Below are 42,955 nucleotides of genomic sequence, written 5' to 3'. Positions count from 1 at the left end.
TCTCCAACGGCCACGGCTCCATGCTGCTGTACTCCCTGCTGCATCTCTCCGGTTATGACCTCTCCATCGAGGATCTGAAAAACTTCCGCCAACTGCACTCTCGCACCCCGGGTCACCCGGAGTACGGTTACGCGCCGGGCGTCGAAACCACCACGGGTCCCCTGGGTCAGGGCATCACCAACGCCGTGGGCATGGCGATCGCCGAGAAGGCCATGGCCGAGCAGTTCAACCAGCCGGGCTTTGATGTCGTCGACCACTACACCTACGCCTTCATGGGCGACGGCTGCCTGATGGAAGGCATCTCCCACGAAGCCTGCTCCCTGGCCGGTACCCTGCAGCTGGGCAAGCTGATCGCGTTCTGGGATGACAACGGCATCTCCATCGACGGTCACGTGGAAGGCTGGTTCACCGACGACACCGTCAAGCGTTTCGAAGCTTACGGCTGGCACGTGATTGCCGCCGTCGACGGCCACAGCCCGGAAGCCATCAACGCCGCCATCGAAGCCGCTAAGGCGCAGACCACCAAGCCGACCCTGATTTGCTGCCGCACCATCATCGGTTACGGCTCCCCGAACAAGTCCGGCTCTCACGACTGCCACGGCGCACCGCTGGGCAACGACGAGATCGCCGCCGCCCGTGCCTTCCTGAAGTGGGACCACGCGCCCTTCGTCATCCCGTCCGACATCGCCGCCGAGTGGAACGGTCAGGAGAAGGGCGCCAAGCTCGAATCCGACTGGGCTGCCAAGTTCGCCGCCTATGAAGCCGCTCACCCGGCCCTGGCTGCCGAATTCAAGCGCCGCACCACTGGCGAGCTGCCGGCCAACTGGGCCGCAGAATCCGCCAAGATCATCGAAACCCTGCAGGCCAACCCGGCCAAGATCGCGACCCGCAAGGCTTCCCAGAACGCCCTGGAAGCCTTCGGCAAGCTGCTGCCGGAATTCATGGGCGGCTCCGCGGATCTCGCTCCGTCCAACCTGACCATGTGGTCCGGCTCCAAGTCCCTGACCAACGACGATGCCTCCGGCAACTACATCCACTACGGCGTGCGCGAGTTCGGCATGTCCGCCATCATGAACGGCATCGCCCTGCACGGTGGTTTCATCCCCTACGGCGCCACCTTCCTGATGTTCATGGAGTACGCCCGCAACGCCCTGCGCATGGCCGCCCTGATGAAGCAGCGCGCCATCTTCGTCTACACCCACGACTCTATCGGTCTGGGTGAAGATGGCCCGACTCACCAGCCGGTCGAGCAGATCGCCTCCCTGCGCCTGACCCCGAACATGAGCACCTGGCGTCCCTGTGACCAGGTAGAGTCCGCCATCGCCTGGAAACACGCCATCGAGCGTACCGACGGCCCGACCTCCCTGATCTTCTCCCGTCAGAACCTGGCCCAGATGGACCGCACTGCCCAGCAGCTGGCCGACACCGCCAAGGGTGGTTACGTGCTGAAGGATTGCGCCGGTACGCCGGAGCTGATCCTGATCGCCACCGGTTCCGAAGTAGAGCTGGCCGTTGCCGCCTATGAGCAGCTGACCGCCAAGGGCCGTGCCGTGCGCGTGGTCTCTCTGCCCTGTACCGACGTATTCGACGCCCAGTCCGCCGAGTACAAGGAGTCCGTCCTGCCGTCTTCCGTCACCAAACGTGTCGCCATCGAAGCCGGCATCGCCGACTACTGGTACAAGTACGTGGGCTTTGGCGGCAAGATCATCGGCATGCGCACCTTCGGTGAGTCCGCTCCGGCCGAGCTGCTGTTCAAGGAATTTGGCTTTACCGTGGAAAACGTGGTTGCGACCGCAGAGTCCTTGTAAAAAACCCGGTAAAGCACCAACCCTATACATTTAATGATCACGGTCGCATTGCGATCTACAGGAAAACGGGTCTTTGATATCGTTACCGTCCTAGGCCTTGATGGCCTAGCTAAAACGAGGCACTTTTGGATTTCATAACAAACGCTCCTGATTGGCTGGGGTGATCGTGATTTGCGAACTTGGGAATGAGCCCCACCAGAGTCTCATTCCAATATATAACCAAGATTTTTTTTGTGATGCTCGGCGCAATAAATCTGAAGTCACCCGCCGAAACACCATCACTTCTCTTCTGCACAGGGACGCTGAGGATCTGACGACCGGAGGTCCTTCGGTATCGACAACCGGCTCCCGGTGTGGAGTCAGGGGCTCCTTGCACAGTATCTCGCCACTTGGTTCACCCTATGCAAAAACATGCCAGAAACTGGGGGTGCAAGGTTGACACCTCAGTCCAGAAAGGGTTTAATGCGCGCCGTTGCCCAGATAGCTCAGTCGGTAGAGCAGGGGATTGAAAATCCCCGTGTCGGCGGTTCGATTCCGTCTCTGGGCACCAACTCTTCCTCCTTAGTTCAGTCGGTAGAACGGCGGACTGTTAATCCGTATGTCACTGGTTCAAGTCCAGTAGGAGGAGCCAAATTTGAAAGGCCCGCTCAATCGAGCGGGCCTTTTGTTTTTTCGCGGTCGGGGCGACACTGACAGCCCGCCGCCCCTCTGCTCACCCCGCCAGCTCTATCTTGCCGTAATCGAGGCGATTCTCTTTCGGTGCCCCCTCAATGCTGCGCACCTCGTTGAACCTGTACCTGAGGATGTAGCCGAAGCAGGCGAAGAAGAGCCCTATCACCAGGGCACCGACCCACTGGATCTCGAGAAAATCGAGCTGGAACAGCAGGGTCAGGCCGGCCAGCATCAGCAGGTTGAGCCCGAAGTAGCGCCATGAGCCGAGCCGCTGGGTCGTCAACCCCAGATTGTCGGTGTAGAGGCGGATCAGGGAGTCGAGGGAGTTGATCACCATGGTGATCCCTACGGCGACCATGGCCCAGTTGAAGAAGCCGGCGGTCGACAGTCCCTGCTCGTGGTAGTAGTAGAGCACGGCGAACCAGACGGCGATGGCCAGGGAGGGGAACACCAGCATGGCCCCCAGCAGCTGCCAGGTGCGCAGGCCACCGACGAAGCGGGCGGTGAACTGGCCGATCATGATGCTCCAGGAGAACCACCAATAGAGATAAAAGGCGTGGTAATCATTGAGGGGCAGCACGAAACGATCCAGATGCTGGAAGTAGCCCCCCACCAGCGCCAGGGTGGCGACGAAGTCTCCAGGGCTGCCCGCCGGGGTGAGGAAGGCGGCGCCCCACATCAGGGCGATCAGGGCGATGAAGCAGCTCGTGGTGCCCAGGCTCAGGATCCGCACAAACTTCAGACTGGTGCTCGAATAGATGGAGAGCCCTATCACCACCAGCACGAGCAGGTAAAAACTCGCCACCAGGCTCTCGCCATCCCCTATCTGGGGCAGGTACCAGGGCAGGTTGCTCAGCAGCAGATAGGCGGTGAAGGCGCAGGTGCCGATGATCACCAGGTTGTTGAGGAACTTCACCGGTGCCAGCTCAAAGAACTTCACTCTGGGTTCTATCACGCAAAAATAGAAACAAGTCAGGAAGTAGAAACCCCAGATGAGAAAACCCCAGTAGCCGAACTCGATGGCGAGCGGATTGGTGAAGCCGTACTCCGGGCTCCCCTGAAGATCGGCATACCCTGCAAACTCGGTGAGCGGAAACATGATGAGTCCCACGTCCAAGCCGGAGGTGAACAAGATGGCGATGAAGGTGAAGGTGCGCACCGGCGTGGTGCCGATGCAGCGGATATTGCCCCAGCGATAGAGGACAAACGCGATGGCGGCAAAGGTAAAGAGGATCCCCGCACTGAGCCAGGCCGTCATGACTGACCTACCGCGCTATCCATTTCGTGACCAAACATAGGTGCTCCTTGTCATTGCATTGTGATGTTCAAGGTGGGCAGTTCGGCTTCCTGCGGCCATGGCTTCCCCTACCCCACGGCGGCGGGGGAAGGGATGGACGCGGGATCAGGACTTAACTATCGCCAGCGCACAGAGGGCCCGGCGATAGGTAAAGACTGACGAACTGCCGCGATAGGGTGCTCTCTGCACCCAGTGTCGTTGTGGTGAACCCTCAGGCCAGGGCACGCACCGGCGCCCGGGGGCGCTGCTTCTCCTGCCAGCATTCGGCCAGCCCCACCTCGACCGGCAGTGCCGCGAGCGGCGCCTTGCCGAGGATCAGATCCGCGGCGCGCTCGGCCACCATCAGGGTGGGGGCGTTGAGGTTGCCGTTGGGGATGGTCGGGAAGATGGAGGAGTCCACCACCCGCAGCCCTTGCAGGCCATGAACCCGGGTCTGGGGATCCACCACCGCCAGGGCGTCCGTCCCCATCTTGCAGGAGCAGGAGGGGTGATAGGCGCTCTCCACGGCACTGCGCACGAAGGCATCGATCTGATCGTCGCTTTGCACCGAGGCCCCCGGCTGTATCTCCTCCCCCCGATAGGCATCCAGGGCAGGCTGGCCGATGATCTCCCGGGTCAGGCGCACGCAGGCGCGAAAGCCTTCGACATCATCGGGATGGGAGAGGTAGTTGAAGCGGATGGCAGGAGCCTCGCGGGGATCCGCCGAGCGCACTTTCACCTGGCCGCGACTGCGGGGCTTGTTGTGGCCGATGTGCACCTGGAAGCCGTGGCCCGCGAACGCCTCCCTGCCGTCGTAGCGCATGGCGGCGGGCAGGAAGTGGTATTGCAGATCCGGCCAGGGCACCCCGGCTTTGGAGCGAATGAAGCCGCAGGACTCGAAGTGATTGGTCGCCCCCAGGCCATCCTTGCGCAGCAGCCAGCGACTGCCGATGAGGAACTTGTCCCACAGCCCCAGCTTGCCGTTGAGGGTGATGGGCTGCTGGCAGCGAAACTGGAAGTAGAACTCCAGATGATCCTGCAGGTTCTCCCCCACCCCGAGCAGAGGATGCAGCACCCCTATGCCCGCTTGGTTCAGGGTATCGGGGTTGCCGATGCCGGAGAGTTGCAACAGATGGGGGGAGCCTATGGGTCCGGCACTCAGGATCACCTCCTTGTCGGCTCTCACCTCCTCCACCTTGCCTGCGCGCTCGAAGCGCACCCCGACCGCCCGCTTGCCTTCCAGCAACACCTTGTGGACCAGGGCGCCGGTTTGCACACTGAGGTTGGCCCTGGCCATGGCGGGTCTGAGATAGGCGTTGGCACTGGAGCTGCGCACCCCCTGCCTGACCGTCATGTGCATGGGGCCGAACCCCTCCTGCTGGCGGCCGTTGTAATCGGCCGTGGCGTCATAACCCGCCTCCACGCCGGCGTCGACGAAGGCCTGGTAGAGGGGGTTTTGCATCTGGTTGCCGTTGTTGACCCCAAGGGGCCCTTCGTCGCCGCGGTAATCATCCCCACCGAAGGCCCACTGCTCGGCCCGCTTGAAGTAGGGCAGGCAGTGGCCATAGTCCCAGCCCTCGGCCCCGGCCTGCTGCCACTCGTCAAAGTCACCGGCGTGGCCGCGCACATAGACCATGCCATTGATGGAGGACGATCCCCCCAGCACCTTGCCCCGGGGGCAGTGCATGCGCCGCCCGTCCAGATGGGGCTCGGGCTCGGTCTCGAACTGCCAGGCATACTTTTTGGTGTTCATGGGGATGGAGAGGGCGGTCGGCATCTGGATGAAGATGCTCTTGTCGCTGCCCCCCGTCTCCAGCAGCAGCACCTGATGCCGGCCATCCTCGCTCAGGCGGTTGGCCAGTACGCAGCCGGCGCTGCCGGCCCCCACTATGATGTAATCGAATCGCTTCATGGTGCCTCCTTAAAACGGGCTCTGGATGGCTTGCATGCCGACGTAGACGGACTTGATCTGGGTGTAGTGCTGCAGGGTCGCCAGGCCGTTCTCCCGCCCGATGCCGGACTGCTTGAAACCGCCGACCGGCATCTCGGCCGGGGAGGCCCCATAGCTGTTGATCCAGCAGATCCCGGCCTGCAGCTGATGCACCACCCGGTGGGCGCGGCGAATGTCCCGGGTGAAGACCCCGGCCGCCAGCCCCAGGGCGGTGTCATTGGCCCGTCGCACCACCTCGTCCTCCTGCTCGAAGGTGAGCACCGACATCACGGGACCGAAGATCTCTTCCCGGCAGATCCGCATCTCGTCCCGGCACTCGCTGAAGATGGTGGGGGCGACGAAGAAGCCATTGGGCGCCATGGCGGGGCGCAGCGCCTCGCCGCCGCAGCGCAATGTGGCCCCCTCCTCCTGACCGATGCGGATGTAGTCGAGCACCTTGCGCTGATGCTCGCGGGAGATGAGGGCACCGAAGTTGGTGGCCGGATCCATGGGATCCCCGACGCGGATATTGTCCCGGGTACGGGCCAGCAGCCGCGCCATGAAGGCGGGGTAGATCCCCTGCTGCACGTAGACCCGGGTGCCGTGGGTGCACACCTCCCCCTGGGTGTAGAAGTTCGCCACCATGGCGGCGCTGACCGCCTCTTCCAGAACCGCATCGTCGAAGATGATGAGGGGGGACTTGCCTCCCAGCTCCATGGTCACCCCTTTGAGGGTGTCGGCGGCGGCGCGCATCACCTTCTTGCCGGTGCCCACCTCGCCGGTGAAGGAGATCTTGGCCACCTCGGGCGCCTGACTCAGCCAGGCCCCGATCCGGCCATCCCCCTGCACCACGTTGAAGACCCCGGCGGGCATGCCGGCCTCGATGAAGATCTCCGCCAGCTTGAGGGCACCGAGGGGCGTCTCCTCCGAGGGTTTGAAGATCATGCTGTTGCCGCAGGCCAGCGCCGGGGCCGCCTTCCAGCAGGCGATCTGCAGCGGATAGTTCCAGGCGCCGATCCCGGCGCAGATGCCGAGGGGCTCGCGGCGGCTGTAGTAAAAATCGGCCCCCAGCTGCTGCTGGTTGCCCTCGATGGCGGCGGCCAGACCGGCAAAGAACTCTATGCTGTCGGCGCCGGTCACCACGTCCACCACGGAGGCCTCCTGCCAGGGCTTGCCGGTGTCGGCCACCTCGATGGCGGCCAGGGCATCGTTGCGCTCGCGCAGCAGGGCCACGGCCCGCAGCAAGATGCGGCCACGCTCGACCCCGCTCATGGCCGACCAGAGGGCAAAACCCTGCTGGGCGCTCGCGATGGCGGCGGCCTGCACGGCCTCATCGGCCACCTCGACCTCGTAGATGACGGCCCCGGTGGCCGGATTGATCACCTCGAAGCACTCGCCAGAGGCATTGGCCAGATAACGGCCGTCGACAAAATTCTGATAACGGGTCAAAGACATGAATTCACTCCGCTGGGGTCAGTCGTTGCAGGATAAAGAGTTTGCACAGCCGCTCGGCACGGCTGAAGTCGGGTTCGGGGCTGGGGCTCAGGGCACTGCGCAGCCAGAAGCCATCTATCATGGCGGCGCTCTGCTGGGCCGCGGCCAGAGCCTGCTGGCGCGGCAGGCTGGCGCCGAAGGAGCAGGCCAGATTGCTCAGCAGTCGCCGCTGGTTGATCCGTTGCAGGCGGGCCAGATCTGGTTCATGGCTGGCCTGGGCCCAGAAGGCGAGCCAGGTGCGCGCCACGGCACGGGAGCACTGCAAGGGGGTGAAATTGGCCTCCACGATCGCCATCAGCCTCGCCTGAGGCGACATGCCGGGGCGAAGCCGCTCCCGCAGCGCCGCCCCCAGGGCCGAGAGCAGCTCCCGCACCACCGCCTCGATCAGCGCCTGCTTGCCACCGAAGTAGTGGCTGATGATGCCGGAGGACATGCCGGCCTGGGCGCTGATGCGATTGAGGGTGGTGTGCTGCAGCCCGAACTCGGCCACCGAAGAGATGGTGGCCTGGATCAGCTGCTGACGACGTTTTTCCGAGACTCCGACTATGGGCATGTTTTTGTTAATTGATTGTTCAATGAAACCACACCCTAAACGTTAGAATCGAAAGGATCAACCCATCAAAACCACACAAACAAAGCAGATAAAAACATAACAAAACCAATAAACAACATAAAAACATAGAGTTAAAATACATCTCACACGGTGCAATTTAATTTAGATATCTAATGATTTAATTGTGAAATGTTAGCAAATTGCGTCAGTCGGCAGACACGGGTCGGCGAGTGAAGCTGGCCTTTTCCTCCCGAAAATGGGCCCCGAAAAGGTCTTTTTTTGGCGGTCGCGATGGCAAGAAAGGGAGTCGATAGCAGCTTGAATGTGCGCGCAAGATCCTCAAGTCAGGGTCATTCGAAGACGATATGGCGACAAAAAACAAGGCGCGGCGGGATCTTTTCATCAATGCGGTGGACAGGGCGAAGGCGCCAGACTCACGACTTCCCCCTCCCCCATCCAGGGGGGCGCGACACAAATCACCAAAGTTGCCGCCCGGGCCCATAACCGGCGTGACCGCATTCGGGGCCATGGTTATGATGTGGCTCCCCCCATCGCCTCGTTTCGGGAGAAGGCCAGATGAATCGCCCCTTGAGTTATGTGCTGGATGGCGTCCTGTGTGAGCCCCGGCTGTTCACCGTTCCCCTCGATCACCGGCAGCCGGGGGGCCCGGCGCTCACCCTGTTCGCCCGTACCCTCTGTCGCAAGGACAAGCTGGACGCCGACCTGCCCTGGCTGCTCTATCTGCAAGGGGGCCCGGGCTTTGGTGCCCCCCGCCCCACCAACCAGAACGGCTGGCTCAAGCGAGCCTTGCAGGAATTTCGGGTGCTGCTGCTCGATCAGCGGGGCACTGGCCACTCCACCCCGGTCAGCGCCGATGCGCTAGCCCATATGAGCCCACCTGAGCAGGCCGGCTACCTGAGCCACTTTCGGGCAGACGACATAGTGCGCGACGCCGAGCTGATCCGGGCCGAGCTCTCGCCCCACAGGCCCTGGAGCCTGCTCGGCCAGAGCTTCGGCGGCTTCTGCTGCCTGACCTATCTCTCCCTGTTTCCCGCCGCCCTGGACGAGGTCTATATCACGGGAGGGATCCCCCCCCTTGGCCGCAGTGCCGATGAGGTCTATCGCGCCACCTATCGCCGGGTCGCCGACAAGAACCGCGCCTTCTTCACCCGCTTCCCCCATGCCCAGGCCATCGCCAACCGGCTGGCCAGGCACCTGCACAGCCACGAGGTGCACCTGCCCAACGGCCAGCGTCTGACGGTGGAGCAGTTGCAGCAGCAGGGGCTGGATCTGGGGGCCAGCGGCGCCTTCGAGGGACTCTATTTCCTGCTGGAGGACGCCTTCATCGGCGAGCGGATCAATCCCGCCTTCCTCTATCAGGTGCAGGCCATGCAGCCGTTCAACGCCCACCCCATCTTCGCCATACTGCACGAGGCCATCTATTGCGAGGGGCGCGCCAGCGACTGGGCGGCCGAGCGGGTGCGCGCCGAGCATCCCGCGCTGGCCTGGGCGCCGGGCCAGGACTTCGCCTTCACCGGCGAGATGATCTTCCCCTGGATGTTCGAGCAGTTCCGCGAGCTCATTCCCTTGAAGGAGGCCGCCCACCTGCTGGCCCAAAAAGCGGACTGGGGCCCCCTCTACGATCCGGCCCAGCTGGCCCGCAACCGGGTGCCGGTGGCCTGCGCCGTCTATGCCGACGACATGTATGTGGAGTTCGATTTTTGCCGCGACACCCTCAAGGGTCTGGGCAACAGCCGCGCCTGGATCACCAACGAATATGAGCACAACGGCCTGCGCGCCGATGGGGAGCAGATCCTGGACAGGCTCATCCGGCTGAACCGGGACCGCTGATCCCGCCAGGCCCGCGCCTGCAACATGACAACAAATTCGAGGGCGGCCCATGAGCCGCCCTGCCCATGGAAGCAACACAATAATAAGGACACCCATTGGATCACCCGGAACTCTCGGCGAGCTGGCTGAGCCGCCTCTTCTATCACTGGACCTCCCCCTTGCAGCGCAAGGGGCTGCGGGAGAGCGCCGTCAGCCTGGACGATCTCTACCCCCTGCTGCCCCAGGACAGCCGGGATGCCAGGGCCGATGAGTTCCTGGCCCTGACCGCCCGCCAGCCGGTACGCCCCTGGCTCATCACCCGCCACATCTGGCGTCACTACGGCAGCCGCATCGGCCTGCTCACCCTGTTGCAGCTGCTGGCCATGCTGGCGACCCTGGCCAGCCCCTGGCTGCTCAATCACGTCATGACCCAGTTGGGCGCCGGCGCCACCACGGCGCACAAGCTGCTGCTGGCCCTGGCCCTGTTCGCCTCCGTGCTCGCCGCCGGCATGTTGTCTGAGCACGCCCTGCAGCTCTCCCTCAAGATGCATGTCCCCATCCGCCGCCTGCTGGCGGAGGCCCTGCTCGCCAAGGTGATGAAGCTCGGCGGCAAGAGCTTCGACGACAGGGCCGGTGGTAAGGTGCAGAACCTCATCAATCGGGACGTCTGGGACATCACCTGGATCCTGGCCGATCCCGCCATGCCGGTGACCCTGCTGCTGCAACTGGCGGGCACAGTCGCCCTGCTGGTGTGGCAGGTGGGCCATGCTGGCCTGGTGGGCTGCGCCGTGCTCATGCTGCTGTTGCTGCTCTCGACCCGGCTGATCCGGCGCATGAACCAGCAGGAGCAGCGCCTCAAGCACAGTCAGGACGAGCGCAACGGCATCCTGGCCGAATACATCAAGAAGCTGCGGCTGGTGCGCCAGAACGGGCTCGGCCCCTTCTTCACCCGGACGGCCCGGCGCAAACGCCAGCAGGAGCTCAGAGTGCTCGGCCGGGTGCTCAGGCTCGACGCCATCAATGATGCCCTCATGCTGGGCACGCCCCTGCTGGTCACCCTGGCCACCTTCATCACCTACCTGGTGTCGGGCCAGCGCCTGACCCTGCCCCAGGTGTTCACCACCATCGCCCTGTTCGCCGTGCTGCGCATCCCCATGCAGCGCCTGCCCTATCTCATCCGCACCCTGATCAACTTCAATACCGGCTTCAGCCGCTTGTGCGAACTGCTCAACAGTCCGGAGCAGCACCGCAGCCTCGACGATGAACGCCTGGCCAGAGGGGCAATCGTGCTGGAGGGGGTGAGCACCCACCATCGGCAGCACGCCGTGCTGACCGGGGTCAACCTGGCCATAGCGCCGGGGGAGCTGGTCGGCATCACGGGGGCCACCGGGGCTGGCAAGAGCTGCCTGCTGCACCTCATTGCCGGCTTCGATGACGAGTTCGAAGGGGAGATCCGCCGCCACGGCCGGGTTGCCCACCTGGGCCACAAGCCCTGGCTGATGAACGACAGCATCCGCAACAACATACTGTTCGGCCAGCCCTGGGACGAGGCCCGCTACCTCTGGGTGCTGGAGGCCTGTACCCTCAACGGGGATCTGGCCCTGCTCGCCCATGGGGATCAGACCCTGGTGGGCGAGCTGGGCACCCGGCTCTCCGGCGGCCAGCAGCAGCGGGTGGCCCTGGCCAGGGCCCTCTATACCCGGGCCGACATCCTGCTGCTGGACAACCCCCTCTCGGCCCTGGATCCCCTGGTCGCGGCCCAGGTGCTGCGCCTGGGGCTGAGCTTCCGCCCCGGCCCGACCCGCTTGCTGGTGAGCCATGACCCCGAGGTGCTGGCCCGCTGCGATCGGGTCTTTGCCATCGAGGGGGGCAGCCTGACCGAGCTGGCCCCGCGCCAGCTGGTAGATCTGCCGGGGAGCCCGTCCGATGCCCCCCTCCTTCCCCCCCGGGAGCAGGAGCGGTTCAGCGAGGAGAAGATGGTGGAAGGCAAGGTGGACTGGGGGCTGTTCGGCTTTCTCTGGCGGCGGCTCCAGGCCCCCGGCCTCATCCTCCTGATCCTGGTGCTGACCCTGGGGCAGGAGGGGCTGCGCATCGCCTCGGATCTCTGGCTCGGCGGACGGGCAGAAGACACGGCGCTCGCCCCCCTGATCGGCATCTACGCGGCCCTGGGCCTGGGATCCCTGCTCTGCATCACCCTGGTGCGAGTGCTGAACTACAAGCTGGGACTCAGGCTCGCCTGGAGTCTGTTCGACGGCATGCTGGGCCGCATCAGCCGCGCCCCCATGGCCTTCTTCGACAAGGTGCCCCAGGGGCGCATCCTCAACCGCTTCGATCGGGATCTGGCAGAGACCCAGGAGACGCTGCTCCCCATGCTGGTGGGCCTGGTCGGCATGCTGATCTCGGTGCTGCTGCAGGTGCTGGTGATCGGCATCAACCTGCCGTTGCTGTTGCTGGTCGCCCCCCTGGTGGGCTGGGCCCTCTATGTGTTGCAGCGCCGCTACCGGGCGGTGCAGCTCAAGCTCAGACGCCAGGCCTCTGTGCTGCGCTCGCCGCTCTACATCAGCATCGGCGAGACCATACGCGGCGCCCCCGCCCTGCGTCTGGCCGGCGCCGAGCGGTACGCCCTGGATCAGGTGCTGGTGCACTATGACAACAACCTGCGCAGCTGGTACACCACCACCTCCATCAACCGCTGGCTCGGCATGCACCAGACCCTGCTCTCCGCCGCCCTGGTGGGGGCCGTGGCCATCATGGTCGCCCTGAGCGACAGCACCTTGTTCGGCGCCGTGGCCATCACCTATGCCTTCACCACCTCGGCCATGCTCAATGCCCTGATCCGCAACTTCGCCGAGGTGGAGCAGATGATGAATGCGGTCGAACGGGTGCGGGAATACAGCGAGATAGAGAGCGAGCGCCAGCAGGGAGCGCCCCTGCAGATGGCCCATCCGGCCGTGCGTTTCGCCGACCTTGGGTTGCGCTACCCAGAGGCGAGCCAGTGGGCCCTGCACGGCGTGAATTTCGAGCTGGCCCCGGGTGAGAAAGTCGGCGTGTGCGGGCGCACCGGGGCGGGCAAGAGCTCGCTGCTCGGCGCCTTGCAGGCCATGTATCCCGCCACCCAGGGGGAGATCTATTACGGCGATCAGCCCCTCTCGACCCTGGATCCGGAGGCGGTACGGGATCTCTACGACACCGTCTCCCAGACTCCCCTCACCTTCTTCGGCACCCTGAGGGCCAACTTGGCCCCCCTGGCGGATCCCGAGGGGCCTGCCACACCGCCACTGGCCCCCAAGATGGCAGCGAATGTCGCCCCCATGCCACTGCCGGGGTCTGGGTCTGGGTCTGGGTCAGACCAGCATCCCGTCCGCGACAGGGCTCGCCAGGATGAACGGCTGATGGAGGCACTGAGACGGGTGGGCCTGGGCGATCGCTGCGCCGGCCGGCTGGATGAGGATCTCGACCAGCTGCAGCTCTCCGCCGGTGAGACCCAGCTGCTGGTGATCGCCCGCATCCTGCTCTCCCACCGCCCCTTGATCGTGCTGGACGAGGCGACCTCGGATCTGAGTCACGGCGGCATGCGCGAGATGGCCGAGCTGCTCTACCGCTATCGGCCAGAGGCCAGCTACCTGGTGATAGCCCATCATCTGGAACCCCTGCTCTCCCTCGACAAGGTGGTGGTGATGGAGGCGGGCACAGTGGTGGAGCAAGGATCGCCGGTCAGCCTGCTGGCCAACCCCGCCTCCCGTTTCCATCAGCTGTTCGCCGGTCAGGTCAACCGGCAGATAGATCAGATAGCCTGATGCCATACGCAACAGGGCTGCCCCTGGCAGCCCTGTTCATGCGACAAGATGCGTTCAACGCTCCATTATCTGGGTCACATCCTCCTTGCTGATCATCACCTCCCGCCCCTCCGAGTCATGGTAGCGGTACATGCCGGTACTCTCATCCAGCCTGGGCTTGCTGTCTGTGGCGATCATCCTGCCATCCCGGGTGCTCATGATGTATTGGGAGCTGCATGCGGTCATGCCCAGCACGCAGCAGAGTAATACCATGGTGACTCTCATCGTCCATCTTCCTTGCCTGCCCCTCCCCATGAGGGATCACCCAGAAAGCCTAGCTCACGGGGCCAAGGTGCAGCGTCGGGAGCGCCCACAAAAAGGCCGGATAGGATCCGGCCTTGTTTCTCATTCTGCGCTGGGCTTGCGTTCCCCACTCACCCTGGGGTTCGCGGGATCCGAGCTCCATTCATACCAGCCGCCGTCGTAGACGCTGATCCGTTTCCAGTCCATCAGCCAGGCGTAGAAGAAGGCCTCCGAGGCGCGCCAGCCGGTGCCGCAGTAGAAGGCGGTCTGCGCCTCTGGCGCTATCTGCCACTGCTGCCACATGGCCAGGATCTCCCCCTGGGGCTTCATGGTGCCATCCGGGTTGTGGAAGTCGCTCATGCTGTTGGCATCCACGCCACCGTGTCCCCACTTGGCGCCCGGTATGTCCCCCTTGGCGTCGATATAGCTGTAGCCTGAGGTCTCGCCGGTGAACTCGTCCCAGGTGCGGATGCTTACCAGGGCACCGTCGGCCTGCTTGAGCAGGGCCTTGGCCTGCTCGGTGGAGGTCAGGTACTCGGGATGCAGCGGGATCTTGGCCCCAAATGACGCGACAGCCTCATACTTTTTCGGTAGACCCGCCTCGGTACTCAGGTGAGCGGCGAACCAGGCATCGATGCCGCCATCGAGCAGGCGCACGTCAGCCACGCCGGCATACATCAGCAGGTGGGCGGCCCGGGCGGCGGCCATGGAGTTGCGACCATAGAGGATGACGCTGGTGTCGTGGCGGATACCATTCTTGAGCAGCAGCGCCTCCAGATCGGCATCGGACACCTTGTTCCACAGCGGCTCCTGCTCCAGGCTGTTGGTGTCGATGTAACCCGCCCCCGGGATATGGCTCAGCAGGAAGGCCTTGGGGGCCCCCCAATCCACTTCAAACAGCTTCCAGTCCCCCTTGGGAGCGGCCGCCACCGGCTTGCCCGCCTGCAGATCCGCCAGCCACTGGGGATAGACGAGCTGCTGCCAGCGGGCCAGGTGGACACGCTCGGCCTGCTGCCAGCCCTTGAGCTCATAGAGTTGGTGGAAGCCGCGCATGCGCAGCAGACGGGCCACCTCGGCCAGCCCCTTCTCCTCGCCATAGAGCGCGACCGGCTTTCTGGCATCCAGCCCCTTGGCACTCAGGGCCTGGGGCCACTGCTCGTCGTCATATTTCCAGTCGGCGGAGAGGCTCACGGCCCCCGCCACGTGCCCGCCCTGTTGCTCCCCTGCCATGGGCCAGCCCTGGTAGAAGTGGCTGGGACGGGTGTCGATCAGGATGGCGCCCTGGGCCTTCGCCTCCTCGAGGGAGAGCGGGGCCAGTTCGTCGGCCCCGGCAGGGGTGCTGAACCAGAGCAGCAGGCTGGTGGTGGCGGTTAGCAGCAGCCGAATCGCGTGTTTCATTGACGTGCTCACTTTTGATGGATGGCAATTAGAAGATGGAGCGGCCGAGGCGCCCGGACAGCAGCTCAAGGGCCGCCGTGCCTGCCAGCGAATTACCGGCCTTGTTCAGTTCGGGTGACCAGACGCAGACGCAGAGCTCACCCGGGATGAGCGCCATGATACCACCGCCGACCCCGGACTTGCCCGGCATGCCGACCCGATAGGCGAAATCCCCGGCCTCGTCGTACAGGCCGCAGGTGGCGAGCAGGGCATTGACCTGCTTGGTGGTGCGCGCCGGCAGCAGGGGCTCGCTCGCCCCGAGCGGCAGGCCGCGATTTGCCAGATAGACGAAGGTACGGGCGAGATCGACGCAGCTCATGCGGATGGCGCAGGCGTTGAAGTAGCTCTGCAACACCTTGTCCACCTCGTTGTGGAAGTTGCCGTGGGACTTCATCAGGTAGGCGATGGCGGCGTTGCGCGCGGAATGCTGATATTCGGAGCGGGCCACCACGGCATCCGCGACGATGGCGGGGTTGCCGGCCAGGCGGCGTACCAGCTCCAGGGTACGCTGGCGCGGCGCCGTCAGCCGGGTCTCCAGCAGATCGCTCACCACCAGGGCGCCGGCGTTGATGAAGGGGTTGCGGGGAATGCCATGTTCGAACTCGAGCTGCACCAGGGAGTTGAAAGGCTGACCCGAGGGCTCCTTGCCGACCCGGGCCCAGATCTCCTCTTCCCGATAGAGGGTAAGCGCCAGGGTGAGGCTCAGGGCCTTGGAGATGCTCTGGATGGAAAAGGGTTCGTCCGCATCCCCGGCGGTGAACAGTTCCCCCTCCACGGTGCAGACCGCCATGCCGAGCCTGTCCCCCGACACCCGCGCCAGGGCCGGGATATAGTCGGCGACCTTGCCTTGTCCCAGCAGGGGACGCACTTCATCGAGAATGCTTTCCAGTAATTGCGATGACAACTGCATTGAGAGGTTCCACAACTCAAAACGGGGTCAGCCACCCCACCGACAAAAATCCCGCCAGCGGCGGGATTTTTCATGCTGGCCCAATCAGGCCGGTTCACCATACCAGAGGTCGAACAGCTCGGTGACCTCGACGGCCTCCATGCCCTTGGCGTCCAGCCAGCCCTTGATGGCGGCGCGGTCTTCCTCGGTGCACTTGCCCAGGGCCTGGGTGCAGATCATCCCCTCCCAGGCCAGGTGGCCCGAACCGGCGAAGGCCAGCTTGCGCGGCTCGATCACCTCATCGATCATGGCATCGATGACGGCATCTATGGTCTCTTCGGCTGTGTTCACCGGGAAGTTAAAGCTCAGATCGAATCCCAGTTCCTGGAACTCCTCGACGCGCAGTTTCTTGCGCAGACGGCGACTACGGTTTGCCATGACAGCTCCTCAGGTTCAGTTAACGCGTTTGAAAATCAGATCCCAGACCCCGTGACCCAGACGATGGCCCCGTTGTTCGAATTTGGTCAGCGGACGCCACTCGGGGCGCTCCACCCAGTTGCCATGGGCCGAGGTGTTCTCGTACCCTTCGGCGGCGCTCATCACTTCCAGCATGTGCTCGGCATAGTTTTCCCAGTCGGTCGCCATGTGGAAGACGCCACCTATGGCCAGCTTCTGGCGAATATCCTGGGCAAAGGCGGGCTGCACGATGCGGCGCTTGTGGTGACGGCTCTTGTGCCAGGGATCCGGGAAGAACAGCTGCAGGCAGGAGAGCGAGCCGTTCGGGATCATGTGCTCCAGCACCTCGACCGCATCGTGGCAGATGACCTTCAGATTGGTCACCCCGGCTTCCTGGGCGCTGCCCAGACAGGCACCCACCCCTGGGGTGTGCACCTCGATGCCGATGAAGTTCTTCTCAGGGGCATGCTTGGCCATCTCGACCAGGGAGGCGCCCATGCCAAAGCCAATCTCCAGCACCACGGGGGCATCGCGACCAAACAGGGCGACGAAATCCAGCGGAGCCGTGTCGAAATCGATCCCCATGACAGGCCACTGTTCGGCCAGGGCCTTCTCCTGACCCTTGGTCAGGCGGCCTTCACGACGGACAAAGCTGCGGATCTTGCGCATGAACTTGCCGTCTTCGTTAAATTCGTCTTGGGTCACTGGCATATTGGATTACTCGTTATGTCATCTATCGGCACAAACAGGGGAGCGAATTATCCCAAGATGGGCCCAAGGCGCAAGTCTTTCCGACAACAAATGACCCAGGCGGGTTGGGTTCGTGCCGCGCCTGCGGCCATTGCCAGCGGGTTCACAGAATCCGGCTTCCCGCGGGGGCATCCTGCTTCGCGCCGATAACATCATATACAACAAAGGATTGCAGTATGAAAAAGCCCCTTGTCGCCCTCTGCCTCACCGCCCTGCTGGCCGGTTGCAACACCTCAAGCAACGAGTCACAGGCCCCCGCCGCCCCCACTCCGGCCGAACAGGCCTTCGAGTACCTGACCCAGCTCGGCTCGAGCGCCGAGGGCATTGGCGCCCGCCCCACCGGCAGCGCCGCGGAAACCCGCGCCGCCGACTGGATCCAGGACAAGCTGGCAGGCTGGGGCTATGAGGTGCAAAACCAGCCGTTCACCTACACCCGGGGCGGTACCGAGAAACAATCCCAAAACATCGTCGCCGAGCTCAGGGGCCAGAGCGACAAGGTGATCCTGCTGGGGGCCCACTACGACAGCACGGGGGAGGATGAAGGCTCGGAAGGGGCCACCGACAACGGCGCCGGGGTCGCGGCCCTGCTGGCGGTCGCCGAAGCGCTCCAGGGCCAGTCCCTGCCCCATACGGTGCGCTTCGCCTTCTTCGGCGCCGAGGAGAACGGCCTCAACGGATCCAAAGCCTATGCCGCCAGCCTGGATGAGGCCGCCATCGACGCCCTGCTGGCCATGGTCAACTACGACACCATCGCCGGGGGCGACATCGTCTATGTCCACTCCGCCCACTCGGATGAAGCCGAATATGGCTGCGCCGATCCGGCGCGCTACAGCCATGATCCCAGGGTGCGGGATCGCCTGCTGGCGCTCTCCGAGTTGACCGCCACGCCGTTCGCCATCCACCCCAGCTACGACGGCTACCCGCAAGGGGAGACCGGCAGCTGGTCGGATCATGCACCGTTCGCCTGCCTGGGGGTGCCTATCGCCTACGTGGAGGCGACCAACTTCACCATCAATGGCCAGGACGGTTACGACGGCTACTCCCAGAGCACCCATCCGGCGCTGTGGGACTGCTACGACGATGCCAGCAAGAGCGCCTGCGATCGAGACAGCGAGACCCAGTGGGGCAAGATCTGGCACACCGGCCATGATCGCCTCGACAAGATGGCCGAACTCTTCCCGGGCCGGATCGAGCAGCAGCTCGGCGCCAATACCGAGATCCTGATCCGCTTCCTGCGCGAGCCCGGTCTCTAGCTGTGTCAACCCACCGGGGCGCAGCGGTTTTGGCGAAGGGATGACGGGTCGGGACGATAAAATATGGGCAGGTGCCAAACCTGCCCTTTTTTATGGATTTTTGTGACAGCCATTGCCTCATTTTTTAAATCTGATACAAACGGATAACTTGGCGGTTGAATGGAGCGACCGCCTACCCGTCAGAGAGAGTCCTATGCAGCCGTTTTTTGCCCAGCGCTTCGAGAAGGTCGAGCCTTCCTTTATCCGTGAAATCCTCAAAGTCGCCGCCAATCCGGAGATCATCTCCTTCGCCGGCGGCCTGCCCAATCCCAACCTGTTCCCGGTCAAGGCCATCGAGCAAGCCTGCCAGGACGTGCTGCGCGAGCAGGGAGCCGCGGCGCTGCAATACGCCACCACCGAGGGCTTCGAGCCGCTGCGCCAGTACATCGCCGACCGCTACCTGAGCCGCCACGGCATGAGCGTCAACCCGGACAACATCCTGATCACCAGCGGCTCCCAGCAGGCGCTGGACTTGCTGGGCAAGGTGCTGGTGGACGAGGGGCAGGATCTCATCATCGAGGAGCCGGGTTACCTCGGCGCCATCCAGGCCTTTTCCGTCTATCAACCGAATTTCAAGCCCATCGCGCTCGGGGAAGCCGGGCTGGACCTGGCGGCGCTGGACGCGCTGCTGGAGCAGGGTTCCAGCGCCAGGCTGCTGTACGGCGTGCCGAACTTCCAGAACCCGAGCGGCGTCTCCTACAGTCGTGCCAACCGCGAAGCCCTGGCCGAGCGGCTGGTGCGCCACGATCTACTGATGGTGGAAGACGACCCTTACGGCGAGCTGCGCTTCGAGGGGGAGCACCTGCCTCCCATCGCCAAGTTGGCGCCGAACAATACGGTACTGCTCGGCTCCTTCTCCAAGACGGTGGTGCCCGCCTTCCGTCTGGGTTGGATGCTGGTGCCGGACTGGCTGCGCAAGAAGGTCACCATCGCCAAGCAGGCCACCGACCTGCACAGCAACGCCTTCAGCCAGCAGGTGCTGCACCGCTTCCTGACCGACCACTCGCTGGATGCCCATCTGGAGAAGATCAAGGAGGTCTATGGCCGCCAGCGCGCCGCCATGGAGGCCGCGCTGACCCGTCACTGCCCGCCCGGCGTCAGCTACACCCGCCCCGAGGGAGGCATGTTCCTCTGGCTGACCCTGCCTTCGAGCGTCAGCGCCATGGCCCTGTTCGACGAGGCGATCAAGGAGAAGGTGGCCTTCGTGCCCGGCGCCCCCTTCTATGTGCGCCCCGAGATCCAGAACACCCTGCGCCTGAGCTTCTCCTGCGTCGACGAGGCGACTACGGAAGAGGGGATAAAGCGGCTGTGCAACGCCATGAGGCGCATGCTCTGAGCCTGGTCCCAGGGACAATGAGCACAAAAAAAGCGGCCAGATGGCCGCTTTTTCACACCCGAGATTCAGGCGATGCGGGCCGGTGCCTCTGCCGGGAGCAGGCTGAACAAGCTCTGCTCGAACTCCCCCATGGGCAGGGGACGGCTGAAGAGATAGCCCTGCAGATAATCGACGCTGCGCGCCTTGAGATAGTCCGCCTGTACCCGGTTTTCCACCCCTTCGGCCACCATCATGAGGCCGAGCCGGGTCGCCAGGTCGATCACGTTGTCCACTATGTGGCAGGAGAGGGCGTCGGAGCCGATCATGGCGACGAAGCTCTGGTCAATCTTGAGGAAATCGACCTGGAACTTCTGCAGGTAGGTGAGGCTGGAGTGGCCCGTGCCGAAATCATCGATGGCGATGAAGACCCCGAGATCGTGCAGCTCGGCGAACAGGCGATCCGTCACCTCGGTGACCTCGATCAGCTCGCGCTCGGTCAACTCCAGCACCAGCTTGATGGGGTTATCCTTGAAGGCGCTCAGAAAGGCGCGGCAATCGTCCACCAGGCTCAGATCCTGGCAGTGGCGGGCGCAAATGTTGAAGCCAAAATGGAAGCCGGCGGGCAGCAAGTGCACCTTTGGCGCGAAACGTTCCCGCACCTGGCGCATCAGGGCGCTGGTCATGGGGGTGATGAGACCACAGGCCTCCGCCATGGGGATGAAGCGATCCGGCGGTATCATGCCCTGCTGGGGGTGTTGCCAGCGCATCAAGACCTCGCAGCCGGTGCAACGCTCCCCCTCCCCGTCCACCACGGGTTGCAGATAGGGGATGAACTCCCCCTTGGAGAGGGCGCGCGCCAGTTCCTGCTCAGGGGAGACGGGTCGCCCCGTGATCCAGAAGGTCACCCCACCGGCCAGCAGCGCCAGCAGGGTGTAGAGCGCCATGCTGCCATTGCTGTAGTTCCAGGCGCGCAGCCAGTATTGGCGCGGCGTGATGTGCGAACTCAGGTGATAGGCATAGCGCTGGGAGATGATGCCGAACCTGTCCCCCTCCAGCCTGGGGGCGCCATCTTGCACCTCGCCCCGGCTGCCCATCCAGCGCTGGCCGACCTGAAACGCCATGGGGGTCTCGCGGCTCATCAGGCGCAGCGTGTTATGGAGGTAGTAGCCATCGACGCTCACCAGCACACTGCCCTCCTCTCCCAGGTTGCGATAGACGATGAGGGCGCGGTCCGGCGTGACCGGGTTGCCCGGCAGCAGATCCAGCTGCCCCTGCACATAGCCGCTGGGATCGTAATCCTGGTCATACTCGCCATAGAGGGAGGTGCAATAGATGCGCTTGCCCAGGGTCAGGTTGACCGAGCGCACGTCCGGGACCGTCGCCACCTGGCGGCGCAGCATCTGCTTGGCATCGGCACAGGGTTGACCCAGCAAGGGCTTGACCGCCATGGCCGCCTGATGGGCGTTATCCAGGGTGCGATCGAACATGTCACGGGCATGGCTCAGCCTGGCATGGATGTCACTGCGCATTTCCCTCACCGTCTGCCAGCCGATGATGGCGGCGCCGAGCAACAGGATCAGCACAAAGACCAGGCTTGCCAGGGCTCCTCGTCTGAGCTGCTGGCGCGGTTTGAAGCGGCGAAATGGCATGGTCACCCCACATTGATGGAGAAAAAGGATGGCGAAAAAGGCAGCGATCATACAGGTTCAAATGTGACGCTTGATAACAGTTTCTGCTGCCGGCTCGTTATAAACAATGAAGTTAATAGTATCCCTCCACCCGGTCGGCCATCCCATGGCGAGGCACCAGGGGCTCGCCACCATAAAAAAGAGCCCCGCAGGGCTCTTCGTCGACAAGCGGAGACTCAGGCGCGCAGAGACTTCTCCGCGCGCGAGATGCCGCACACCCCGGAGCGAACCACCTCGATGATCTCGTTGGTCTGGGCGGCGGTCTTGATGAAGGCGTCCAGCTTCTCGCTGGTGCCCACCAGCTGCACCGTGTATTGATCCGGGGTGACATCGACGATCTGGCCACGGAAGATATCCGCCAGCCGTTTCAGCTCGTCCCGGGCACCACCGGCGGCGCGGGCCTTGACCAGGGCGATCTCCCGCTCGATGTGCTCCCCTTCGCTGAGGTCACACACCTTGAGCACGTCCACCAGCTTGTGCAACTGCTTCTGGATCTGCTCGAGCACCCGTTCGTCACCCATGGTGACTATGGTCATGCGCGACAGGGTGGGATCCTCGGTGGGGGCCACCGTCAGGGTCTCGATGTTGTAGCCGCGCTGGGAGAAGAGGCCCACCACACGGCTCAGGGCGCCGGATTCGTTCTCCAGCAGAACGGAAATTATATGTCTCATCAGATTTCCCCCGCCTTGCTCAGCCACATCTCATCGACGGCGTGATCCATCAGTACGACTGAAATGATATATCCCATCGTCAGGTCCTCTCCGTCTTGCTCAGCCACATCTCGTCCATGGCGCCGAACTTTATCTGCATCGGATAGACGTGCTCATCGGGGTCGACCGAGATGTCCATGAACACCAGCCTGTCCTTCATGGCGAAGGCCTTCTCCATGGCGCTCTCCAGTTCCGCCGGATCGCTCACCGCGATGCCGACGTGGCCATAGGCTTCCGCCAGCTTGACGAAGTCGGGCAGGGATTCCATGTAGGAGTGGCTGTGACGGCCGCCGTAGAACATCTTCTGCCACTGCTTGACCATGCCCAGCGCCCGGTTGTTGATGGAGATGATCTTGATGGGCACCCCGTACTGCATGCAGGTGGAGAGCTCCTGGATGTTCATCTGCACCGAGCCGTCACCGGTGACGCAGCAGACCACCGCATCCGGGTTGGCAAACTGGGCCCCCATGGCGGCGGGAATGCCGAAGCCCATGGTGCCGAGGCCCCCGGAGTTGATCCACTGGCGCGGCTTGGCGAACGGATAGTAGAGGGCGGCAAACATCTGGTGCTGGCCCACATCGGAGGCGACGAAGGCCTCCCCCTTGGTCACCTTGTAGAGGGTCTCGATCACCTGCTGGGGCTTGATCAGGGTGGGGTGGGTCTCGTAGGCCAGGCAGTTGCGCGAACGCCACTGGTTGATCTGCTCCCACCAGTCCGTCAGCGCCTGCTTGTCGTTGTCGAAACCGCACTCGCCGATCACATCCAGCATCTGTTGCAGCACGGTTTCCACCGAGCCGACGATGGGCACATGGGCCTGCACCGTCTTGGAGATGGAGGTGGGGTCGATGTCGATATGGACCACGGTGGCGTTGGGACAGAACTTGGCGACGTTGTTGGTCACGCGGTCATCGAAGCGGGCACCCACGGCGAAGATGAGATCCGCGTTGTGCATGCTCTTGTTCGCTTCGAAGGTGCCGTGCATGCCGAGCATGCCGATGAACTGCGGATGGGTACCGCTGAAGGCGCCAAGCCCCATGAGCGTGGTGGTCACCGGCAGGTTCAGCAGCTCCGCCAGCCGGGTCACCAGCTGATCCGCGTTGGCGTTGATGGCGCCGCCGCCCACGTACATGACCGGGCGGCTCGCCTCGGTCAGCAGCTTGGCAGCCCGCTTGATCTGGCCCTTGTGCCCGGCCTTGGTCGGATTGTAGGAGCGCAGGGAAACGGACTCGGGGTACTGATAGGGGAACTTCTCTTTCGGGTTCTGCACGTCTTTCGGCAAGTCCACCACCACGGGCCCCGGGCGGCCGGTTGCGGCTATGTAGTAGGCCTTCTTGATGGCGTCGGGGATGTCGCTCGCCGTCTTGCACAGGAAGCTGTGCTTCACCACGGGACGGGAGATACCGATCATGTCGGTCTCCTGGAACGCATCTTCCCCGATCATGCTGGTCGGCACCTGGCCGGACAGGATCACCAGGGGGATGGAGTCCATGTAGGCGGTGGCGATCCCCGTGATGCAGTTGGTCGCCCCCGGCCCCGAGGTCACCAGCACAGTGCCCACCTTGCCGGTGGATCGGGCGTAACCATCTGCCATATGCACCGCGCCCTGCTCGTGGCGAACCAGCACGTGCTCCATCTTGCCGTTTTCGAAGAGAGCGTCATAGATGTCGAGCACCGAGCCACCCGGGTAGCCGAACACATGCTCAACCCCCTGATCCTCCAGCGCACGTACCACCATCTGAGCGCCTGATAACATCTCCATGATAAAGCCCTCCAGGCTTTGCTCCGTTTAGCAATTCTATCGACGGCTCCGCTGCTTCCCGGCACCACCCTGTCTGTCTGTTGTTGATTCGCTATCAGACGGGGCGAGTACGGAGCGCGATAGTTGAAAAATAGGGTTTGTCCATCATTCCCCCATAAAATGGGGTGAAAAACCAAGTTAACCCGCTTCCACCGGCTTGTCCACGGCTTTGTCTGACAACAACAGTCATAAATTTCAAACAGCCATTAACATTTAGTGAGCAGCCTGAGAAAAACGGCACGATTACCTGCTCGTTTCGCGAGGGAACAGCGGATCATGCTAGGGAGAGAAATATCGGCAGGGGAATGCCCATCCCGACGGGATGGGCATGACAGGGGGAGATCAGGGGTTATCGTCTGGCTCGGCCAACCAGATCTGTTGATCCGGATCCGTCTCCTCGCAGACGGAGATGCTGACCCCCATATCGATCAACTCATGGAGAGTCAGGCTGTCCGCCAGGTTCATCACTTCGCCGTTTTCGTTGGTAAAACGCATCTTGCTTGTCCTCAGCTATGGGGCTCCATCAGTTTAGTCCATGCCGGCCCAGGGCTGGGATCTCGGTTCATCACTCCAGGGCGCCGAGCTGGGACAACCAGGCGCAGCCAACGGCTTCCCCTTCCGCCAGCTCGCTCAGCCTGTCCCCCACCTCCTCGGGAAACAGGGTCTTGGCCCAGAGCCGACGCGACAGGCTCAGCAAGGGCTCCTCGGCCCCCTCCGCCAGCCAGAGCGCCAGGGCCGCCGCCACATCCGGGTAGACTATCGGGCCCGGCGCCGAGGTATCGAGCCAGCGGCGCACCCCATTGGCATCCAGGCTGTCCATCAGCTGGGCCAGCCCCATCAGCTCCAGGGTCTTGCCGTTGGTCAACTGCTCGAACTGGCCGCCCAGGGGCTTGACCAGCAGCTTCTTGCCGAGCGACAGCGCCTCCGAGGCCAGCTCGAAGCCCGCATTGGAGATGACGCCACGGCAGCCACAGAGCAGCGCCTTGAAACCGTCCCTGGCCTGGGGCTCGAAGCGGATGTTGCGCCACTCGTTCGCCGCTGTGATCGCGGGGTGAAAACAGACGAAATGGTGCTGGCTGAAGCGCGACAGCAGGGCGGCGATGGCATCTGGCTGCTCGAACGGCAGATAGACCAGGATGCTCTGGTTGTCTGGGGTCGGGCGCATGGCATCGACGATGGGGGGCAGCAGGGGGTGACCGAAGTGAAACCAGTGCAGTCCGAGCCGCTGGCGCACCGGGGCATAATGGCGCATCAACTGCTGGCTGAGCCGGTTCTCCCCCCAGCGAGGCACGGGCCAATGGAAACTGGCCTGATGGCTGATGCTGATGCTGGGCACGCCCTGGCGCCTCGCCGCATGGGCGCTGAGCGGCTCGAAATCGCTGATCACCAGATCGTAGCCACCGCAGTCGAGCCCCTTCAGATCCTGCCAGAAGCGCAGCGGCGCCAGTTGGCGCAAGGTGTCCCAGGGATGCACCCGCCCCGCCCGACTGACGAAACTGATGCCATCGAAGCTGCGATAGTCGCCGAAGGTCTCCATCTCGAAATAGCCGGCCCGCGCCCGGCCGCTGAACAGGTAATCGACCTCGATCCCCCGCTCGGCCAGGGCTCTGCCCAGGGTGCGACTGCGACTGATATGACCATTGCCCGTGCCCTGAACCCCGAACAGTATCTTCATGCCAGCCCCCCATTCCGGAGAGGAGGCTGGCCGTACCTCGGCACGCCTCGCACCATGGGCCGCCTCATCCCTGACCCCAGCCGAGGGCCAGCTTGGCGCAGCCCATGCCGAGCAGGGCACCGGCGATGAGATCGCTGCCATAGTGAACGCCGAGCAGCAGGCGCGAGGCGGCCACCAGGCTGGCCCAGGCAAACAGCACGCTCGTCCACTCGGGATAACTGGCCGCCAGTACGGTGGCCATCAGGAAGGCGGCGGCGGTGTGGCCGGAGGGCAGGCTGTAGCGATCCGAGGGGGTGATGAAGACGGGCAGGCCGCTGGGACGAGCCCGGCGCAGGCTGTTCTTGAGCAGCAGATAGAGGGGCAGCTCCAGGGCGAAGGCGAACAGCGCCGCCTCCACCGCATCCTGGCCCCGGCTGCCCTGCTGCCAGAGCAGCACGGCGGCCAGCAGATAGAGGGGACCGTCACCACTGTGGGAGACGAGACGGCTGGCGCTGGCCAATGGCCGGTTATAGGGATGCAGCAGACAGAGCCGGCACACCCGCAGATCCCATTGCTGAATTTTGTTCATCGCCCTCGCCTCTCGCCATCCGGGATCCACAGGCTAAGGCAGCATGATGACAGTCAGGTGAAGAGGGGATAACAGATTGATGAATGGCAGGGCCCGTCGGCCCTGGCGCCGATCAGTTAAGGCCCAGACGCAGCCCGGATTCCATCAGGCGACAATTGTGATCCGCCAGACGGCTCATGAAGTGCTCGTCGACGGTCAGGCCAAACACCTGCTCATAGAGCTCCTTCATCACGAAAGGCTGCCACATCATGCTGAGGAAGGAGACCTTGAGCATCTCGGGATCCACGTCACCACCGAGCTCGCCGCTCTCTCGCATGGCGCTCAGCAAGGCATCGAACTGAGGCATCTGACGCTCGAGGAGGCGATTTAGCACAAAATCCCGCCCAGGGCTTTTCTCGGTCGATAATGCGCTGGAGATGGCGGAGGTGAGCTCGCTGTTGGGGGCCATCACCTGGTAGTAGGTGCTGAGCAGATCATTGAGGCTGCGATGGCCGCTCTCATCCTGCCAGGCCTGCTCCAGCGGCTCGGCCACATCCCCCAGCACGGCCTGATAGAGCCCCTCCTTGCTGCCGAAGTAATAGTGGATCATCGCCAGATTGGAGCCGGCCCGTTCGGCGATCTCCCGGGTGGTGACCTTGCTGTAGGGGGTGGTCAGAAAGCGCTCACGGGCGGCGGCGAGCAGCTTGTCACGAATGTCTGATCGTCCGACCGGGCGACCGGGTCTGCGTTTTTCCATGAAATACCTCGAATGAATGCGCGAAAGGCTGATAAGTCGATCCGGTTGCTCAGACGATTGAGTGCAGCAGGAATGACCGGATAATCGAGCAATGGCGGAACATGGAACAAGGAAATTTGCACTCCTTTACAATTCGATTAAATAAGGCAGGGGATCCCATGGGTAAAGTCCGATTGACACAGCATAAAAAACTCGATATTGGTAAAGCATGACTGACTGGAAGGATTGTTCACCTCATGGGTATTGCCGCTCGCCTACTACTAGTTTCCCTAATCGCGACTCCTCGCGCGGGATCCTTGTAGCCGGGCTCAGGCAAAGCCGGTCATTACAAAAACCCGTGCAACCTGCACGGGTTTTTTTATGCCATTGGCAGGATGCACACCAAAGCACTTAGGAAGAGGGAAAACAGATGTCAAATCGGGTCATCATATTCGATACCACCTTGCGTGATGGTGAGCAGGCATTGGCGGCCAGTCTGACGGTCAAGGAGAAGCTGCAGATAGCCTTTGCCCTGGAGCGGCTCGGCGTCGACGTCATGGAAGTGGGCTTCCCGGTCTCCTCCCCCGGCGACTTCCAATCGGTGCAGACCATCGCCCGCAGCATCAAGAACAGCCGGGTCTGCGCCCTGGCCCGCGCCCTGCCCAAGGACATCGATGCCGCCGGCGAAGCCCTGCGGGTCGCCGACGCCTTTCGCATCCACACCTTCATCTCCACCTCCTCCATCCATGTGGAGAGCAAGCTGAAGAAGAGCTTCGAGGACGTGCTGGAGATGGGGGTTAGCGCCATCAAACATGCCCGCCGCTACACAGACGACGTGGAGTTCTCCTGTGAGGATGCGGGCCGCACCCCCATCGACAACCTCTGCCGCATGGTGGAGGCTGCCATCAAGGCCGGCGCCCGCACCATCAATATTCCGGATACCGTGGGCTACACGGTACCGACCGAGTTTTCCGGCATCATCCAGACCCTGTTCAACCGGGTACCCAACATCGATCAGGCCATCATCTCGGTGCACTGCCACGACGATCTCGGCCTCTCGGTGGCCAACTCCATCGGCGCCGTGCAGATGGGGGCGCGCCAGATAGAGTGCACCATCAACGGCATCGGCGAGCGGGCAGGCAACTGCTCCCTGGAAGAGGTGGCGATGATCCTCAAAACCCGCGCCGATCTGCTCGGGGTGCACACCAACATCCGTCACAACGAGATCCACCGCACCAGCACGCTCGTCAGCCAGCTGTGCAACATGCCGGTGCAGCCCAACAAGGCCATCGTCGGCGCCAATGCCTTCTCCCACAGCTCCGGCATCCATCAGGATGGCGTGCTCAAGGCGAAGAACACCTACGAAATCATCACCCCCGAGAGCATAGGCCTGACCCAGAACAGCCTGAACATGACCTCCCGCTCCGGCCGCCACGTCATCAAGCACCGCATGGAGCAGATGGGTTACGCCGAGAGCAGCTATGACCTCGACCATCTCTACGGCAAGTTCCTGACCCTGGCCGACAAGAAGGGGCAGGTGTTCGACTACGACCTCGAGGCACTGGCCTTCTTCAGCCAGATCCACGAGGAGCCCGAGCACTTCAAGCTGGAGTACCTCGGGGTGCAGAGCGGCAGCTCTGTGCTGGCCACCGCCTCGGTGAAATTGAAGGTGGGTCAGGATCTGGTCTGCGAAGCGGCCACCGGCAACGGCCCGGTGGATGCGGTCTACCAGTGCATCAATCGCATCAGCGGCATCGATATCCGCATCGACAAGTACGAGCTCAAGGGCAAGGGGGAAGGCAAGAATGCCCTCGGCCAGGTCGACATCGTCGCCGAGTACAAGGGGCGCAAGTTCCATGGCATGGGGCTGGCCACCGACATCATCGAATCCTCGGCCCAGGCCCTGGTCCACGTGATCAACAGCATCTGGCGCGCCGATCAGGTCGCCGAACAGATGGGACGCAATAACAATACCAAGACGGAGACAGTATGAGCAGTTATCGGATCGCAGTATTGCCGGGTGACGGCATTGGCCCGGAAGTGATGGCCGAGGCCATCAAGGTGCTGGACAAGGTGCAGGCCAAATTCGGCTTCTCCCTCGACTATGATCGCTTTGATGTCGGCGGCATCGCCATCGACAACCACGGCACCCCCCTGCCGCAGAGCACCATCCAGGGCTGCGAAGCGGCGGATGCGGTGCTGTTCGGCTCGGTCGGTGGTCCCAAGTGGGAGCATCTGCCGCCCAACGATCAGCCGGAGCGCGGCGCCTTGCTGCCCCTGCGTGCCCACTTCAAACTGTTCTGCAACCTGCGTCCGGCCCGCATCTACACCGGCCTGGAACAGTTCTCTCCCCTGCGGGCCGACATCTCGGATCGCGGCTTCGACATCGTCTGCGTGCGCGAGCTGACCGGCGGCATCTACTTCGGCCAACCCAAGGGACGCGAGGGGAGCGGGGCCAGCGAGAAGGCATTCGACACCGAGGTGTACCATCGCTTCGAGATAGAACGCATCGCCCACCTCGCCTTCCAGGCTGCCCGGGTACGCCACTCCAAGGTGACGTCCATCGACAAGGCCAACGTGCTCGCCTCCTCCATCCTGTGGCGCGAGGTGGTGACCCAGGTCGCCAAGGCCTATCCGGATGTGGCCCTCAGTCACATGTATATTGACAACGCCACCATGCAGCTCATCAAGGATCCGTCCCAGTTCGACGTGCTGCTCTGCTCCAACCTGTTCGGCGACATCCTCTCCGACGAGTGCGCCATGATCACCGGCTCCATGGGGCTGCTCCCCTCCGCCAGCCTCAACGAATCCGGCTTCGGCCTGTTCGAGCCCGCCGGTGGCTCGGCCCCGGACATCGCCGGCAAGGGGATTGCCAACCCCATCGCCCAGATCCTCTCCGCCGCCCTGATGCTGCGCTACAGCCTCGACCAGGAAGCGGCCGCCCAGGCCATCGAGCAGGCCGTGGCCCAGACCCTGGCAGAAGGCTACTTCACCGCCGATCTGCACCAGGCGAGCGCCAAGCACCCGGTGCAGAGCACCGCCGACATGGGCAGCCAGATCGCCGCGCGCATCTGATGGCAATGGTTTGAATAAGAAGGAAAGAGCAATGTCCAAGACCCTCTATCAGAAAGTGTTCGACGCCCACCTGGTGCGGGAAGTGGAAGGGGAGACGCCCCTCATCTACATCGACCGTCACCTGGTGCATGAAGTGACCAGCCCCCAGGCATTCGACGGCCTGCGCGCCATGAAGCGCCCGCTGCGTCGCCCGGATCTGACCTGGGCCACCATGGATCACAACGTCTCCACCACCACCAAGGACATCGCCGCCTCCGGCGAGATGGCTCGCATCCAGATGGAGACGCTGGCCGCCAACTGCAAGGAGTTCGGGGTCCGTCTCTACGACCTCAACCACAAATACCAGGGCATAGTCCACGTGATGGGGCCTGAGCTCGGCATCACATTGCCCGGTACCACCATCGTCTGCGGCGACTCCCACACCGCCACCCACGGTGCCTTCGGGTCGCTGGCCTTCGGCATCGGCACCTCGGAGGTGGAGCACGTGATGGCCACCCAGACCCTGAAACAGGGGCGCGCCAAGACCATGCGCATTTCGGTCAACGGCAAGCTGGCCGAGGGCATCAGCGCCAAGGACGTGGTGCTGGCCATCATAGGCAAGGTCGGCGCTGCCGGCGGCACCGGTTACGTGGTGGAGTTCGCGGGCGATGCCATCAGGGGTCTCTCCATGGAAGGGCGGATGACGGTGTGCAACATGGCCATCGAACTCGGCGCCAAGGCGGGCATGATAGCCCCCGACCAGACCACCATCGACTACATCCAGGGCAAGGTATTCGCCCCCACCGGCGAGGCGCTGGCGCAGGCCATCGCCTACTGGCAGACCCTCAAGAGCGATGCCGATGCCACCTTCGATGCCGAGGTGGTGCTCAACGCCGCCGACATCGCCCCTCAGGTCACCTGGGGCACCAACCCGGGCCAGGTGATCGCCGTCAATGAACCCATTCCGGCACCGGAATCCTTCAGCGATCTGATGGAGCAGCAATCCGCCCGCAAGGCGCTGGCCTACATGGACTTGCAGCCGGGCCAGAAGCTCTGTGATGTCACCATCGACAAGGTGTTCATCGGCTCCTGCACCAACAGCCGCATCGAAGACTTGCGCGCCGCCGCCGCCATCGCCCGTGGCCGCAAGGTGGCCGCCGGGGTACAGGCCCTGGTGGTGCCGGGCTCCGAGCAGGTGAAGGCCCAGGCCGAGGCCGAGGGGCTGGACAAGATCTTCCTCGAGGCTGGCTTTGAGTGGCGCCTGCCCGGCTGCTCCATGTGTCTGGCCATGAACAACGACCGGCTGCAACCCGGGGAGCGCTGCGCCTCCACCAGCAACCGCAACTTCGAAGGGCGTCAGGGCCGCGCCGGCCGCACCCACCTGGTGAGCCCGGCCATGGCCGCCGCCGCCGCCGTCACCGGCCGCTTCGCCGACATTCGTGCGCTGTAACGACAGGGAAAACATGATGACAGGTTTCAAACAACGCGGACGGCCCTTCGCCGTCACCGACATCATCTTCGCCGATATTCGCGCACTGTAAGAGGAGATAACGATGACAGGATTCAAACAGCATAAAGGGATCGTCGTCCCCCTCGACAGCGCCAACGTCGACACCGACGCCATCATTCCCAAGCAGTTTCTGCAGAAGGTCAACCGCATCGGCTTTGGCAAGCACCTGTTCCACGACTGGCGCTTCCTTGACGATGCAGGCCAGCAGCCCAACCCCGAGTTCGTGCTCAACCAGCCGCAATTCGCCGGTGCCAGCATCTTGCTGGCACGGGAGAACTTCGGCTGTGGCTCGAGCCGCGAACACGCCCCCTGGGCGCTGGCGGACTACGGCTTCAGGACCATCATTGCCCCGAGCTTTGCCGACATCTTCTACGGCAACGCCATCAACAACGGCATGGTGCCGGTACGCCTGAAAGAAGAGGAGGTCGAGGCCCTGTTCCAGCTGGTCGCGGCCAATCCGGGCATCGAGATCGAGGTGGATCTGGAGGCCAATCAGGTGCGCGCAGGTAGCCTCACGTTCGGCTTCGAAATCGACGAATTCCGCCGTTACTGCCTGCTCAACGGGCTGGATGCCATCGGCCTGACCCTGCAACACGAGGCCGCCATCAGTGCCTTCGAGGCGAAGCAGCCAAGCTGGATCTGACGCGCCAGCGGCAAGAAAATAGGTAGAATCAACAGGGAGCCGAGGCTCCCTGTTTTATTGTCGGGTCGCGGTACAAGACCCGCCACCTCGGCATGTCCGACAGGAGACACCTATGTCCGCAAGGTACGCCTTTTCACTGCTCTGCCTGCTGCTCAGCCTCCCGGCCCTGGGCGGGCAGACCTATTTCAACGGCAGCGGCGGTCAGCTCAATGTCGGCTGGCAGGACAGGGAGGGCCCCCCCCAGCAACTCAGCTACCGGCTGGAGGCGGGCAAGCTGCCACCCCTCATCGCCTATCGCCCGGCCAGGATGCAGGAGGAGGTACTGCAGAGCCTGCTGCAGCAGGCTGCGCTTGAGTTCCCCGAGGTGCAATTCTCCCTCGCCCGGCCCGGATTCGAGCTCGGCCTAAAGAGCCGCAACCAGGACAAGGCCAGGGCCGCCATGGCCTGGGTGAAGGAGCGTCGCGCCGAGCTGGAGCGCGAATGGCTGCACGATCGTTATTTCCAGTATTTCACCCCGCCCGACGGCCAGCCCGCCATCAAGCAGGACCATGTGCGCATCGCCCTGGAGAGTCGCGCCGAACTGGCGCCTCTGGCCGAGCAGCTCAGGCAGGAGGGGGCCACGGAGACAGAAATACGCCAGCAGACGGTGGCACACATGCTCTACTTCGTGCAGGCCATTCCCTATCTGCTGCTCGACAACCCCAGCGGGCGCAGCGGCCGCGACCTCTTGACCCCGCGCCAGGTGCTGGAGCAGAACCGGGGAGATTGCGACAGCAAGGTCACCCTGATGGCTGCCCTGCTGGCCCAGCTCTTTCCCGACCTCAAGCAGGCCATGGTGTTCGTGCCGGGTCATGCCCTGCTGGGGGTGGCCCTGCCGGCTCAAGCGGGCGAGGCGACCCTGAACTGGGAGGGGGAGACCTATCTGCTGCTGGAGCCGACCGGCCCAGCCACCCTGCCCCCGGGCCAGCTGGCGCCGAGCAGCAGAGTCTTGGTGGAGAGCGGCCAGCTGAACGTGCAGCCGGTGCGTCCCGAGGAGACGGGATGAGCCGAAGACAAGGCTCGGGGACTGTATGCCGATGCGCCCGCCAGCCGGGCGCATCCTTTAACCTATCTGTTGAAACTCCACCGCCAGCAGCTTGCCTTCTGCTTCATCCAGCTCCCGAATGATGCGGGCCCTGGCCTCAAACGGCGGCAACAGATTGCTGTGGGTGGCGAGACTGACCCGGATCGGCTGGCCAAGATCGAGGCCGTGTTCGCTGACCAGTATCCCCATGCCATTGGCGCTCAGATCCCGGCAGATCCCCACCAGGATGAGATCCTGCTGATAGAGGGTGACGGGGGCATTGATTATCATGCGCTGAAAGGCGCGTCTTTCCTTGGTGCTGGTGATCACTCGAACCTCCTGGTGTGGTTACTCTCGCCCCGCCCACTGCGCAAGTTGTGCTGGCCTGGCCCCCAGAAGGTTAATACAATGCGACTCCTTGCTCAAACGGGGTGCGCCCAGGCGCTGAGATGATACCCGTGAACCTGATCCAGATAATGCTGGCGGAGGAATTTGAGACAAGAGGCGCGGGGCGCCTCCTCATCCGTCGGCACCTCACAGGAGTGCCATAGATGAACACCATGCTGACCGCCGCCACCGCCCTGCTGCTCACTGGCGCCGCCCAGGCCGCGCCCCCCCCGACCCTCACCGTCTATACCTATGACTCTTTCGCCTCCGAATGGGGCCCGGGCCCCAAGGTCAAGCAGGCGTTCGAGCAAGAGTGTGGCTGCACCCTCAATCTGGTTCCGCTTGAAGACGGGGTCGCCATCCTCAACCGGCTGCGCCTCGAGGGGAGCCACAGCAAGGCCGACCTGGTGCTGGGTCTGGACGATGCCCTGATGGCCGAGGCCAAGCAGAGCGGTCTGTTCGCCCCCCATGCCACCCGACTCGACGCCCTCAAGGTGCCGGGGGGCTGGCAGGATGACAGCTTCGTCCCCTATGACTACGGCTACTTCGCCTTCGTCTACGACAGCGGCAAGCTCAAGCATCCCCCCAAGAGCCTGAAAGAGCTGGTGGAAAGCCCCAATCTCAAGGTGATCTATCAGGATCCCCGCACCTCCACCCCGGGTCAGGGGCTGATGCTGTGGATGAAGTCCGTCTACGGCGACCAGGCCCCGGTCGCCTGGGAGCAGCTGGCCAAGAAGACGGTTACCGTCACCAAGGGCTGGTCCGAGGCCTACGGCATGTTCATGGATGGCGAGGCGGACATGGTGCTCTCCTACACCAGCTCCCCCGCCTATCACCTGATCGCCGAGCAGAAGAGCCAGTATCGGGCCGCCGCGTTCGAGGAGGGGCACTACCGCCAGGTAGAGGTGGCCGCCAAGCTCAAGGGCGCCAGACAGGACGAGCTGGCCGACCACTTCCTGCAATTCATGGTAAGCCCCGCCTTCCAGCAACTGATCCCGACCGGCAACTGGATGTATCCGATCATCAGCACCGAACTGCCCAAGGGATTCGAGCAGATGATCACCGTCACCAAGCCGCTCGCCTTCAGCGCGGACGAGGTGGCCGCCAACCGCAAGGGCTGGATCCGCGAGTGGCTGCAAGCCGTCACCCAGTGAGGGCAGGTCGCCGTCTGCTCTGGTGGCTGCCGGGCAGTGCCGCCACCCTGGTCATCCTGCTGCTCTCCCTGGGGCCGCTGGCAGCCCTGCTGTGGCAGGCGGGCACCCTGTCCCCCCGCGCCCTGCTGAGCGATCCCTATCTGCGCCACGTGCTGGGCTTCAGCCTGGGGCAGGCCCTGCTCTCCACCCTGCTGAGCCTGGGGCTGGCCATTCCCGTGGCCCGCGCCCTGGCCCGGCGCCATTTCCCGGGCCGCCGCCTGCTGCTCAAGCTGTTCGGCCTCTCCCTGGTGCTGCCCGTCATCATCGCCATCTTCGGCATCGTCGCCGTTCATGGCAGGCAGGGCTGGCTGCCGCAGCTGTTGCGCGGCCTGGGGCTGGATCCCGGCAACTACCTGTACGGCCTGTTCGGCATCCTGCTGGCCCATGTCTTCTTCAACATGCCCCTGGCGGCCCGCCTGCTGCTGCAAAGCCTGGAGACCATCCCCGAATCCTCCTGGCGCCTGGCCAGCCAGCTCGGCATGCGCTCCTCCCATATCTTCCGGCTGCTGGAGTGGCCGCTCATTCGCGCCGCCCTGCCGGGGCTGGCCAGTCTCATCTTCATGCTCTGCTTCACCAGCTTCACCACAGTGCTGGCGCTGGGAGGCGGCCCCAAGTCCACCACATTGGAGGTGGCCGTCTACCAGGCGCTGCGCTTTGACTTTGATCTCGCCACCGCAGGCGGCCTGGCCCTGGTGCAACTGCTGCTCACCGCCGCCCTGCTCCTGGTGCAGCACAAGTTGCAGAGCAGCCCGGCCAGTCGCATGAACCGGGCAGGTACCACGCGGCGCCCGGACAGCCAGCAGCCGGGCACCCTGCTGACCGACAGCCTGGTGCTGCTGCTGGCCATCGCCATCTTCCTGCCGCCCCTGCTGGCCATCCTGATCGCCGGCGCCAATGGGGAACTGCTCACGGCGCTGGCCTCCCGCGCCCTGTGGCAGGCGGCGGGCCAGTCCCTGCTCATCGCCGTCGGGGCCGGGACCCTCGCCACCCTGCTCGGCAGCGGCCTGCTGCTCACCAGCCGCCATCTCAAGGTGCGCAGGCGTCGCCGCCGCGCCGCCGCCCTGTGGGAGGCCAGCGGCGCCATGATCTTGATGATCCCGGCGGTGGTGCTGAGTACAGGGCTCTTCATCCTGTTCATGCCCTTCGCCGATGTGTTTGCCCTCGCCCCCTGGCTGGTGGTGCTGGTCAACGCCCTGATGGCGCTGCCCTATGTGCTGCGCACCCTCTCCGCCCCCATGCAGCTGGTGGTGCGCCAGTATGACAGGCTGGCGGACAGCCTTGGGATGAGCGGGCTCCATCGCTTTCGCCTGGTGGAATTGCCTATGCTGCGCCGCCCGCTGGCGCTGGCCATGGCGCTCTCCATGATATTGTCCCTCGGGGATCTCGGCGCCATCGCCATGTTCGGCAGCCAGAGCCTCACCACCCTGCCCTGGCTGCTCTATCAGCAGCTCGGCAGTTACCGGCTGACCGAGGCGGCCGCCACCGCCCTGCTGCTGCTGCTCTTGTGTCTTTCCCTGTTCTGGTTGGTCGAAAGAGGCCTTGGAGGAAAGCATGCCGAACATTGAGGCCCGGCACTCTCACCACTTATTCGGCCCCCCTGGTTGGTCCAGCCGCCTCCTGGAGAAGACAACATGCCGAACAGTGAGGCCCGGCACTCTCACCACTTATTCGGCCCCCCTGGTTGGTCCAGCCGCCTCTTGGAGAAGACAACATGCTGAACATTGATGGGCTGGTCACCAGCTACCCCGATTGGCGCGTCAGCTTCAGCGCGGCGCTGCCCAAGGGGGAGATCACCGCCCTCATCGGCCCGAGCGGCGCCGGCAAGTCCACCCTGCTCGGCATGATAGCGGGCTTCGTGCCGGTGGAGTCCGGCACCCTCGCCTTCGACGGCCAGGATCTGCTGCCGCTGGGCCCAGCCGAGCGGCCGGTCACCACCCTGTTTCAGGATCACAACCTCTTCCTGCACCTGTCGGTGTTCGACAACATCGCCATCGGCCTGCACCCGGGACTGCGCCTGAGCAGCGCCCAGCGAAGTCAGGTGATCGATGCCGCCGGACGGGTAGGCCTCAGGGAGATGCTGACGCGCCTGCCGGAGCAGCTCTCCGGCGGCCAGCAACAGCGGGTGGGGCTGGCCCGCGCCCTGGTGCGGGGCAAGCCGCTGCTGCTGCTGGACGAGCCCTTCTCGGCGCTCGATCCCGCCCTGCGCCGGGAGATGCTGGCCGAAGTGGCCCGCCTCGCCTGCGAGCAGGGCATTACCGTGCTGATGGTCTCCCATAACCCTGAGGATGCCCAGTTGATTGCCGATCGGCTGCTGTTTATCGACGAGGGGCGCATCGCCCTGCAGGGCAAGCCGAATATCCTGCAAAGCAGCGATCACCCCGGGTTGCTGCGCTACCTGGGTCGCGCTGTGGCGCCAAAATGAAGGGCTTACAAGCTGATGGTCTCCCCCTGTCATACCCCTGAAGATGCCCTGTTGATTGCCGATCGGCTGCTGTTTATCGACGAGGGGCGCATCGCCCTGCAGGGCACGCCGGATATCCTGCAAAGCAGCGATCACCCCGGGTTGCTGCGCTACCTGGGTCGCGCTCCCTTGCCATAGCGCCGGCAGCCGGCGTCAGAGATCAAAAAAGGGAAGCCGGCCGGCTTCCCTTTTCCATATGCAGAGATGTCGTTACATCAGAGGTTTTCCTCGGCAAACGAGGCCAGTCGGCTGCGCACTACCCCGTTGAGGTAGATGTTGGCGCTCCCTTCGAAGTTCTTGAATCGCTCGACGATGTAGGTCAGCCCCGAGGTCACCGGACTCAGGTAATTGGAGTCAATCTGGGCCAGGTTACCGGAGCAGACGATCTTGGTTCCCTCGCCGCAGCGGGTGATGATGGTCTTGAGCTGAGAAGCGGTCAGGTTCTGGCACTCATCCAGCAAGACGAAGGTGTTCTGGATGCTGCGCCCGCGCATGAAGTTGACCGATTTGAACTGGATGTTGGCCTTCTCCATGATGTAGCTGAGCGACCCGCTCATGTTCTCGTCCTGCTTGTGCAGCACCTCCAGGGTATCGGTCACCGCCGCCAGCCAGGGCATCATCTTCTCCTCCTCGGTACCGGGCAGGAAGCCGATGCTCTCGGCAATTTCCGGGGTGTTGCGGGTGACGATCACCTTGTCGTAGATCCCTTTTTCAATCACCAGTTCCAGGGCCGCCGCCATGGCGAGCAGGGTCTTGCCGCAGCCCGCCGGGCCGGTCAGGATCACCAGGTCGATGTGGGGATCGAGCAGGGCATCCAGGGCCATGCCCTGATAGATGTTCTTGGGATGCACGCCCCAGGCCTTGCGCGACATCAACCGCTCGCGGCCCAGATCCCGCAGCCGTATGTGTTGATCGTCATGCTCGAGCACCCGAGCGGCGAAGAAGTTCTCCTCGTCGATGAGGTACTGGTTCACATGCACCCCCTCGAGCAGCTTGGTATCGACCACATGGACGGTTTCCCGGCCATGGGTCTCGCTCTCGCACTCCCCCACCCGCTCCCAGAAGCTGCCAGGCACCTGCTGGAACCCCTTGGCCAGCAACCGGATGTCGTCGATCAGCTGGTCGCTGCGATAATCCTCCACATGGGCCAGCCCGGCGCCCTTCGCCTTGAGCCGCATGTTGATGTCCTTGGTGACCAGCACCACCTGACGCTTGGACTCATGCTTTTGCAGGTAGAGGGCGGCGTTGATGATGCGGTTGTCCGCCTCCTTGTCGGTGAAGATCTCGGCATCCTGGGGCAAATGGTGGTCACTGAAGATGGAGATATGGCCCGAGGCCTCGCCGGCCAGGGTCACCCCTGTGGTGATCTGCTCCGGCGTCGCGTCGCGGAACACATCCTCCAGCGCACGAATGGCCACCCTGGCATCCCGGCTCACATCCTTCTGGCGATCCTTGATGTTGTCGAGCTCTTCCAGCACCGTCATGGGGATGAGCACGTCGTGCTCTTTGAAGGAGTAGATGGCGAGGGGTTCGTGTAACAGAACGTTGGTATCCAGGATAAACAGCTTCCGGTCCGCATTGTCCATAAGCATCCTCCTTGGCACTGAAGGTGCCACGTGTGTGAATCTCAGATGTCATTGAAACCACACGGCCGTGACAGTTTTATTACCCCCAACGCTACGCCCGATTTTACCGCTGCGCAACAAATCGCTCGCACACCCGTCTCAGCTGAACATAAAAACAGCAATGAAAAGACCGGCGCACTGGCCGGTCCCTTGTCACGGTTCACTCCCTCAACCGCACTTGGAATCGCCGCAGTTGAGGCAGGTCATGCAGCCATCCTTCCGCACCAGCGCCCTGGTGTGGCACTTGTAGCAGAGTGCCGCACTGGCCGGGAAACCACTGCCGACCTGCTGGGCCTCTGTCTGCTGCTCGGCCAGAAACTCCTGCTGATGCTCATCGGGCCCGGGCACCTTGAGCATGCCGATCTCGGTGAGATGGGTCTCAATCACGTTGCCAATCTCGGCGATAAGGGACGGCACATACTTGCCCTTGTTCCAGTAACCCCCCTTGGGATCGAACACGGATCTCAGCTCCTCCACCAGGAAGGTGACATCCCCGCCCTTGCGGAACACCGCGGAGATGATACGGGTCAGCGCCACTATCCACTGATAGTGCTCCAGGCTCTTGGAGTTAATGAAGATCTCGAACGGGCGGCGGGTCTCGTGCACCGTACCCTCGTTGAGCACTATGTCGTTGATGGTGATGAACAGCGAGTGCTCGGAGACATGTTCCGGCGTCTTCAGCTTGTAGGTGGTGCCCATCAGCCGCTCCGGGCGCAGCACGGTTTCGTGCATGTGCACCACGTCATCCTGGGGGACCAGATCGTCTTGCGGCTCATCCCGGGTTTTCACCTTGTAGGCGACGATTTTCCTGTCGATCTTCTTGACCATGTCTCGTCCTCAGAATTTGCCGTAATAGCCTTCTTTCAAGGCGTCGTAGAGGTTGGCGGCGGTGTGCAGCTCGCCATCGTATTCGATCTCCTCGTTCCCCTTGGCCGTGACGACGGAGCCATCCTCCAGGATGAACTCGTAACTTGTGTTCTCCAGATCCTGCTCCTTCACCAGCACGCCCTGGAAGGCCTCCGGGTTGAAACGGAAGGTGGTGCAGCCCTTGAGCCCCGAGTCCGAGGCATACATGTAGATATCCTTGAACTGCTCGAACGGGAAGTCGGTCGGCACGTTGGCGGTCTTGGAAATGGAGGAGTCAATCCAGCGCTGGGCCGCGGCCTGAATGTCCACGTGCTGGGCCGGGCTGATGTCGTCGGCCGTGATGAAGTAGTCAGGCAGGCGGCTGGCGTCATCTTCGGTGTAGGGCATCGCTGCCGGGTTCACCAGCTCGCGGTAGGCGAGCAGCTCGAACGAGTAGACATCCACGCTCTCCTTGCTCTTCTTGCCTGGCTTGATGACATTGCGGCTGTAGTGATGGGCAAAGCTCGGCTCTATACCGTTGCTGGCGTTGTTGGCCAGCGACAAGGAGATGGTACCGGTCGGCGCTATGCTGCTGTGGTGGGTGAAACGTCCACCCACCTCGGCCAGCTCGGCCACCAGAGCGGGATCCACCTCCGCCACCTGTTGCATGTAGCGGCTGTAGCGCGCATGCAGCACCTTGCCCTGCACGCTGTCACCGAGCTTGATGCCATCTGCCGCCATCTCGGGGCGCAGCCGCAGCATCTTGCCGGTCACCTCGAACGCCTGCTCCATGATGGGCGCCGGGCCCTTCTCCTTCGCCAGCGCCAGGGATTCGCGCCAGCCGGTCATCGCCAACTCCTGGGAAACCTGTTCGGTAAAGGCGACGGAAGCCGCAGAGCCGTACTTGATGCGCAGCATGGTGAGGGTCGAGCCCAGTCCCAGGAAGCCCATGCCATGACGGCGCTTGGCGGTGATCTCCTCGCGCTGCTTGGGTAACGGCAGCTGGTTGATATCCACCACGTTGTCGAGCATGCGAGTGAAGATGGCCACCACCTTGCGAAACGCGGGCCAATCGAAAGCCGCTTTTTCAGTAAAAGGGTCGCGCACAAACTTGGTCAGATTGACCGAGCCCAGCAGACAGGCGCCATAGGGGGGCAAGGGCTGCTCGCCACAGGGGTTGGTGGCGCGGATCTCCTCGCAGAACCAGTTGTTGTTCATCTGATTGACCTTGTCGATCAGGATGAAACCGGGCTCCGCATAGTCATAGGTGGAGGTCATGATAACGTTCCACAGCTTGCGCGCGGGCAGGGTCTTGTAGACCTTGCAGGCCACCTGGCCCGAGTCGCTTATCACCACCCCTTCCTTGTTCGGCCAATCGGCCCAGATCACCAGCTCGGGATCGTCCAGCGCTATGCCGTCCTGCGCCACCTCTTTGGCGGTGTAAGGGAAGATCAGTTGCCAGGGGGCATCCTCCTTCACCGCCTTGACGAACGCTTCGGTGATGAGCAGGGAGAGGTTGAACTGGCGCAGGCGGCCATCCTCCCGCTTGGCCTGGATGAACTCGACAACGTCGGGATGCCGGATATCCATGGTGCCCATCTGGGCGCCACGACGGCCACCGGCTGATGAGACGGTGAAACACATCTTGTCGTAGATATCCATGAAGGAGAGCGGCCCCGAGGTGTAGGCGCCGGCCCCCGAGACGAAGGCGCCGCGCGGGCGCAGGGTCGAGAAGTCATAGCCTATACCGCAGCCCGCCTTCAGGGTCAGGCCGGCCTCGTGCACCTTGCCGAGAATGTCATCCATCGAATCTTCGATGGTGCCGGAGACGGTGCAGTTGATGGTCGAGGTGGCAGGTTTGTGCTCGAAGGCGCCGGCATTGGAGGTGATGCGACCCGCCGGAATGGCGCCATTGCGCAAGGCCCACAGGAAAGGCTCATACCAGGCGTCAGGTTCGCGCTCCTGCGCCGCCAGCGCGCGGGCAACCCGCTGATATGTCTCGTCTATGGTACCGTCGATAGGCGCCCCATCCTTGCTCTTGAGGCGATACTTGCTGTCCCAGATCTCGAGGGAGGTTTCCTGCAGGGGGATGAGAGCCGATTCGGATCCGCTCTCCAGCACAGGGTTGGATTTAGCCATCTTTCAAACCACCTTATGTGAATGCGACAACCTCATGACAGAGTCAAAAAACACTATAAATAGGTTTAATAACAACTCAATCACACTATATGTAGTATCTCCCTCACTGTACGCCGCCGCCATCCCAAAAAAACGCCCCGGCCAGCAGGTTGCTGGACCGGGGCATTTAACTGATTCATTTCCCTAAAGATTTAATGCGAGGGACTATCTCAGGGTTTCTTGACGTATACGATCGGCGTCTCGCCCGCCATATTCAGATAGAACTCATAGACACCATCGGCATCTGGCGAGAACTTCATGTCCTCATACTTGGAGCAAGGGTTGCTTGGCACAGCCTCCCCGCCCAGCACGACGACGCCATCGCTCGGGCTCTGGTAACCGAAGTTGGTGCCGCAGCTCCAGCCGGTGTCGGCAAACTTGAACTTGTAGGGGGCCCACTCTTTCTTGAGGGTCCCCTTGGCCATGTAAAGCTTGTCGGCCACCTTGACCACCTTGCTCTCATCGGTGGCCATCCAGTCGTTCATCTCACCACGCAGGTAGATGGACTTGCCACCAAAATCGCCTGCGTCTGCCGCCTGTTTTGCACCGCCATTGGCTGCACAACCGCCTAATACCAGGGTTCCCGCCGCCAGTATCATCGTTACTGTTCTCTTGAACATGTGTCCATTCCTCAAATTATTGTGATTCCTTGGTCCATCCATGTGGACCCATGGATTAAACCAGAGCAAACATCACAATAAAGGTAAGGCCATCACAATCTGTACTTTTTACGTCCACTCAATGAGGTTGATAGACAATTGTCGAGCAAAATAAAACCAATCCAAGGAGTAACAAGAGAAGAATAATGGTGCAGTAAGGGACAATGAAGCGTCAGAAGGGATCATCATGGCACAGGCCAGACAATTCTCAGATAACAAAAAACCCCGCTCGATGAGCGGGGTTTTTTGTGTTGGCTGCCTGCCAAGAGCGTTCTGCTCTCGCGTGGCCGACGATGCGGTCGCATCATCGCTAATTGGGTGCCTGGCAGTGTCCTACTCTCGCATGGCGAATGCCACACTACCATCGGCGCTACCGCGTTTCACTTCTGAGTTCGGCATGG

The 42,955-nt window shown here is 63.1% G+C and carries 35 protein-coding genes, 2 tRNA genes, 1 rRNA gene and 1 riboswitch; of the genes, 16 read left to right on the top strand and 22 right to left on the bottom strand.

Annotated features, from left to right (window positions below; all coding sequences use genetic code 11):
• From tkt to ACW5W4_RS16680, 3 genes are all read left to right on the top strand, one after another.
• A partial coding sequence (gene tkt / locus ACW5W4_RS16690) for a transketolase (RefSeq protein WP_456690131.1) occupies window positions 1-1,808 on the top strand: 1,808 nt, incomplete at its 5' end.
• A 474-nt stretch (window positions 1,809-2,282) separates the two neighbouring features.
• Window positions 2,283-2,358, top strand: a tRNA-Phe gene (locus ACW5W4_RS16685).
• Window positions 2,359-2,363: 5 nt separating this feature from the next.
• A tRNA-Asn gene (locus tag ACW5W4_RS16680) sits at window positions 2,364-2,439 on the top strand.
• An 81-nt stretch (window positions 2,440-2,520) separates the two neighbouring features.
• On the opposite strand, the gene ACW5W4_RS16675 is transcribed toward ACW5W4_RS16680, so the two are convergent.
• The 4 genes from ACW5W4_RS16675 to betI all read right to left on the bottom strand — a co-directional run bounded on the left by ACW5W4_RS16675 (window position 2,521) and on the right by betI (window position 7,733).
• Window positions 2,521-3,738, bottom strand: coding sequence for a BCCT family transporter (locus ACW5W4_RS16675; RefSeq protein WP_456690130.1), 1,218 nt, complete (start codon window positions 3,736-3,738; stop codon window positions 2,521-2,523).
• Between the two features lie 250 nt (window positions 3,739-3,988).
• Entirely contained in the window at window positions 3,989-5,668 is a 1,680-nt protein-coding gene (gene betA / locus ACW5W4_RS16670; protein ID WP_456690129.1) for a choline dehydrogenase, read from the bottom strand.
• Window positions 5,669-5,677: 9 nt separating this feature from the next.
• Entirely contained in the window at window positions 5,678-7,141 is a 1,464-nt protein-coding gene (betB, locus tag ACW5W4_RS16665) for a betaine-aldehyde dehydrogenase (protein WP_456690128.1), read from the bottom strand.
• Window positions 7,142-7,145: 4 nt separating this feature from the next.
• Window positions 7,146-7,733 carry a transcriptional regulator BetI gene (betI, locus tag ACW5W4_RS16660; RefSeq protein WP_408797821.1) on the bottom strand — a complete coding sequence of 196 codons (588 nt, stop codon included), beginning with the start codon at window positions 7,731-7,733 and terminating at the stop codon, window positions 7,146-7,148.
• 576 nt (window positions 7,734-8,309) lie between these two features.
• Here betI and ACW5W4_RS16655 point away from each other — a divergent pair.
• Both ACW5W4_RS16655 and ACW5W4_RS16650 read left to right on the top strand, forming a co-directional pair.
• On the top strand, window positions 8,310-9,584 hold the full coding sequence (locus ACW5W4_RS16655; protein ID WP_456690127.1) for an alpha/beta fold hydrolase: 1,275 nt from the start codon (window positions 8,310-8,312) through the stop codon (window positions 9,582-9,584).
• Between the two features lie 95 nt (window positions 9,585-9,679).
• On the top strand, window positions 9,680-13,360 hold the full coding sequence (locus ACW5W4_RS16650; protein ID WP_456690126.1) for an ATP-binding cassette domain-containing protein: 3,681 nt from the start codon (window positions 9,680-9,682) through the stop codon (window positions 13,358-13,360).
• Window positions 13,361-13,414: 54 nt separating this feature from the next.
• On the opposite strand, the gene ACW5W4_RS16645 is transcribed toward ACW5W4_RS16650, so the two are convergent.
• The 5 genes from ACW5W4_RS16645 to trmB all read right to left on the bottom strand — a co-directional run bounded on the left by ACW5W4_RS16645 (window position 13,415) and on the right by trmB (window position 17,135).
• Window positions 13,415-13,624: a YgdI/YgdR family lipoprotein gene (locus tag ACW5W4_RS16645; RefSeq protein WP_408797829.1), complete on the bottom strand. Its 210-nt coding sequence runs from the start codon at window positions 13,622-13,624 to the stop codon at window positions 13,415-13,417.
• 120 nt (window positions 13,625-13,744) lie between these two features.
• Window positions 13,745-15,040, bottom strand: coding sequence for a rhodanese-like domain-containing protein (locus ACW5W4_RS16640; RefSeq protein WP_456690125.1), 1,296 nt, complete (start codon window positions 15,038-15,040; stop codon window positions 13,745-13,747).
• A 28-nt stretch (window positions 15,041-15,068) separates the two neighbouring features.
• Window positions 15,069-15,989, bottom strand: coding sequence for a glutaminase B (gene glsB / locus ACW5W4_RS16635; protein ID WP_427261396.1), 921 nt, complete (start codon window positions 15,987-15,989; stop codon window positions 15,069-15,071).
• Window positions 15,990-16,073: 84 nt separating this feature from the next.
• The gene (locus tag ACW5W4_RS16630; protein ID WP_041992702.1) at window positions 16,074-16,406 is read right to left on the bottom strand and encodes a 50S ribosome-binding protein YggL; all 333 of its coding nucleotides are present in this window, start codon (window positions 16,404-16,406) and stop codon (window positions 16,074-16,076) included.
• Window positions 16,407-16,421: 15 nt separating this feature from the next.
• Entirely contained in the window at window positions 16,422-17,135 is a 714-nt protein-coding gene (gene trmB, locus ACW5W4_RS16625) for a tRNA (guanosine(46)-N7)-methyltransferase TrmB (protein ID WP_408775155.1), read from the bottom strand.
• A 215-nt stretch (window positions 17,136-17,350) separates the two neighbouring features.
• Here trmB and ACW5W4_RS16620 point away from each other — a divergent pair, with 215 nt between their 5' ends.
• Together ACW5W4_RS16620 and ACW5W4_RS16615 are read left to right on the top strand one after the other, a co-directional pair.
• Entirely contained in the window at window positions 17,351-18,427 is a 1,077-nt protein-coding gene (locus ACW5W4_RS16620; protein WP_456690124.1) for a M20/M25/M40 family metallo-hydrolase, read from the top strand.
• Window positions 18,428-18,620: 193 nt separating this feature from the next.
• Window positions 18,621-19,802, top strand: a complete 1,182-nt coding sequence (locus ACW5W4_RS16615; RefSeq protein ID WP_456690123.1) for an aminotransferase-like domain-containing protein — start codon at window positions 18,621-18,623, stop codon at window positions 19,800-19,802.
• Window positions 19,803-19,867: 65 nt separating this feature from the next.
• On the opposite strand, the gene ACW5W4_RS16610 is transcribed toward ACW5W4_RS16615, so the two are convergent.
• From ACW5W4_RS16610 to ACW5W4_RS16580, 7 genes are all read right to left on the bottom strand, one after another.
• Window positions 19,868-21,430 carry an EAL domain-containing protein gene (locus ACW5W4_RS16610; RefSeq protein ID WP_456690122.1) on the bottom strand — a complete coding sequence of 521 codons (1,563 nt, stop codon included), beginning with the start codon at window positions 21,428-21,430 and terminating at the stop codon, window positions 19,868-19,870.
• Between the two features lie 215 nt (window positions 21,431-21,645).
• Window positions 21,646-22,140, bottom strand: a complete 495-nt coding sequence (ilvN, locus tag ACW5W4_RS16605; protein ID WP_041992687.1) for an acetolactate synthase small subunit — start codon at window positions 22,138-22,140, stop codon at window positions 21,646-21,648.
• A 79-nt stretch (window positions 22,141-22,219) separates the two neighbouring features.
• Window positions 22,220-23,938 (bottom strand): acetolactate synthase 3 large subunit, encoded by a 1,719-nt coding sequence (locus ACW5W4_RS16600; protein WP_456690121.1) that lies wholly within the window; start codon window positions 23,936-23,938, stop codon window positions 22,220-22,222.
• 381 nt (window positions 23,939-24,319) lie between these two features.
• Window positions 24,320-24,472, bottom strand: coding sequence for a hypothetical protein (locus ACW5W4_RS16595; RefSeq protein WP_408797846.1), 153 nt, complete (start codon window positions 24,470-24,472; stop codon window positions 24,320-24,322).
• 70 nt (window positions 24,473-24,542) lie between these two features.
• Window positions 24,543-25,652, bottom strand: coding sequence for an MJ1255/VC2487 family glycosyltransferase (locus ACW5W4_RS16590; protein WP_456690120.1), 1,110 nt, complete (start codon window positions 25,650-25,652; stop codon window positions 24,543-24,545).
• 64 nt (window positions 25,653-25,716) lie between these two features.
• Complete coding sequence (locus tag ACW5W4_RS16585; protein WP_427261390.1) at window positions 25,717-26,220, bottom strand: phosphatase PAP2 family protein; 504 nt, start codon at window positions 26,218-26,220, stop codon at window positions 25,717-25,719.
• 112 nt (window positions 26,221-26,332) lie between these two features.
• Window positions 26,333-26,956, bottom strand: coding sequence for a TetR/AcrR family transcriptional regulator (locus ACW5W4_RS16580; RefSeq protein ID WP_427261389.1), 624 nt, complete (start codon window positions 26,954-26,956; stop codon window positions 26,333-26,335).
• Between the two features lie 409 nt (window positions 26,957-27,365).
• Here ACW5W4_RS16580 and leuA point away from each other — a divergent pair, with 409 nt between their 5' ends.
• From leuA to ACW5W4_RS16555, 5 genes are all read left to right on the top strand, one after another.
• On the top strand, window positions 27,366-28,928 hold the full coding sequence (gene leuA / locus ACW5W4_RS16575; protein WP_427261388.1) for a 2-isopropylmalate synthase: 1,563 nt from the start codon (window positions 27,366-27,368) through the stop codon (window positions 28,926-28,928).
• Window positions 28,925-30,010, top strand: coding sequence for a 3-isopropylmalate dehydrogenase (gene leuB / locus ACW5W4_RS16570; protein ID WP_427261387.1), 1,086 nt, complete (start codon window positions 28,925-28,927; stop codon window positions 30,008-30,010). Before leuA ends, leuB begins: the two co-directional genes overlap by 4 nt.
• A 31-nt stretch (window positions 30,011-30,041) precedes the next feature.
• A complete protein-coding gene (leuC, locus tag ACW5W4_RS16565) occupies window positions 30,042-31,439 on the top strand; it encodes a 3-isopropylmalate dehydratase large subunit (protein ID WP_456690119.1) in 1,398 nt (465 codons plus the stop codon).
• A 103-nt stretch (window positions 31,440-31,542) separates the two neighbouring features.
• Complete coding sequence (gene leuD / locus ACW5W4_RS16560; RefSeq protein ID WP_427261385.1) at window positions 31,543-32,142, top strand: 3-isopropylmalate dehydratase small subunit; 600 nt, start codon at window positions 31,543-31,545, stop codon at window positions 32,140-32,142.
• A 112-nt stretch (window positions 32,143-32,254) separates the two neighbouring features.
• Window positions 32,255-33,187, top strand: coding sequence for a transglutaminase domain-containing protein (locus ACW5W4_RS16555; RefSeq protein ID WP_456690118.1), 933 nt, complete (start codon window positions 32,255-32,257; stop codon window positions 33,185-33,187).
• Window positions 33,188-33,244: 57 nt separating this feature from the next.
• Here the strand turns inward: ACW5W4_RS16555 and ACW5W4_RS16550 are convergent, their stop codons facing one another.
• Complete coding sequence (locus ACW5W4_RS16550) at window positions 33,245-33,535, bottom strand: PilZ domain-containing protein (protein ID WP_041997774.1); 291 nt, start codon at window positions 33,533-33,535, stop codon at window positions 33,245-33,247.
• A gap of 87 nt (window positions 33,536-33,622) precedes the next feature.
• Window positions 33,623-33,713: riboswitch (TPP riboswitch) on the top strand.
• A gap of 43 nt (window positions 33,714-33,756) precedes the next feature.
• On the opposite strand from ACW5W4_RS16550, the gene thiB reads away from it, so the two are divergent.
• The 4 genes from thiB (at window position 33,757) to ACW5W4_RS16530 (ending at window position 37,384) form a co-directional block, all read left to right on the top strand.
• On the top strand, window positions 33,757-34,746 hold the full coding sequence (gene thiB / locus ACW5W4_RS16545) for a thiamine ABC transporter substrate binding subunit (RefSeq protein WP_456690117.1): 990 nt from the start codon (window positions 33,757-33,759) through the stop codon (window positions 34,744-34,746).
• Window positions 34,722-36,350, top strand: coding sequence for a thiamine/thiamine pyrophosphate ABC transporter permease (gene thiP / locus ACW5W4_RS16540; RefSeq protein ID WP_456690116.1), 1,629 nt, complete (start codon window positions 34,722-34,724; stop codon window positions 36,348-36,350). Before thiB ends, thiP begins: the two co-directional genes overlap by 25 nt.
• 146 nt (window positions 36,351-36,496) lie before the next feature.
• Window positions 36,497-37,207 (top strand): thiamine ABC transporter ATP-binding protein, encoded by a 711-nt coding sequence (gene thiQ / locus ACW5W4_RS16535; protein ID WP_456690115.1) that lies wholly within the window; start codon window positions 36,497-36,499, stop codon window positions 37,205-37,207.
• 15 nt (window positions 37,208-37,222) lie between these two features.
• Window positions 37,223-37,384: a hypothetical protein gene (locus ACW5W4_RS16530; protein ID WP_456690114.1), complete on the top strand. Its 162-nt coding sequence runs from the start codon at window positions 37,223-37,225 to the stop codon at window positions 37,382-37,384.
• A 77-nt stretch (window positions 37,385-37,461) separates the two neighbouring features.
• On the opposite strand, the gene ACW5W4_RS16525 is transcribed toward ACW5W4_RS16530, so the two are convergent.
• The 5 genes from ACW5W4_RS16525 to rrf all read right to left on the bottom strand — a co-directional run.
• Window positions 37,462-38,832 (bottom strand): PhoH family protein, encoded by a 1,371-nt coding sequence (locus ACW5W4_RS16525; RefSeq protein ID WP_427261380.1) that lies wholly within the window; start codon window positions 38,830-38,832, stop codon window positions 37,462-37,464.
• Window positions 38,833-39,039: 207 nt separating this feature from the next.
• Entirely contained in the window at window positions 39,040-39,699 is a 660-nt protein-coding gene (locus ACW5W4_RS16520; protein WP_456690113.1) for a TSCPD domain-containing protein, read from the bottom strand.
• A 9-nt stretch (window positions 39,700-39,708) separates the two neighbouring features.
• Window positions 39,709-41,856 carry an adenosylcobalamin-dependent ribonucleoside-diphosphate reductase gene (locus ACW5W4_RS16515; RefSeq protein ID WP_456690112.1) on the bottom strand — a complete coding sequence of 716 codons (2,148 nt, stop codon included), beginning with the start codon at window positions 41,854-41,856 and terminating at the stop codon, window positions 39,709-39,711.
• Window positions 41,857-42,065: 209 nt separating this feature from the next.
• Entirely contained in the window at window positions 42,066-42,515 is a 450-nt protein-coding gene (locus ACW5W4_RS16510; RefSeq protein WP_456690111.1) for a pullulanase, read from the bottom strand.
• 359 nt (window positions 42,516-42,874) lie between these two features.
• A 5S ribosomal RNA gene (rrf, locus tag ACW5W4_RS16505) occupies window positions 42,875-42,955 on the bottom strand; the annotation flags it as partial.

It is taken from the genome of Aeromonas crassostreae, from assembly GCF_054052445.1.
Note: the sequence above shows the minus strand (reverse complement) of the source record. Positions and strands in the feature narration are given on the sequence as shown.

What these genes read in the sequence shown, in the direction of transcription:
- ACW5W4_RS16675 (WP_456690130.1), bottom strand. Translation starts at nt 3,738, where the DNA reads ATGACGGCCTGGCTCAGTGCGGGGATCCTCTTTACCTTTGCCGCCATC.
- betA (WP_456690129.1), bottom strand. Translation starts at nt 5,668, where the DNA reads ATGAAGCGATTCGATTACATCATAGTGGGGGCCGGCAGCGCCGGCTGC.
- betB (WP_456690128.1), bottom strand. Translation starts at nt 7,141, where the DNA reads ATGTCTTTGACCCGTTATCAGAATTTTGTCGACGGCCGTTATCTGGCC.
- betI (WP_408797821.1), bottom strand. Translation starts at nt 7,733, where the DNA reads ATGCCCATAGTCGGAGTCTCGGAAAAACGTCGTCAGCAGCTGATCCAG.
- ACW5W4_RS16655 (WP_456690127.1), top strand. Translation starts at nt 8,310, where the DNA reads ATGAATCGCCCCTTGAGTTATGTGCTGGATGGCGTCCTGTGTGAGCCC.
- ACW5W4_RS16645 (WP_408797829.1), bottom strand. Translation starts at nt 13,624, where the DNA reads ATGAGAGTCACCATGGTATTACTCTGCTGCGTGCTGGGCATGACCGCA.
- ACW5W4_RS16640 (WP_456690125.1), bottom strand. Translation starts at nt 15,040, where the DNA reads ATGAAACACGCGATTCGGCTGCTGCTAACCGCCACCACCAGCCTGCTG.
- glsB (WP_427261396.1), bottom strand. Translation starts at nt 15,989, where the DNA reads ATGCAGTTGTCATCGCAATTACTGGAAAGCATTCTCGATGAAGTGCGT.
- ACW5W4_RS16630 (WP_041992702.1), bottom strand. Translation starts at nt 16,406, where the DNA reads ATGGCAAACCGTAGTCGCCGTCTGCGCAAGAAACTGCGCGTCGAGGAG.
- trmB (WP_408775155.1), bottom strand. Translation starts at nt 17,135, where the DNA reads ATGCCAGTGACCCAAGACGAATTTAACGAAGACGGCAAGTTCATGCGC.
- ACW5W4_RS16620 (WP_456690124.1), top strand. Translation starts at nt 17,351, where the DNA reads ATGAAAAAGCCCCTTGTCGCCCTCTGCCTCACCGCCCTGCTGGCCGGT.
- ACW5W4_RS16615 (WP_456690123.1), top strand. Translation starts at nt 18,621, where the DNA reads ATGCAGCCGTTTTTTGCCCAGCGCTTCGAGAAGGTCGAGCCTTCCTTT.
- ACW5W4_RS16610 (WP_456690122.1), bottom strand. Translation starts at nt 21,430, where the DNA reads ATGCCATTTCGCCGCTTCAAACCGCGCCAGCAGCTCAGACGAGGAGCC.
- ilvN (WP_041992687.1), bottom strand. Translation starts at nt 22,140, where the DNA reads ATGAGACATATAATTTCCGTTCTGCTGGAGAACGAATCCGGCGCCCTG.
- ACW5W4_RS16600 (WP_456690121.1), bottom strand. Translation starts at nt 23,938, where the DNA reads ATGGAGATGTTATCAGGCGCTCAGATGGTGGTACGTGCGCTGGAGGAT.
- ACW5W4_RS16595 (WP_408797846.1), bottom strand. Translation starts at nt 24,472, where the DNA reads ATGCGTTTTACCAACGAAAACGGCGAAGTGATGAACCTGGCGGACAGC.
- ACW5W4_RS16590 (WP_456690120.1), bottom strand. Translation starts at nt 25,652, where the DNA reads ATGAAGATACTGTTCGGGGTTCAGGGCACGGGCAATGGTCATATCAGT.
- ACW5W4_RS16585 (WP_427261390.1), bottom strand. Translation starts at nt 26,220, where the DNA reads ATGAACAAAATTCAGCAATGGGATCTGCGGGTGTGCCGGCTCTGTCTG.
- ACW5W4_RS16580 (WP_427261389.1), bottom strand. Translation starts at nt 26,956, where the DNA reads ATGGAAAAACGCAGACCCGGTCGCCCGGTCGGACGATCAGACATTCGT.
- leuA (WP_427261388.1), top strand. Translation starts at nt 27,366, where the DNA reads ATGTCAAATCGGGTCATCATATTCGATACCACCTTGCGTGATGGTGAG.
- leuB (WP_427261387.1), top strand. Translation starts at nt 28,925, where the DNA reads ATGAGCAGTTATCGGATCGCAGTATTGCCGGGTGACGGCATTGGCCCG.
- leuC (WP_456690119.1), top strand. Translation starts at nt 30,042, where the DNA reads ATGTCCAAGACCCTCTATCAGAAAGTGTTCGACGCCCACCTGGTGCGG.
- leuD (WP_427261385.1), top strand. Translation starts at nt 31,543, where the DNA reads ATGACAGGATTCAAACAGCATAAAGGGATCGTCGTCCCCCTCGACAGC.
- ACW5W4_RS16555 (WP_456690118.1), top strand. Translation starts at nt 32,255, where the DNA reads ATGTCCGCAAGGTACGCCTTTTCACTGCTCTGCCTGCTGCTCAGCCTC.
- thiB (WP_456690117.1), top strand. Translation starts at nt 33,757, where the DNA reads ATGAACACCATGCTGACCGCCGCCACCGCCCTGCTGCTCACTGGCGCC.
- thiQ (WP_456690115.1), top strand. Translation starts at nt 36,497, where the DNA reads ATGCTGAACATTGATGGGCTGGTCACCAGCTACCCCGATTGGCGCGTC.
- ACW5W4_RS16530 (WP_456690114.1), top strand. Translation starts at nt 37,223, where the DNA reads ATGGTCTCCCCCTGTCATACCCCTGAAGATGCCCTGTTGATTGCCGAT.
- ACW5W4_RS16525 (WP_427261380.1), bottom strand. Translation starts at nt 38,832, where the DNA reads ATGGACAATGCGGACCGGAAGCTGTTTATCCTGGATACCAACGTTCTG.
- ACW5W4_RS16520 (WP_456690113.1), bottom strand. Translation starts at nt 39,699, where the DNA reads ATGGTCAAGAAGATCGACAGGAAAATCGTCGCCTACAAGGTGAAAACC.
- ACW5W4_RS16515 (WP_456690112.1), bottom strand. Translation starts at nt 41,856, where the DNA reads ATGGCTAAATCCAACCCTGTGCTGGAGAGCGGATCCGAATCGGCTCTC.
- ACW5W4_RS16510 (WP_456690111.1), bottom strand. Translation starts at nt 42,515, where the DNA reads ATGTTCAAGAGAACAGTAACGATGATACTGGCGGCGGGAACCCTGGTA.